The organism is Bariatricus sp. SGI.154 (assembly GCF_050313795.1).
Taxonomy (GTDB): Bacteria; Bacillota; Clostridia; order Lachnospirales; family Lachnospiraceae; genus CAMBRQ01.
Genome location: NZ_JBNPMC010000011.1, coordinates 1 through 57,671, shown reverse-complemented (window position 1 = coordinate 57,671; position 57,671 = coordinate 1). Strand labels below are relative to the sequence as shown.

Genomic DNA, 57,671 nt, shown 5'->3' with positions numbered 1-57,671 from the left:
CCCCATCCGCGTAAGGAACCGAAGCACCGCCGATACCGCCTGTCTTGCAGATACTTCATCCACTACATCCGTCTCACTGGTGTACACAGAGAATGCATTGGTCTCCCACACCTGCCAGTTATAGTTCAACGTCGTTGTATCGATCGGTCTTGGCTTTCTGACTACCACATAGGGTAATCCGAACAGGTTCGCAAGACTGGTATTCTGATACCCGGTCTCCATCATACGCACATGAGGCACGAAATCTCCCGGCAGATAGAAACTTGCAAACTGAATGCCATAATTATAGTTTTTCACACAATCGAACACGCCTGCCGCAATCCGCTGTGTCGTCTCTCCCTTATCATAACCGGGGAACATCCGGTTCACATCGGTATTATCCACCGCCCAGAATCGCTTCCCGATATTCATGGAATGATGGTTCACAGAAGGAATCACCATAATCTCATTGTCAGATACGATTGCACCGTGCTGCTCCAGTTCTTTTAACTTCTTAATTAACTGAGAACATACATATAACTGCTGCACCTCATTTCCCCTGATAGAACCTACGATACACGCAGACTTTTTCCCGCTCCCGAAGCGGTAGCCCGTAATATCCAGGCTCTCCCTATAAGGAGAGTCCAGTCTATATATTACTTCTTTCTTCATTGCTCCTGCACACCTCCCAGAATTCTATTCAGCAGTGAACCACTGTATACAATTGGATACTCTCTTCTTGTAAATACTTTTCCGGCAATCGGCGCTTTTACTTCCTCCATAATGTTTCCCGTCATAGGATCCACAATCCTTCCGATAATATCTCCTTCATCTACATCATCAAATATCCGTGCTTTCGGAAGATAGATACCTGGATGGTCAGCATTCACGAAACCAATCTCCCGGTCAGAAGATACGATTGGCGTTCTGACTTCCCCGACTGGTCCCGCCCAGATTCCCATTTCTTTCATCAGGTTCAGGATGCCTTCTACCAATTGACATCCATAACTCTCTGTAATCCGCATTCCTACTCCCATCTCTACTACCAGAGTCGGAACACCGATCATATTCAGACTATACGCCAGCGTTGATTCCAGCACCGTTGCCGATGCATGAACCCATACGAAATCAACATTGATCATCTTAGCATAAGGCACAAGCCTCTCGGCCGTCTCTTCGTTAATCCGCACCTGCGGCATCTCCTCAAGATAGATATTGCTTGCATGAATATCCACGCACATATCTGCCCCTGCCAGATCATCCATAAGCTGGCGCACAATCGTCTCCATCATAGGGCCGTCTTCGCTTCCCGGGAAGATCCGGTTCATATCCAAGTCGAACATAGGAATTCCCCGGGTAATTGAGTCAATTCCCAGGGGATTGAAAGCCGGATAGATATCCACGATTCCTTGTAAATATTCCGGATGCTCCTGTATTCTTCGGTTTAACTCATAACATACAAACTGCCCTTCTAATTCATCTCCGTGCGTCCCTGTTACAATTCCAATTCTCTTAAGTTCCTTTCCCAGTTCTTCGGGCATCAGGCGGTTCTTCCTGATTACCAGATGCTCGTCCACTGGAAGTCCCATAGACACAACTGTCTCTACCATCTATATTTCCTCCACATTCGCATAGATTGTCTGTGTCTGTCTTGCCTGTCCCAGGAACAGACCTTTATCCAGTACACAGTCCCCATAATCTCTTCCATGGGCTAATTTGATATAATAATCGTCTACATGCAGATGATTCGTCGGGTCAAGACCATACCAGCCTTCCCCTGTATAGATCTCTACCCAGGCATGGGTATAGCCTTCACCGATCATAAGTCCATTCACATATCTTGCCGGAATCCCTTTCATCCGGCACAGTGTGATCATAATATGCGCATAATCCTGACAGACGCCCATACGCTTCTTCCATGCCTCTCCGGCTGTGGTATGGATATCCGTACTGCCGGAAACATACTTGAAATCCCGGTATAGCGCATCCATGATCTGGATTGCATTTCCAAGATTGTCCCCCGCCGTAAGGGTCAGGGATTCTCCATATTCTATCAGTTCCTCCGTGGGTTCTGTATACCTGGTCGGATACTTATACATCGGGTGCAGAGATTCCGGCTGTACCTGCATCCCCTTCACCCTGGCAATCCCCTCTACTTCATATGAGAACTTCATATGATTCGCCATATAATGTCCTACATACTTATGATTCCCGAATCCATCGATCACCTCATCCAGACTGTCTGCAGGGCTTACATATCTGCTCGTAATCTGTATATCCTGTACATCATTCGACGCCGGCACGCAGCGCAGCGCAAAATAATGGTCACATACAGGCTGGTCGAATTTAAGTTCCATCCTGTATGTGAACTGTAATGACTTCATGTTATCTCACCTCAATAATATTTCCTAGATAATCAAGAAGTTCTGCATCCTTGCCTTCTGCCTGTTCAGGACAATGAATCTTTGCATCAATCATGTCCTTCAGTTTCTCAAGTTTGGCAGCATCATAGTACATCTGCGTCTTATGCAGACGATTCAGCAATTTTCTGAATTCCTTCTCGATATCTTTAGTATGATACTCCAAACGTATATATAAGTCCAGCCTTTCTATATATTTCCCGCATTTCATAATATTCCGGCAGTCTTCATCTTCTACATAATCATCCACACAACCCCAGAATGCCAACAGATAATCAATCACAGACTGGAGTTCCAGAAGCGGAGAAGCATGATTATCAGATTCAAATACATCCAGTGCCATCTGCATATAACTAAGCACATTACTGCTTAACTCATCTCTAAGGACGATTGCATTGTCAAATGCTCTGCTCATGTTCGAATACAGGGAATCCGGATTATCCTTCCCATACAGATACTCCTCCGCAAACTGACTGTTTGATGTATAGATATCCGGAATATTCAGTCTCTTACAGTAATATGTATAACTCCCCTCCGGCGCTTCGATCATATCATCAAAGATACGGTAGAATTTCCTTAACGTTGTATATACCCGCTCCGTATACCTGCCAAGCCAGTATAAATGATCTAATTTTTCTATTGAGATAGCACCCATGTGTCTTTAAATCCTCCTCCCTGTGATGAATTGACTACAAATGAATCCGGATTCCTTGAGAATCTTGTAAGACCACTTGGCCATACTTTCGTTGTCTCTCCGGATAATACGAACGCTCTAAGGTCCGCTTTTCTGGCAACCTTTTCATCGCCTTCTACAATATACAGATCCTGAAAATCTATGACTTCCTGCGCGATGAATCTTCTAGATTCGCGTGTAACCAGTTCTTTCATATCTTCCAGTTTCTCCTTCGATAATTCATTGCCGAATATGACTCCATAACCGCCTGCTTCCGCAACATCCTTGATGACCAACTTATGAATATTCTCAAGCACGTATTTCCGGTCCTCTTCATAATATGGCAGATAAGTAGGCGCATTCCTAAGCACCGGCTCCTGATCCAGATAATACCGTATCATCTTTGGCACAAAATAATAGATTCCCTTATCATCAGCAATACCATTGCCCGGCGCATTGACAATTGCAACATTGCCGGAACGGTAGACATCCATAATATTCGGCACACCAATCAGCGATTCCGGATTAAATGTCATCGGGTCAAGATATTCATCTGATATTCTTCTGTAAATTACTCCCACCTTTTGTTTTCCACCGCGGTAATCTCTATAGTACAGATGATTCTTCTCTACGAATAGATCGCTGCACATCGCCAGCACGCTTCCCGTCCTCTCCGCCAGATAAGAATGCTCGAAATACGCTGCATTGTATCTTCCAGGTGTCATGATCACCCGGATGCCTCCTGTATTAACATATTCCATCGTGTCTGTCAGCATCTTGGCATAATTCCGGTTATCTATGATCGGATTCTTCCGAAAGGTATCCGGTGCCACACGCCGTTCCAGTTCTCTTGCAATCAAAGGATAGGATGCCCCGGAAGGTATCCGAAGATTATCCTCCAGGATATACCAGTTTCCATCTTTTCCCTGTACCAGATCGATTCCTGAGATATGGCTGTAGATATCCTTCGGAGGACAGGCGCCCTCACATTCCGCCAGATATCCCGATGAAGAGAATACAAACTCTTCAGGGATCACTCCGTCTTTGATAATCTTCTTCTCACCATACACGTCCTTAAGGAACAGATTCAGCGCATCCACTCTCTGAATCAATCCCCTCTCCAACAGAGCAAAATCATCTTTTGATATCACTCTTGGTATTGCATCAAACGGAAATAACTGTTCATGGAATGTCTGATTCTTATAGATTCCGAATTTCACTCCATATCTTGCCAGCAATCGGTTAATGCCGTCTACATGATTTACTAACTGTTCCATATTCATCACCTTCCCGGAAACAAAAAGATGTCCGTCCCATAATACTGCTGATCATGAGAAAGACATCCTCGTCCTATCATATTTATATCACCAGGAATCACAAAAAATACCCAGCATATTGAAACGAATGTGCTTCGCACATTCTCGCGCCGAAGCGCGGTTGCGTTAGCAACCATTTTCCACTTGCGCATAGTGCGCATCCTCCCGGAGGGGTTTGTTGTATAGGGAACGAAGTTTCCTATACAACAAAAGAGACCTCGAATTACTTCGGGCCTCTTCGCTTACTATTATCTTACTTGAATATATGGCATTTGTCAAACATTTTCGACATGATGCACCGTCATCTGCGGATATGGTATCGCAATACCCTCTTCGTCAAACGTCAGTTTGATCGTCTCCAGAAGTCTCCATCTGGTAGGCCAGAATTCCTCATTGCTCACCCACGCTCTTGCTCCAAGGATAACTGCGCTGTCTGCCAGTTCATCTACAAACACATTGATCTCATCATCTTTCTTAACACATGCATCTCTTCGCAGAATCTCCTCAACCAGTGCTTTTGCTTTCCTTAGATCTACCTCATATGCGATCGACACTCTCAGATCCAGCCTTCTCTCTGCCTTAGCCGTAGCATTCGTCAGACTGCTGTTCGTCAACATACCATTCGGTATGACGATCGTCTTATTGTCAATCGTACTCAACTTCGTATAGAAAATCTGAATCTCTTTAACTGTTCCTTCATTCTTATTCGTATCCTCGATAATGTAGTCTCCTACCTCGAAAGGCTTCAGAAGCAGAATCAATACACCGCCTGCAAAATTAGACAGACTCCCCTGCAGCGCAAGACCAATTGCCACACCACCGGAAGCCAGAAGCGCTGCTACCGAAGTCGTATCTATTCCTAACTTCGCCGCAATACTGAAAATCAGCAGGCAATACAATCCCGCCCTTAAGAAAGAATCTACGAACTGTTCCACTCCCTTATCCGCTTTAGAACGTTCTAAAGACCGGCGCACAATCTTTCGAATCCACTGAATGACCAATCTTCCTATAAAAAACACAACCAATGCAATCAGAACTTTAATCCCAAATGCAATCAGTGAAGGAATACTGTCCTGAAGATATTGTGCAAAACGATTCATCTCTTCGACCGTATCCTGTGTAACTTCTACTACTTCATTCGTTGTCTCTGCTGTCATACTCATCCTCCTGTTATTTCAAAGCAAGGAATGCACTAAGGTTCCCTCTTTTGGTCCCTGTACTTCTGTGCGAGAACAGAATCTCTGGATTACAATGGGTACAAAGATTGGTAACCGCAATATTCTCCTTTTGGATTCCCGCCTCCATAAGCACTGCCTGATTCGCTTTCCAGAGATCCAGCTGGTATTTGCCATTCTCCTTCTTATAGAATAATTCCGGCCACAGTGATTCTGCAAATTTTGCTTTGAATTCCTGAATCACATCTTCACTGACTTCATAGCAATCCTGACAGATAGAAGGTCCTATCGCAGCAATGATCTGCCCCGGATCAGTGCCATACTGTCTCTGCATTGTTTCTACCGTAATCTTCCCCATCTTATTCACGGTGCCTCTCCATCCGGAATGGCTAAGTCCGATTGCTTTATGAATCGGATCAACCAAAAATAGTGGGACACAATCTGCATAGAATGTCACAAGACAGATTCCCGGTACATTGGTCACCATTCCATCCGTCTCCATAAAACGGCTTCCCCTATCCTTTTCTTCTACCACCGCAACATTGGTCGTATGTGTCTGATGGGTATAAGTCAGATCAGCCACTTCCACTCCTATTGCAGATGCAATCCTCCGCCGGTTCTCTTCTACTGCCTTCGGATCATCTCCTCTGGTCGTACTGATATTCATTGTGGCACAATATCCTGTACTGACGCCTCCAAGCCTTGTTGAAAACCCATGTTTTACTACACCTGTATTCTCAAGCATGGGATAAGAAAGATATGGCACCCCATTCACTTCTTTCTCATCAAATATATGCTCATTATTCTTATATTTTAATCCCAGATTCATTCTGATTCTCCTTTATCCTCCATGGTATGCAGCCGTATTCGCTTTCTGCCGGAAGATGAGTTATGCTATCCGCCAATATAATCAAACGCATTCTGATATACAGTAATCTGCTCCCCTTCTATGCTCACCACATCAAAACGGCATTCTGCATCCGTAAGTCCATGAGTCGTCAGATAATACAGCGCACACTTAGAAATCACACGCTGCTTCTTATAATCCACCGCCTCTGCCGGATGTCCACTCTCCGATCCGGAGCGGTATTTTACTTCGCAGAAGACCAGACACCCGCCATCTCTGGCAATCATATCTATCTCACCCACTTTGCAGCGGTAATTATATTCCAGGATCTCATATCCCTTTTCCTTCAGATGCTCTCCTGCTTTTCTTTCGTACTGCGTACCTATTTCCCGCCTGTTCTTACTATATCCGCATCTACTCATTATCTATACAATCCTATATTTCTATGCTTTTACTATTTTATATAAAATTCCGGATAAATGTCCTTCTATGAATCGGAGAAGGTCCTAATTCCTTCAATCCCGCAATATGCGCCTTCGTCCCATAGCCCTTATTGCTTGCAAAGTCATACCCCGGAATCACCTGATCATACTCTGCCATCATGCGGTCCCTGGTCACCTTCGCAATAATACTGGCCGCAGCAATAGACACGCTCTTGGCATCCCCTTTGATGATCGGCACCTGCGGGATATCAACTTCCGGTATCGTAACCGCATCATTCAAAAGTATATCCGGACGCACCTTCAGATTCGCAATCGCCTGGCGCATCGCCTCATAAGTTGCCTGCAGGATATTGATCTCATCAATACGCGCCGGACTTACCATACCAATCCCCGTAGCAATTGCCTTCTCCATGATCTCATCATATAATGCTTCCCTTTTCTTCTCCGACAATTTCTTAGAATCGTTAAGATAAAGAATCGGATTGTCTTTAGGCAGGATAACCGCTCCTGCCACAACCGGCCCCGCAAGCGGTCCCCTGCCTACTTCATCAATTCCACATATATACTGGCACATATCATATTCTTTTTCATAAACGCACATAGCCTCAATACGTGCCATCTCTTTTTCCAGTTTTTCCTTCTGCTTTCGAAGTCTCTCTTCTTCCCGCTTATTCATGCTTGATCACTCCCATTTCATCAAATGGATAGATCCGTACCCACGCTCTTCCAATCAGATCATCTCTTTTCAGGACACCTACACTTCCATCACGGCTGTCCGAACTGTGATTCCGGTTATCGCCTAATACAAAGTACTCATCTGCTCCCAATGCGATCGGTGTCTCTGCAATTCCGGGAGATTCCATTACCTCCGCACCATAAATATCGCTGGACAATAATTCACCATTTATATACACATAACCGCCTACAACCTGAACAGTCTCCCCAGGCATACCGATAATACGCTTGATATAATAGGTATTCTCCTCATATTTATAAGGGAATACAATAATGTCATATCTCTTCGGTTCTTTAAAATGATATGTCAGTTTATCTACGATCAGATTATCTCCATCACTTAATGTCATCTCCATAGAAGAGCCGCTGACCCTCGTTCTCTGTCCTACGAACGTGATAATCAGCCATGTCAGCACTATAATAATCAATATGTATAGAAGCCATCCTCCCAATGAGTAAAGGATGCCTCTTTCTTCCTCGTCATTTTTCCTGTTTCTTGCCATCTTCTGCAATCCCCTTTCTGTGTCCCCTATTAGATTCTAGCACACTTACTGCGGATATTCCAGTGTCAGTCTTCCCAGTCTTCCATTACGGAAATCATCCAGCAAAAGGATTGCGGCTTTCTCTGTATCCAATTCATTCCCTTTGAGCAGACAATGCCTGCTCTCTGCGATCTGCCCAAGCATTACATAGGCGTCTGCCGCTGGCTCTACCTGGTACTTTCCTTCCAGCACGCCCGGATAATATTCATTCAAAAACTGAATCAGTTCTGCCGCCAGTTCCTCTGTGTTCAAAATCTCATCTTTAATAGAACCGATGAATGCCAGCCGAAGCCCTACACTCTGGTCTTCGAACTTTGGCCAGAGGATTCCCGGCGTATCTAAGAGTTCCACCTGCTTATTCAGACGGATCCACTGCTTGCCTTTTGTAACGCCTGGCTTATTCCCCGTCTTGGCACATGCTTTTCCTGCAAGAGAATTAATGAACGTAGATTTTCCAACGTTCGGAATCCCTACTACCATTGCACGAACCGGGCGGTTCAGGATTCCTCTTTTTCTGTCTCTTTCTATCTTCTCTTTACACGCTTCCTGAATCACACTATGGATCGACTTCATTCCACCGCCTTTTTTGGAATTCACTTTTACTACTGAGAATCCTTTGGCACGGAAATATTCTGCCCATGCATCATTCCATCTATCCTCCGCAAGGTCTGCCTTATTCAAAAGAATCAGTCTCGCCTTGTTCTTTCCCAATTCATCTATATCCGGATTCCGGCTGCTGATTGGCACCCTTGCATCGACCAGTTCGATGACAAGATCAATTAACTTCATATTCTCCTGCATCATACGTTTTGCCTTCGTCATATGACCCGGATACCATTGAAAATGCATATTACTTCTCCTTATCTGCTTACTTTACAAATCCAAAATCTTTCTTCGGGGATAGGATCAGCCACGCTTTTCCATAGATATATTCCCGCTTCACATTGCCCACATCCGCATTACGGCTGTCTTCACTGCTCTTACGGTTATCCCCCAGTACAAAATACTCATCCCCGGCAAGTTGTATCTTCTCAGTTACGATGCCCACATCATCAATATCAGTTGTCGCATAGTCTTCATCCAGTTTCTCTCCGTCAATATAGATCCGGTTCTCTATGATCTCAACCGACTCTCCCGGAAGTCCAACGATCCGCTTAATATAATAATGGGCATTCTCATTCCCTTTTGGCTTAAATACAATAATATCTCCCCGTTTCGGAGTCGTAGCATTGTATACGATTCGGTTCACCAGTACCACATCTCCATTGCTCAGGACTGGATTCATAGAATCTCCCACCGTGCTGACCTGCTGCCCAAAATACCATACGCCCACGAATGCCAGCAGGCAGGTCACGGCAATCTTGAATATCCACTTCCCGATGACAGCCAGATGTGCAAGGTTGATACGAATCTTCTTCTTTGGCTGCTTTATGATCGACTTTTTCGCCCGCCCAAGTTTTATTTTCTTACGTCTACGCTTCATATCTTCCCCTTCGGATGCTTAATAACAGAAAAAGGACAACATACAATATGTACTTGTCCTTTTCTCTTTGTCTCTTATTTTACTAATTCTTTTACCTTAGCTTTCTTACCAACGCGATCTCTCAAGTAGTAAAGTTTTGCTCTTCTTACTTTACCTCTTCTTACTACTTCAACCTTCTCAACGTTTGGTGAGTGCAGCGGCCATGTCTTCTCAACACCGATTCCGTTAGAAGACTTTCTAACTGTGAATGTTGCTCTTGCTCCGCCGCCCTGTTTCTTAAGGACTGTTCCTTCGAATACCTGTACTCTTTCACGGTTTCCTTCTTTGATCTTACCATATACTCTTACGGTATCTCCAACGTGGAACTCAGATACAGTTTCTTTCAACTGTGCTGCTTCAATGTTCTTAATGATATCGTTCATTATGTGTGACCTCCTTATTTAACTGGATGTTCTTAATACGCTTCTGTACCAGAGGACCATCTCTTCTCTTCACAACATGCTATAGTTTATCATATTTACTAAGGATTTGCAAGGATTTTCTATATAAATTCCAGCAGATTACTCCAATTCTTCTATGATCTTATCGGCTAATTCTTTCTCTGCTTTCGTCAACTCCGCTTTTTCCAATAGATCCGGTCTCATCTTTGCAGTCCGAATCACCGACTGCTCTCTTCTCCATTTCTCAATATTCGCATGATGACCAGACATCAGGACCTCCGGCACCCGTTTCTCATGCCACACTTCCGGACGGGAATACTGAGGATATTCCAGCAGATTGTCCTGAAAACTTTCGAACTCTGCAGATACATCATTATGAAGCACCCCAGGAACCAGCCTGGAGATAGCGTCTATCATGATCATAGCAGGAAGTTCGCCGCCCGTCAGGACATAATCTCCGATAGATACATAGTCTGTTACGATCTCCTCTAAAACACGCTCATCGATTCCTTCATAATGTCCGCATAGGAACACCAATTCTTCTTCCTTGGCGAATTCCTCCGCCATTCCCTGATTGAATGTCTTCCCCTGTGGCGAAAGATAGATGACTCTCGTTTTTCTGGCAGACCGCACTGCATCCTCACAATCGTTCTTCCGGCTATCCTCCTGCACATTCTCGTTACAACAATCACTCCGTCTTCTGGCAGCGATCTTCTCTTCTACTGCTTTATAAGTCTGATACACCGGCTCCGCCTGCATCAGCATCCCAGCTCCGCCGCCATATGGATAGTCATCCACACTATTATGCTTGTTAAATGCATAATCCCTGATATTAATCGCCTCAATGGAGAGCAATCCCTTGCTCATTGCCCGTCCAATAATACTTGTATCCAGACCCTGCATAACCATCTCCGGAAATAATGTCATAATGTAAAACTGCATATCCTTTGCTCCTACTATTATCTTTATTATCTATACTCTTTGGATCAGGAACATCCTACAGAAGCCCGTCCATCACATGAATCTTCATAAGCCTTCCCGGAATATCCACATCCAGGATACACTCCTTAATCGCCGGAACCAACACCTCTCCCGCCTGCGGATGCTCAATCACATACACGTCATTCGCCCCAGTCTCCATCACATCCTTAAGGACGCCAAAATCTTCTCCCTCATCCGTTAAGACCTTCATCCCGATCATATCGGCAATAAAGTATTCATCCTCCTCAAGTGGAACCGCATTCTCCCTTGTGACCAGAAGTGGACAGCGCTTATATCTCTCTATATCATTTATATTATCATATCCTTTGAACTTCAGTATTACAAACTGCTTGAAGAACTTCACGCGCTCTATCTCCAAAGGTATCGTCTCTTTCCCTGTATCTAAAACTACCTGCTTCAAATCCTCAAAGCGTGCGGCGTCATCTGTTGTTGGAAACACTTTTACTTCCCCACGGATTCCGTGTGTCTGGGTAATAACCCCTACCTGTAATAATTCTTCCATATAATTCTCCTTAAGATATGAATGGGGACAGACTACGGCAATCCGCGCCTGTCCCCAAATGAACGGGATACCTCCCATCCAAGTGAACTCATAATAATTACTAATCCATAATATCAACGATCACTTTTTTATCTTCTTTTGCAGCAGCTGCTTTTACAACTGAGCGGATTGCTTTGGCAATACGTCCCTGTTTTCCAATGACTTTTCCCATATCGGAATCTGCCACACGTACTTCCAGAACCATTGTCTTCTTATCTTCTCTCTCAGTTACCACAACACTGTCCGGATCGTCAACCAATGCCTTCGTAATAACCTCAACTAATTCTTTCATAATGCACCTCCAGGCCAAAGATTATTTTTCAATGCCTGCTGCTTTAAAGATCTTGCTTACTGCTTCTGTAGGCTGTGCACCATTACCTAACCATTTCTTAGCTGCTTCCTCATCAACTGTGATTGCGCTTGGATCGCAATTCGGATCATATGTTCCGATCTCATCGATGAATCTTCCATCTCTTGGGGATTTTGAATCAGCTACGATGATTCTATAGAAAGGAGCCTTTTTCTGTCCCATTCTTCTTAATCTGATTTTTACTGCCATTGCATTTCACCTCCATAAAATTGTATACATTATCTATATAACGCGCTTTGCGCGATATACCAACTCTTAGAACGGCAAACGGAACTTACCTTTTCTGCCGCCTTTTCCCATCATCTTCATCATCTTCTTCATCTCGCCAAACTGTTTCACCATTCGGTTGACTTCACTGATGTCTACACCGGAACCTTTGGCAATTCGATGCTTTCTTGATGGATTCAGGATATCTGGGTTACTTCTCTCTTCTGGCGTCATAGAGTAGATCATGGCTTCTATTCTTGCCAGATTCTTCTCTGCCTGGGATGTCTGTTCATCATCCAGACCTTTCATCTTACCCATGCCGCCAAGCCCCGGCATCATGCTCATAACACTGCCAAGACCGCCCATGTTCCTCATCTGCTTGATACTCTCTAAGTAATCATCAAAATCGAACTGGTTCTTCTTAAGTTTCTGAGTCATCTGCCTTGCCTTCTCTTCATCGATCTCGGCTTCTGCCTTCTCGATCAATGTCAGCACATCACCCATTCCAAGGATACGGGATGCCATTCTATCCGGATAGAACTGCTCCAGATCGGATAACTTCTCTCCCATACCTACATATAGTATCGGCTTTCCGGTCACGGCTTTTACGGACAATGCCGCACCGCCTCTTGTATCACCGTCAAGTTTCGTAACTATCACACCATCAACGCCAATCTTCTCATTGAAGTCCTTGGCTACATTCACCGCATCCTGACCTGTCATGGCATCAATTACCAGAATTGTCTGATGCACGGTTACCATCTCTTTAATCTCCTGAAGTTCTGCCATCATATCCTCATCAATATGAAGACGTCCGGCTGTATCCAAGATTACGATATTATTTCCATTCTTCTGTGCATGTTCGATTGCAGCCTTTGCAATATTCGCCGGCTTATGGTTCTCACCCATGGCAAATACTTCTACGCCCTGTTTCTCACCATTCACCTGTAACTGCTTGATTGCTGCCGGCCTGTACACATCACAAGCCACAAGCAGAGGATTCTTACCTTTTAACTTATATTTACCTGCTAATTTCGCAGTGGTGGTTGTCTTACCAGCACCCTGAAGACCTGCCATCATAATGACTGTCATGGCTTTCCCCGGCTGCAGCTGAATCTCGGTCGTCTCTGATCCCATCAGTTTGACCAGTTCTTCATTCACAATCTTGATCACCATCTGTCCGGGATTCAATCCGTTCATGACGTCTTGACCGATTGCTCTTTCCTGAACATTCTTAATGAAGTCTTTTACAACCTTGAAGTTAACGTCCGCTGCAAGCAGAGCACGCTTAATCTCTTTTAACGCCTCTTTTACATCTTCTTCCGTAAGACGTCCCTTGCTTTTCAAATTCTTGAATATGTTCTGAAGTTTTTCTGTCAAACTGTCAAATGCCATACTATAACTCCTCTATAATCTCATCGGATATCCTGCGGACATTGCCAATCAGTTCTTTTACATCCTGCTCTTCATAATCATCCAGCAAATCATTGATCGTCTTTACCTTCTCCTTGATCGCCAGAAATTTCTCAATAAGATGAAGTTTCTCTTCATAGCCTTTTAAGGTCTGATTGCACCGCTTGATCAGATCATGAACTCCCTGTCGGCTGATTCCTGCTTCTTTCGCAATCTCTCCAAGCGACAGATCTTCCAGTACGAATTGCTCATAGATCTCTTTCTGGTGTTCTGTTAGCAGTTCGCCATAAAAATCAAATAATAATGCCTGTTCCAGAATCTCATTCATGTTCATCACCTGTGCTATCATACAACAAAAGTTTTGGGGTGTCAAGTGTTTTTTCTTGACACCTTTTAATTTTTCCCTAATCTTTTTTAACCTGTGGATGCAGTTTTGAAAAGGCGGTCAATTCTAACACTTCTCCATCCTTGTATTTCGCCGCTTTCTTTCCTGTCGCAGGTTTCGCGCAATTTTAGTTTGATCTCTACATTGCGGGCATCGGGATATTTTGAGAGGAATAGTGCTGCTGCGCCTGATACGACGGGCGTTGCCATGGAGGTGCCACTTTTCTTTATATAGTAATTTTTACTTTTTCGATAGAGGCTGTTGCAGGACATTATCTGGTAACCCGGGGCTACGAGGTCTGGTTTTACGATGCATTGGGTGGTTGGTCCCATGCCTGAACAATTATATTTCATCGTCGGCTCATCCATTGCTCCTACCGTGATTACCTTTCTGCTATTACCTGGTACTGCAATGGTTCCCTCTCCCGGTCCGTAATTCCCGGCAGATACTACAACCACATAGCCTCTATCCCACAGATTCTCTACCGCCTGCACCAGCCTTTCTTCCTTCCCACGATCCAGATTCTGCTTTGCTCCTACGGAAATGTTCACAATCCGAACTCCATATTGTCTTCCATTCTTTCTGACCCATTCGATTCCTTCCAAGATCTGTTCGACCTCTCCTTCACCTTTTGCATCCAATACTTTCACAACAGCCAGTCTCGCTTCCGGAGCCATCCCACTATATAGTCCCTTCGACATCCTGCCATCGCCTGCAAGTATCCCGCCTACGTGAGTCCCATGTCCACTATCGTCATACATCCCCTGCCTGTGATTCACGCAATCCCAGAATGCCGTTACCCTGCCTGTGATATCAGGGTGCGCTGCCATACCTGTATCCAGTACTGCAACTGCAATGCCACATCCTCTGATGCCTTTCTTAAGTGTATCCTCACACCAATACCCGATCCTCTTCTTAACTCTATCCATAAATCCCCGATTCCTTTTTTATTAAAATATTCACCTCCCTTTCTTTTCGCTACTGGCTCCGCAATCTCTATCTATTGAGATAAGATATTCTTTTCCATAATTTACCCCACTTATAGTAGCTTATTACCACCTTTCAGTTGACGGTACAATTTCAAAATCTGCTACTTATTTCTTTTTCAAGAATTACTTTTATTCACTTTCCCACAGTAAATCAAACTTAAATCCAGTTAATTCATTTTCCATCACAGTATTCTGTCAATTTATAATAGAAATTTAACTTTCTTCCAAATATTTGAGAAATCCTTTAAAATCATGTGACACAATAAGCATTTCATCTATTGACATTCCAATAAAAGGCACCTGAATATACTGCCCCTCATTATCAATTCCATATGCCATATCTCCTCCATCACTCCCTATTAAAAAAACATTTGGCAAAAAAGTCTCAACCTCATACGCTGAATTTAAATCATTCAGGTCATCTTTCCTCCATAATATTAAATAATTATTATCGCCTATTAGTCCATTACCTCCATCTGTATAAGCCAAAAAATCAGAATAATCAAATATATGATTTTTTAATTTTTCATCAATTATTATCTGATTCTTAGAATCATTATTTCTATTAAATTTACTTGTCATTCTTAATATTTCTTCATTCATCATTTTTTACTTTTCTCCCTTAGAGGTTTATTCCAATATGTTGTATATTTGAATACCCCAAAAGTTCCTAATAATTTAGGTTCACGATTTAGTTTATTACCGTATTCATCTAAAATCTCTCTTAGAAAATGCCTTTCTATAGCACAGGTTTTATCTAAATCCAACATCCGCAAGCATGACACTGCAGCGTTTTTTATAACATGCAATTCCATACTTTAAGATATGCTCGATTCCTTCTTCGCACAGGGATTCCTCATACCGATTCCTCTCGATCTGTTCCAGGGCTTTCTTGCACCCTGCTTCCAGATTCCCATCCTCCGCATATTTCAGTTCGATCACAATACCCATCTCTTCGTCATCAATTTCCACGAGAATATCGCTGTACCCGTCTCCTGATTCCTTATTAGAGGAGATTCCCCAGGTATCCTGATATCCCAGAAGCCCTAGCAGGATGCCATGATAAAAATTTTCCTTCATCGGCTTCTGCACAAATGTATCCCTAATGCTAATGGTCTGTCTCAAATACTCCGCAAGCCGTTTCTCCACGCCTTCAGCATCCCCTTTTTTCAGAGCATTCCCAAAAGCCTTCCTTTCCGGTTTCCCTCTCTGGGTAAGATAGCCTGTGGTAAATAGGACACTCCATATATGATCAATGGAATTATACATATCTTTATAAGTCAATTCCTGATGGATTCCCTTCTTAATCACCTCTCCCGCAACGAGTTTTTCAATCTCACGTTTTGTCGTTCCATTATCCGCTTCCTGGATGAAACGTCTGACTGCATCATTACTGCTGGTATTGGACCAGTAGTTCCGAGGGTGCGCACCGCTGTCTGCGCAAAGTTTACTACAATGGCAGATCACATCCCAGGGACAGTACACCTCCACATTTCCAAACTGATATCCATCATACCATTCCTTAATGGTTTCATAATCCCGGGACAGGCCATAATACTCTAACAGTTCCTTTACTTCGCCATCTGTAAATCCAAAATATTCATCGAATTCCACATCCGCTGCAGATAACACCCGCAGATTATTCAGGCCGGTAAAGATACTCTCCTTGGAGATACGCATGCATCCGGTCTGCTTCTTCATTTACGGCTCTGACCCCATATCCCGCGCTGTTTCATAGGAATCCGCATTGATTCCTTTCAGAGATACCGAAATCACGGGGAATTTTCCCATATTTTCCCCAATTATCAAGCAGCTCCTTGATTAATCCTGTCTTGTCCACATAATAAAAGCCATCCCCTCGAATTTCTTCAAAACTCTCAATCCCGATTGGAAGTTTCTTTTTCCTGTCTTCCATCCAATTTTCACACTCCTTATTCCTATTCAGATTCATATCTTTTCATAAATTTATCTCAACCTATTCTCGTCTTTTCATCGCACATATTTCTTCTTATTATAACAGAAACCTCTTGCAAAACCTACTACTTCTTTTCGACAGACAGTCTTTCCACCTTCGCACTTGAACCACTTTTAATCTTCCTAACATATGCTCAAATCGCTCGGGATGCTTTTTTCTTATTTTCTCTAATCACTAATAGGTATGCCGTAAAATAACCGTTTCGTCAGTATAAGAGCCTCTCATATGCACCCCTGCCTAAATTTTATCATAAATAAAAGAACCTGCCTATCTCAAAGCAGATTCTCTGCCTTGTTCAGCGTATCAAGAAAGTTGTCTTTTGAGAACACCCATGATAGAATTAAGTGAAACATGGCAAAGATAAAAACACAACGTAAGGGTATCACAGACTCTTACAGAACCGGTAGGTAGTCCGGTCACACCATTTTGGTGTAAGTAGCCCTCCCTCCTTTGGGTCGTCCGTTCTTTGTCCAAACAAATTAAAGGAGGATTTGTCATGGACAAAATATCAGGCAGTTTGACAGTATTTTTTGAGGAACCATTCTGGATAGGCGTATTTGAACGAATATCTGAAGAAAAGTTATCTGTATGTAAGGTTACGTTTGGTGCGGAACCGAAAGACTACGAGATATATGATTTTATTCTGAAAAATTACGATCGGCTGAATTTTAGTCCGGCTGTGGCAACTGATGTAAAAGAGGCAAGTCGCAATCCGAAACGGATACAGAGAGAAGTTCGGAAACAGGTGCAAAATACTGGAATAGGCACAAAATCACAACAGGCTTTGAAATTACAGCAGGAGCAGTTGAAAACTGAACGTAAAATCGCGAGCCGGGAACAACGGGAAGCAGAGAAACAACGGCAGTTTGAACTGAAACAGCAAAAGAAAAAGGCGAAACATAAGGGGCATTAGCCCCTGTGTTTCATGTCTGCGAATCGCAAATTACGGGAAAAATAATACAACATTATCAGTCCGCTATTAGTGAATATCTGGATGTAATTGTCAATGGCAGAAAACACACCCCGCCAGGAATCCTCCCCGTTCATGAAGAGTCACACCTAAGAATGTCAGGCAGAGAGTCGGATATGAACTGCCATACTCCCCCTCTCTGCCGTACATCTTACGAATGACTCTTCAAGAACTAAATTCACATTGATTTCTTCCCCATTTTGTCGTAAGATAATTATTGTTCTACATCCATTTATAATAAGGGGAGGATATAATGGAGAACAAGAATTACTACGAGATATTAGGGGTATCTATGAAAGCAACTCCGGATGAGATTACCGCTGCCAAGAACACTCTTGCCAAGCAATACCATCCGGATGCCAATATGAAGAACGGCATTGACACCACCGCACAGATGCAGGAGATTCTGGAAGCATATCGCATCCTGTCCGATCCTGCCAAACGTGCAGAATATGACCGGGACATTTCCGGCAGGAAATCAGTCATGCAGACTTTCGATCTACATAATATGGAAGAAACAGATGACGACACCGCCCCTGCCTTCGTTACATACTGGAAGACCGCCAATGCCCTGTACGACATCATACTGGAAGCTGATACGCTGTTTAAAGAAAAGAATCGATCAAGCAGATTAACCCAGTTATCCATGCAGGCGATCAAGTATGTGATCCAACTTCGGAATGCTTCCATTCCAGAGCGTTACTGGCATCCGGATATTATGAACTGGCTGCTCTTTACCTCATATAAGAACCGGAATTATACAGTATCTTACCTGCTGACTTTATATGATAGCTTTGCTAAGGAAAGCATCTCTGCCATAGATAAGATTAAACTCCAAAAAAAGTCTTACCAGTACCAGCATTCTGTAAAACGTTTGGTAAAATATTAGATTTTATTTTTTCACACATTGGAATCATCCACATATTATGTACTGTAAACATTATCAATGGAGGATTTCAAAATGAGCGATTTAAGTGCTACAAACTGTGGATGTGGTTGTGATTCTGGAAGAAGCGGAGGAGACTGCGGATGTGGTTGTGGTTTCGGAGGCAATAGCTGCCTGTGGATCATCCTTCTGCTTATCTTCTGCGGCGGATGCGGCAACAACTTTGGCAACAACGGATGCGGATGCGGCAATGACAGTTGTCTGTGGATCATCCTTCTGCTCATCTTCTGCGGCGGATGCGGCAATGGATGCGGCAACTTCGATTGCGGATGCGGATGCTAATCTTCTGAAATACAGACCTGCGGAATCTGCCACTGGCAGTTCCGCAGGATGCATACAGCCCAAAGGGGACGGAGTATATCACTCCGTCCTCTTCATTTTATGACCATCAGATTCGCGCCTCTTATGTTCATCCTTCTTCTCACTTGTATTCAACTGTTTCTTCAGCATACACTTCTCATCCAGTTCATACACTGCATTTCCATCAATAATCAGTTTTCTGTCCATATTCATTTCCTTTCTTAATAACGCTGCTTACCCTATAATATATGAAGATTCTCATATTTAGTTTTTCCATATCTCATAAATTCCATTCCATTGGCATATATATTTACAACGCTATGTTAAGGAGCACGTATGGAACAAAAATCCTACAGACCAATGACACCTTTCGATAATCTGGTTACCCCACCCTTCCTCTATACACTCAAACTGCTGCTTCCATACACTCCGCCTTCCATGCAGCGCTTCCTCGCATTCTATATCAAATTCCTGGAACTGCGCCGAACCATGGAATCCTTCCGGGGCTTTCCTTCCCGTTCTTTATCCATGAATATGCTGGACGAATTAAAGCCCTACATGGAGCCATCCGAAAAAGAGATGATGGAACAGATGTCAAGCATGATGAATATGATGGAAATGATCCAGAGTATGCAGGCTATGTCCGATTCCACCTCTCAGGACTTCGGGAATTTTAATCCCATGGATATGATGCAGAACATGCTGACCCCTGAACAGCAGGAGATGTTCAACATGTACAACACTATGTTTGAAAATGAAATGAACACGCCAGATTCCGGCAATATGAAAGGAGAACAAGATAATGAATGAATGGATGAATCATCCCGCAATGAAGAATTTAGACCCAATCAAACTGGAACTGATCCGAACCGCCGCCACCCAGACCCAGGGTAAATCCGGCAAGTCCCTTGCCCCGGTCATGATGGCACTGATCACCAATGCTAACAAAAAAGGAATCCAATTCACCCCTGATGAATTCTCCCTGATCCTTTCCATCTTGAAAGAAGGCAAGACTCAGGAAGAACAAAACCAGATTGAGAACATGGTCAAAATGGTTCAGGGCTACATGAAAAAGGTCCACTAATAAAGGAGGCGAATCATCGCCTCCTAAAAATCTTCTTCTTTTCGCAGCATTCTCATCTCCCGGCGCATCTTCGCCTTCTCCCAGTCTTCTTTGTCCAGTTCCGTTTCCAGTTCCAGTCTTGGAACGGGTGCCGGCTTATCATTCTCATCCAGCGCAACCATCGTAAAGAATGCCCGATTGATCAGTGTCCTGCCACCGTCAATATCTTCAATATACGTATCCACTTTCACTTCCATAGATGTATTTCCTACATAAGTCACTTTTCCCTTAATGACGATAACATCCTTCTGATATGCTCCTTTTAGGAATCTTAAGTTATCGACCGAAGCCGTAATCACATTCATATGTGCGTGTCTTTTTGCCACAATTCCCGCAATCTCATCTATCCACTGCATCAGGATACCTCCAAAGAGACGTCCCGCAGCATTCAGATGATTCGGTCGCACCATATGAACCGTCTGAACCACTGATTCTGATACTTTTCTACTCTCTATACTCATATATCACTTGACCCCTTCTAAAAAATACTTTCCATTCTTTTCTCGCAAGACTCTTTTATTATAACACAAGATTTGATATACTAAAAATGATTTATTATAATAGAGTAAATTACTGCAATTGATTATGATACGGACAAAAGATTTATATATACTAACGATAATTAAAATGGAAGAACCTCTATAAATACCTTACTATAAAGGAGACAAATGAAGATGAGAAATATCAAATTAACAATAGAATATGACGGCAGCCGCTACCAGGGCTGGACACGCCTTGGAAAAGACGAATCTAACAATACCATTTCCAATAAGATTGTTGAAGTACTGAAAAAGATGACGGATGAGTATCTGATCGAATTAAACTGCGGATGCCGCACAGAGGTTGGAGTCCACGCTTATGCACAGGTTGTGAACTTCAAGACCGAATGTACCATGGAGGTTCAGGATATCCAACATTACCTGAACCGCTATCTGCCAATGGATATTGCCATTGTGGATGTGGAAGAAGTCCCGGAACGTTTTCATGCTCAACTGAATGCGGTTTCCAAAACTTATGTATACCGTATGACCATCGATGATGTTCCAAGCGTATTCGACCGCAAATACACCTACCACTGCTATAAGATTCCGGACAAGCGTCTTATGCAGCAGGCATCCATTCTCCTGATTGGAAAACACGACTTCAAGAACTTCTCTTCCGCCAAGAAAACCAAGTCTACGCTGCGCGAACTCTATGATATCGAGATCTATGGCGATACAGAAGAGATGCAGATTCTGATCCATGCAGATGATTTTCTTCATAATATGGCACGTTTGATCGTGGGTACTTTGCTGGATATCGGGTTCGGCAACCGCCCGAAAGAAGACATCGAGGATATCTTCGCCGGAAGTCAGGAGCCAAGCGCTCCATGTGATCCGAAAGGGCTGTATCTCCAAGAGGTTGAATATTAGATTCTTAATTGGGGACAGGGCAAATCCAAAAAGGGACACGGCTATTTTAATTAGGGACGGGGGAAATTTAAAAAACCCCCGTCCCCATTATAACTGCATTTAGTTTCTCTAACTTTTTCCGTTCTTCGGAAGTAAATTCTCTATCAGTAATCACTCCCGTATAATCTCCCAGATGGTTGATCCTCGTCATCGCCTGCTGTCCGAACTTGGACCTGTCCACTACCAGATATGATTTTTCACACTGCATCGGGGTATACCGTTTCAGCCACATCTTATCAAAGGTAGGCGTTGTCACCTCGAAGTCATCATTAATCGAAGCCGCTCCGAAGAATCCCACATCAAATTTAAAATCTGCCAGCATCTGTGTTGCATAACGTCCGAACATACTTCCAGTCTCCTTCTGTATGCTGCCGCCACAGATGAACAGTTCTGCCTCACTCTTCTTCAGCAGTTGTGCAATCTCAAGATCATTCGTAACGATCAGTATTCCCCGCATATCCTTGATCAGTTTGGCAATCTCATAAGTTGTTGTCCCTGCATCCAAGAATACTGTATCTCCTTCTGATACCAGAGGAAAACAGATCTTCGCCAACAATTCTTTTTCCTTCTTGTGGCTTGTCTGCTTATCCGCATAAGTCACTTCCTGCTTTGCCACAGCCCCTCCATGGCAGCGTTCGATCACATTGTTCTCCTGTAACTTCACCAGATCCCTGCGAATCGTCATTGGGCTGACTTTCAATTCCTTTGCCAGTTCATCTACCTGTGCGCTGCCTTTCTGCTGAACCAATTCAACAATCATTGCCTGTCTCTCTGCTGCTAACATCTGCTTACCCCTCTTTTACAAATATGCAGCGAAAGATATTTCTTCCGCTGCATATTATTTTACCTCATTGTAAAAAGATATTCAATTACCTAAAAATATTACATAAAGATACCTTACATAAAGATATTCAGTACCAGAACCTCAACAACACCAACTGCCCATGCAACGGTAGATGTAACAGACCATATAGTTAACTGATCCTTTGCTTCGCTTACTCCAAGAGTTCTGTTAACAACCCAGAAATAACTATCATTAAAGTATCCGAAGAACAGAGAACCTACACAGCATGCTACTGCTCCCAGCAGCGGGCTTGCGCCTGATGCTACAACGATTGGTGCAGAGATACTTGCTGCTGTTGTCATAGCTACTGTACCAGAACCCTGGATGAATCTCATTGCGGTAGAGATAATCAGCGGAAGGATAATAATCGGAATTGCTGTCTGCGCAAGACCGTCCGCCATGAATGTTCCAAGCCCTGAATCTTTGATAATCTGTCCAAGAGCGCCACCGCCGCCTGTTACCAGCATAATGATACCTGCTGACATCATACCTTTCTCCATCTCAGTAAGGCAAGTATGTCTGTCAAGTTTTCTTCCCAGTGTAAAGATAGCTACCAAAAGTCCAAGTCCTACTGCTACGATTGGCTGTCCAAGGAAGATCAGTATTTCCATAATACCACTGGTCTGTCCTAATGCAGAAGCGATCGTATTAATTAAGATCAGAATAATCGGCACGATCAGAGGCATGAAAGACTCTAATGTTCCCGGCATTCCTGTCATATCCATAGAGAATGCACCTTCATAATCTGGCTCCTGGTATGGTGCTTCAACTACTTCACCTTCCTCGTTAACAACACGATAGTATTTCTTTGCCAAGAACATTCTTGCATAAGCAATACATGCAATCGCCATTGGAATCGCAAGCACAATTGTTAACAGGATAAATTTGCCAACATCAATTCCGAAGATACCACATACGCCCAGAGGACCCGGTGTAGGTGGAACTAATGAGTGAGTGATTACAAGACCGGCCGCCAGTGATACGCCAAGTGCGATGACAGATTTCTTTGTTGCTTTGGAAATCGCTTTTGCAATCGGTGCAAGTACCACGAATCCGGAGTCACAGAAGATCGGGATTGATACAAGGAAACCGGTAAGTGCTAACGCTTCCTCTTCTCTCTTCTTACCAAATAACTTAAGGAATGTATGCGCCATTCTCTTTGCTGCTCCTGTTACCTCGAAGATCTGTCCCATCATAACACCGAAGCCGATAATAATACCGATACTTCCCAATGTTCCTCCGAAACCTGATGTGATCGAATTCACAATACCAAATGTCTTACCATCTTCCAGTGTGATATTCGTAAGCGGCATTCCACCTACAACACCTACGATAATCGTACAGATAATCAATGCAAGAAATGCCTGTACTTTTGTTTTCAATACTAAGAATATCAGGACTGCGATACCAATCGCCAGACCAATTAACATTCTTTCCCCACTAAGTCCGTTTACCATAATTGACCTCCTCTTCCTTCTTTAAAGAATTACTTTGTAAAATTGGGTGCGTATTTCGCCGCCAACAGTATGGCTTCGATCATGCTGACCGCACTTACAATTCCCTTTCCTGCGATATCAAATGCAGTTCCGTGATCTACAGATGTCCGAAGAATCGGCATGCCATTCGTAATTGCAATGGTCTTCTCAAAATCAAGAGTTTTCGTTGCAATATGTCCCTGGTCATGATACAAAGACAATACGCTGTTATATCTTCCAATTGCAGCCTGGTGGAATACAGAATCTGCTCCGATTGGTCCTACAACATTGTAGCCCTCTGCCTGTAATTCCTCAACAGCCGGCGTGATCTCATTCACTTCTTCCCATCCGAACAGCCCATGTTCTCCACTGTGCGGATTCAGTCCGGCAATTGCCATCGTTCCATCTGTAACACCGAGTTTCTTAAGTGCTTCCATACAACGCTTGACATAATCCTTAATTCTTTCTTTTGTGATCATATCTAACATCTCTCTTAAGGATACGTGTCTCGTCAGGAAGAATACGCGCATTCCATTGGTCTCGAACATGGTCAGAGGATCTTCTGTATTGGTAAGAGCACCGAAGATCTCCGTATGTCCGATAAAATTAATCTCACCTGCACGCAGAGACTCCTTATTGATCGGCGTTGTAGCGACAGCATCGACCTTGCCATCGTTCGCAAGTTCAATACTTTTTGCAATATATTCATATGCAGCTTTCCCGCACATTCCATTGACCTTGCCGAATTCGAATTCAGCCATGTCAACATTGCCTAAATCGATCAGATTCAAAACTCCTTCACGGAAATCTCCTTCTTCCGGCTCATGAATAACATGAACCTCAAGATCTGCTCCAACAATCTTGATTGCATTCTCCATGACGGTCTTGTCTCCGACAATGATACAATCTGCTACGTCAAATACTTCCTTTGAAGCAATTGATTTTGCAACAATCTCTGGTCCGACTCCTGCCGGATCTCCAATAGGTACTGCGATTAGTGATTTTCTCATGATATTCTCTTCCTTTCATTGATAAATATTTGATTTGTTTTTAGATATACAGTTTCTCTTTCAGATAGGTAATGCATCGGTTAATGGCATCGCGTCCGCCCTGGCTGCCGCCCTTGGTAATGATATGCACGCCTTCGAACTCACCTTTTAAGAATTGTCCGTACGCCGCAAGCGGCAACACCTCATCCATCAGGCTCAATCCGGCAGTCTGAAACTTCTCGCACACTGCCACCGTCACATCACCTCCACTGGTATATAATCCCTTGAAGGTCGGCTCACTCTTAAATATCCGGTAAGTAATCTCTGCAAATGCACTGTTAATCATTCCCGTCACCTTATCCAGCGAACATTCATACTGCTTCATATAAGGTTTGAAATCAATCCGGTTCTCAGGATAGATTCCATCGCCGGTTACCGTAGATACTACGTTACGATCACACTCCTCCAGAATCAATCTGGTTACCCGCGCAATCTCCTGCTCTCTTCTCTCATCACCTTCTAAGAGTTCCTTCGTATTCACGAACACGTTATGCGTTCTCTGAGAGAGCCACAATTCTTCCATCTGTACGGTAGTATTCGGATTCACGCTTCCCACTACGGCAAGGATCTTATTCTTCTCCTTCTTCTCAGAAGGTACGATTAATTTCCTTGACAGCGTTGCGGTAAACACACCCGGATCAACCGTTACGACCTTGAGTTTGCTCCTTATTGCTGCATCCGCAATCAGATCCAGATCTTCCTGCGTCACACAGTCGATTACAAGAATCCGGCTTCCTTCGGCAACACACTTGTTCATCAGATCCGCCAGATAATGCTTGCCATGCATCAGATCCTTCATCAGAATCGATGACACCTGATACTTACTCTGCTCACGGAACAGAACTGCTGCTTCGGATACTTTTACTGGAGTCTTTGGATCAATGGCAATATTCGTCTTATGCAGCGGAATTCCATCCACCAGCATATAGCCACCTATTACAATCCTTCCGGAAGACGGGAAGCACGGCGCTACAATCGCTACATAATCCTCTCCAAGACAATCCAGCATCGCGTCCGTCTCACTTCCCAAGTTCCCCCTTAAAGTACTGTCGATCCTCTTTGCATAGACCTTTACCTCGTCTCCTTTCAGAAGACTGCACACATTATGTACCCGGTTATAAGCAATCTCTGCGTCTACGCCCCGACTGTCCGTCGGATATAGTACACAATCGCAGTCGGACAGGGTAGACAGTTCAATCCGTTCCGTGTTCATCACCGTATATGCTTTATAATTCATCTTCTTTAGAAGTACACCGGTGGCATTGGCGCCCGTCAGGTCATCTGCTATCACAACACACTGTGGCATAACCAGCCTCCTTTCACAAAAAACTCATTGTTCTTTTATGTCAATTTAATCTATTTTTTATCAATGTTTTCGGCTAATCGCACAATTAAAATGTTTGTTTTTGTTCACATTAGACAACTATTCGTTCATCAGTACCTCTACGGCTTCTTTTAAGGTTGTAATCTCGCCAACATTTCCCGGGAAGATTACATACGGTGTCATCGGGAATTTGCTCTCTTCCCCAGTCTGCCATACCGGAATTCCAGGCTTGATCTGTCCCAGCACATTGGCTTTCTTAACAGCAAGTGCTTTGGTTCCTACATCACTAGAGGTAATTCCACCTTTCGCAATGACGAAACTCGGTGTAATGCTTAAGCGCCCAACCAGTGACTGTACCGCATCAGAGATCTTAACAGACAATCTAAGTTCATCCTCCTTATCACCGGTATCAGCCGTAATCAATGCACGCGTAGTATAGCAGCACACTGTTTTTCCTGCTTTGATGCATTCCTCTTCTTTGTCAAGGCATCTCTGCACCTCTACCTCGAATGCAGCATCATCTTTTACTAAAGTTGCATCCAATTCGATGAATTCAATATCAGACAGTTCTTTTAATGCTTCCACCTGCTTGGTTGTCTTGTCTGTATGAGAACCTACTACAACGATTCCGCCATTTGAAGTTTCTTTCACTACCATCTGCTTTCTGGTAAGAAGCGGCTGGTCCGTGACTGCTCCCATCACTTTTACGATTGCTGCTGCAGTACGGAACATGAATACTTTACCTTTAGCCATCGCACGATACAGCGCAACACAGAATACTTTTACATCCACATAATCTACTGCATTTACGATAATCTTGTTAAAATCTTTCACTTCCATTAACTGCGCTTCAATCTTATCAATATCCATATTGTGGATATCCTCAAGAGAGATGCAGGTAACATCAGATGCCTTATATGCTCCCTTCGTCTTCTCTTCTACATATTCCGGCATAGTTGCTGCCGTGTAGCCAAATGTCTTATCCTTTGCAAATTCTGTCTCATTCGCCGGAACAAGTTCATCGCCATATTTTACATAGTGTACATTCTCGATGGTAAAACGTCCACCTTCCTTGAAGAAAGGACACAGAATCTCTCCATCAATCGTCTTACCTGTATTCTTCTCGTAATTACTCTTCAGAAGTTCCGTCTCCAGTGGATAATGACCACGAAGCGTACTGTCACTGCGACTGATAAATATGTATTCTTTTCCAGTCTCTTTTGCAACTTCGTCTACAACTGCTGCGATCTCATTGTGAGCTTTTGTTGTCTGTTCTACGGTAAATCCTCTGGAATTCGTCAATACATAGAACAGGTTGTTCTCTTCTTCAAATCCCTGACGGATACTGTCCTTCTCCCAGTTGGTATATACTGAGATGTCATGAACCGTCTGAACTCCCGTCGGGTCGTCATCCAATACAACGATTTTCTTGTTGTTTGCTTCAATTTCATTCTTTAACAGACCATCAATATATTCTTCGTCAATTTTCTTATATGAAGTTAACACTTCCACATTGATTGCCATATTTTCTTCCTCCTAACCAGACTCATTTTCGTCAAATAGCCTTAAACCACATATAAACATTGGCTTCTGCCACGACCATCCGCTATGACTAAGGCTTAGTCGAATTTTTTAACTTCTACATCTGCCAGTTTTTCAAAATACTGTACGATTCCGCCGTGATCATCATTCATATGTCCGTGAATCTTCAATGACTGAAGAATCTCATATAACTGTGCTGTATATGGAATCGGAACGTCGATGGAATGTGCTGTATTTACAACGTTCTTAATATCTTTGTGGTTGATACGGATCGGTCCGCCCGGTTTGAAATTACGCTCTACGATCATTGGAATCTTAGCATCCAGAACTGCACTTCCTGCAAGTCCTCCACGGATTGCTTCGTATACCTTCTGCGGATCTGCGCCAGCCTTTGTAGCCAGAACGAATGCTTCTGATACAACTGCGATTGTGTTGTTAACGATTACCTGATTCGCTAACTTTGTAACACTTCCGCTTCCGGATGCACCGATCAACAATGCAGAAGATCCTAAGATATCAAAATACTCTTTCATTGCATTGAAATCTTCTTCATCTCCGCCAGCCATGATTGCAAGTGTTCCAGCAATTGCTCCCGGCTCCCCGCCAGATACAGGAGCATCCACAAATCCAACTCCTTTTTCCTTCAGACCGTTGTAGCATTCCTGAGATTCTACAGGAGTAACGGAACTCATATCACATACAACGGTTCCCGCCTTAATTGTAGATGCAACTCCATTCTCGCCAAATAAGATAGACTTCGTAATCTCTCCGCTTGGAACCATAATGATGATTCTCTCACACGCTGCTCCAATCTCAGCATATGAACCCTCCGTTGCACCTGCAGCAACAACGTCTGCAACTGCTTCTTTGTTCAGGTCGGCAACCATCAGGTCTACGCCTGCCTTCAGCATGTTCTTTGCCATTGGTCTTCCCATGATACCAAGTCCAATAAATCCTACTTTCATTCTTTTTACTTCCTTTCTTTTTTGATTTCACTTTTGATTACATTTTGTTGTCAATAAGTGTTCATTCTTGAAATAATCTGTTCATTATTTCCTTCGTTACGTTGACTATACTACATACCGGTATACCGGTCAAGATGTTATTTTTCTTTCTCCCTTTTCTACAGTTTTATCATTCATTTTTTGTGCATATTTGCTATATTTGTTATTTTTTTATCGTTATGATTTTAACATCTTGAACAACTATATTTATTTTCTGTAACCCTTACTATTGACCGATTTTCACGATTGTTGTATGATATTTACAGACTTTCAAATGACTTTTTTACGTCATTTTCGTTAAAAAAATATTTATATTTAATATAAGGAGTTTTTATGATACCGTTAAACGAACAGGCATATCAGCATCTTCAAAATCTAATTATGCAGGGAGAACTCTCTCCTGAAAAGATCTATTCAGAGACCAAACTATCCAAAGAATTAGGCATATCCCGTACCCCATTCCGCGACGCAGTCCACAGGCTTGCCCAAGAAGGATACATTGACATCATTCCTAGCAAAGGGATCATGCTTCATCAACTGACCCGGCAGGACATAGACGAAACCTTCCAGGTCCGCTCCGCACTAGAATGCTACTGTACTCTGCAGATTACAAAATCAGCCGTCAGACGTCCGGTAAAGAAATTATTAAAGGAGTTACACTTCCTTACAGATATGTTAAAAGATATTATGGAATCCAGTAATTCGATTGAAGAATTCTGTGACTATGATTTCCAATTTCATACGAAGATTATAGAGTATTCCGGAAATGCGCAGTTCTCTTCCATCTTCGCCACATTCAAATATCGAATGCGCAGACTGGCGGAACTGTCACTTAAACACGAAGGTCGTATGCTGGATACGTATAATGAGCACCTGGCGATCGTGGAGGCGATGGAGAAGGGAGATGTGGAACATATCTATGAGATAACGTTGCGCCATATGGATACGGCCAGGGGAATCAACTTGGATGATTTGTAAGAACAGGGGAATTTTGTTCGTGAAGAGTCACTTGTAAAGTGTACGGCAGAGAGGGGCGGTATGGTGGGGCACATCCGACTCCAATCGCCTACAAGCCGTAAGTTCAAAAGAGGTCTGAAATTAGGCACCGACTATAGCGGACGTAAAATCTTGATGATTTTCCGCCCACGATAGTCTGGACTTCTGTACTGGTAGCACAGAAGCCCTCCTAATTCCAGACCTCTTTTTCACGAACGGCTTGTACAGCTCTTCTACGGATATGCCCCACCATACCGCCCCTCTCTACCTGACATTCTTACGTATGATCTTAACGAACGGGAAGGATTCCGGCGGGAATGCGTGGAGAACGATGTTGGATGAATAACGGAAAATCTTGAGCGCCTAGAAATATCAAGCAGAAGGATCTATTTCTCCACTACTTCCCTTCTTCTATCTTATCCACAGAATCCTGCTCCACAGTCTTACGCAACGAACGAAGATAAGTCGAAAACTGCGCCTGTTCTTGCCCATAAGTCATCTGAAGTTCATACTCCAACGGAAGCCAGGTATCAATCGAAGCCTCATTGTGCTGAATCAATGCCTCCATCTTATCTAATGCATGGACAATCTTGGCTTCCGGTGTCTTGTTGGCTTCTAACTCCTGGATCATGCTTAACAGTTCTTCTTGCTGTGCCGCCGGAAGTATCCCCGCCACATGCTCAATTGCTTTCGCCTCTTTCTCATGATCCGTTTTCTTCTTCTCAAAGCATGGTACATCCCCGGTCACTGCTTCGCCCAGATCATGGAACAGGCACATCTTCATAACTTTATCCATATCACAGTCCGGGAATTCTCTTGCCATGTCTTCCTTTACAAGCCATGCAAATACACACAGACGGTATGTATGTTCTGCCACGCTCTCATGCCTTCCCGAGGATGTCCAGGAATGTCTTGTATTGCACTTTAGTTTCTCAGCAACTGCCATAAAATCCAGCAATGTTCGGTTATCCATCGTAATCTTCTTCTATCCTTCCATAATCTTTACATAGAATTTTCGGTTTCTTGGACCGTCGAATTCACAGAAATACACATCCTGCCAGATTCCCAACACCAATTCGCCCCTATTTAGAATCAATGTCTGGGATGGTCCTACAAAACTAGTCTTAATATGAGCATGGGAATTCCCTTCCATATGCTGATAATAACTGGTTCTTGTCGGGAATGCTTCTTCCAGTCCATACAGCATATCGTGTACTACATCCGGGTCAGCATTCTCATTAATGGTGAAACCTGCGGTAGTATGCGGAGAATACACTACCACAATCCCATTCTGGATGCCGCTTTTTTCAATATCCTCCCGGATCATGTTCGTCACTTTCGCCATCTGCTGTGCACTTTTTGTCGAGATACGGTGTTCAAATAAGTTCATAATCTGCCCTCCATACTTTCTTATATTTCCAGATAATCCTTAAGCGCCTGATACTCTCTCTTCATCAGATAATATCCATGATTATAGAAATGCATCAGTGCATCATAATTCTTCTCAAGCCTAGATACTGTCGGAATCAAAGGTCTCAACACGAATATCTTCCCTTCTCTTTCCAGTTTCTCAATCAACTTCACTTGCTGATTGTACACATAATTCCTCCGAATTGTTGTGCGTACCAGATTCGGATATGTCTTATAGGCTTTTCGATAGAGATCCGCGACTGCCCTGGAAGTAGGTTTCTTATGGTATCCCGGATTCCTGGTCAGAATCAGAACTACTTTATCGTTTCCTAATTCCAATGCTCTCTTTACTGGAATCGAATCTGCCAGACCGCCATCCAAATAAGGGATTCCATCTACATTTACGATTGGCGAAACCAATGGCATACTACTGGATGCACGGCAGATCTTCATCAGACGGTCTCTATCGCTTCTTTCCGTCATATATTCTGCCTGTCCCGTCTCGCAATTCGTTGTTACAATCTCGCATTCCATCTCAGATGCAAAATACGTATCATAATCAAACGGGAAGAATCCATTCGGGTATTTGTCAAATATCATATCCATATCCATCAGGCTCTTCTCTTTGATGAATTTCGAAAAGCCATGATAATAATTATATTCCTTCTCTCTGTGAATCATACAATCCCTGGTTCTGCCCGGCTGTCTGGATACATAGTCTACTCCATTGCAAGAACCGGCGGACACACCGATCACATGGGACAGATACAGATCCTGCTCCATCAGATAATCTAAAACGCCTGAAGTGAACACCCCTCTGGTCGCCCCACCTTCAAGTACAATTGTTGCTTTTGTCATAATCTATACCCCACTTTCTTATCTGCTATTATATACCATTTTTCCTATAAAAAAACTGAAAGTTTTATTAAGTCACTATATTTCAATGATATCGAAACATAACAACTTGCTATTTTCTGGTATATTTGATAATATAAGCAAGGTATATAAATATGAATCATTTTCAAACAAGAAGGAGTATGTAACTGCTATGATTAGTACAAGCAATGTAACACTACGTGTTGGAAAAAAAGCCCTGTTTGAAGACGTCAATATCAAATTCACCGAAGGAAACTGCTACGGTCTGATCGGTGCCAACGGTGCCGGAAAGTCTACATTCCTTAAGATTCTTTCCGGTCAGTTAGAGCCAAGCAAAGGCGAGGTTATCATTACCCCCGGCGAGCGTCTCTCTTTCCTTCAGCAGGATCACTTTAAATACGACGAATACCCTGTTCTTGACACGGTCATGATGGGAAATGCACGTCTCTATGAGATTATGAAAGAAAAAGAAGTCATCTACGCCAAAGAAGACTTTACCGATGAAGATGGAATCAAAGCCAGCGAATTGGAAGCAGAATTCGCCGCTATGAACGGATGGGAAGCAGAATCCGATGCTGCAACACTTCTGAATGGTCTTGGCATCCCGACTGAGATGCACTATGAGATCATGCAGAACTTAAATGGACCAGAAAAAGTCAAGGTGCTTCTTGCTCAAGCGCTTTTTGGCAATCCGGACATTCTTCTTTTGGATGAGCCTACCAACCACTTAGATCTGGATGCGATTGCATGGCTGGAAGAATTCCTGATTAACTTCGACAATACGGTTATCGTAGTATCCCATGACCGCTACTTCCTGAATAAAGTCTGTACACAGATTGCAGACATCGACTACGGCAAGATCAAACTTTACGCTGGTAACTATGACTTCTGGTATGAGTCCAGCCAGTTATTGATCCGTCAGATGAAGGAAGCAAATAAGAAGAAAGAAGAAAAGATCAAAGAACTTCAGGAGTTCATCTCCAGGTTCAGCGCCAACGCTTCCAAGTCCAAGCAGGCAACTTCCAGAAAGCGTGCGCTGGAGAAGATCCAGTTGGATGATATCCAGCCATCCAGCCGTAAGTATCCTTATATTGATTTCCGTCCTAACCGCGAGATTGGTAACGAGGTTCTTACCGTAGATGGATTAAGCAAGACAATTGACGGAGAGAAAGTCTTAGACAACATCTCTTTTACTTTGGGTCATGATGACAAAGTTGCTTTCGTAGGAAGCAATGAACTTGCCAAAACTACCCTGTTCCAGATTCTCGCAGGCGAGATGGAGCCGGATGAAGGAACTTATAAATGGGGAATCACCACTTCCCAGGCATATTTCCCTCTGGACAGCGGCGCCGAATTCGACAACGACTACACTATCGTTGAGTGGCTGACCCAGTATTCTGAAGAAAAGGACGTCACCTATGTACGTGGTTTCCTGGGACGTATGCTCTTCTCCGGAGATGATGGAGTAAAGAGAGTAAATGTACTTTCCGGTGGCGAGAAGGTACGCTGCCTCTTATCCAAGATGATGATCTCCGGAGCCAACGTATTGCTCCTTGATGAGCCTACCAACCACTTGGATATGGAAAGCATCACCGCTCTTAATAACGGTATGATCAAATTCCCTGGTGTAATCTTATTCTCATCCAGAGACCACCAGATCGTACAGACCACTGCGAACCGTATCATGGAGATCGTTCCGGGCGGCAAATTGATCGACAAGATCACTACCTACGATGAATATCTGGAAAGCGATGAGATGGCAAGAAAGAGACAGACATATACTGTACAGCAGGAAGAGGACGACTAAGTACCCGAAGCAAACTAATGGCAGATTCCCAAGAGAGAATCTGCCATTTTAAATTCTATCATTCTATGAAACTCTCGCCCGCAGTTCATGATACACCTGGTCGAACTTCTTCTGCATCCCGTCATCTTTCACACAGGATACAATCTCATGGCGGACACCTTGTTTATCGGTAAGGAACAGGGTCTTCTTCACATTGCCCTGTAACCCTACTTCTACCTTCTCCATATCCTCTAACTGATACACATATACATCACTTTGCTCCACAAGCACATAGTCCTTCGCAATCATCAAATGATAATCCGGAATCTCAGTCAGATTCGGATCTGCCAACTGATGAAAGAACTCTTCCTGATCTCTGATGCCATCTAATTTGCTCTTTAATTCCTTCTGTGACTTCATATTCGTTACTGCAAGGAACGCACCTGCCACAGCCAGTATCAATGCCAGCATAATATTCGAAAAAAGACAGATGAAAGCCACCGCCAGCAGGCTTGCCCATACAATCATTCCTGTCTGCAGTTTCTTTGCCCGTTCCTGGATAAAATCATAATACTTTTGCTGACCTGCCGTCTGGATATTCATCTTCTACGCCTCTTTTCTTAATACTTATTATCATTTCCACTATCAATTCCTACTGGCATGCTGCAGAAATACCAAATTCTCTTACTAGCGGATTCTCTCCGGGAATCCAATCTTCTTCTGTACTTTTCTTAAAGTCTTATTAGAGAAATACTGTGCTTTCTCAGCATTATTCTTAATGATTCCATCAATATAAGCCTTATCTTTCTCAAGTCTTGCGACCTCATCCTGAAGTGGCTTCAGAACGCTAACGACTGCTTCTCCTACTGCCATCTTGAAATCGCCATATCCCTTGCCATCGAATTCCTTCACCACATCTTCCGGCTTCTTTCCGGTGCATGCACTATAGATATCGATCAGGTTCTTAACTCCCGGCTGCTCATCACGATACAGAATCTGCGCTTCTGAATCCGTTACCGCACGTTTACATTTACGAATGATTGTATCCGGATCATCCATAAGATAGATGCTGGCATTCGGATTCTCATCAGACTTGGACATCTTCTTTGACGGATCCTGAAGGCTCATGATTCTGGCTCCAACTTTTCCAATGTATGCTTCCGGAATTGTAAATACATTTCCATAGATATTGTTGAATCGCTCTGCAATATCTCTTGTAATCTCCAGATGCTGCATCTGGTCACTTCCAACCGGAACCACATCTGCCTGATAGAGCAGGATATCTGCCGCCATCAGTACCGGATATGTAAATAATCCCGCATTGATATTATCCGCATGTTTTGCTGCCTTGTCCTTGAACTGAGTCATACGGTTCAACTCTCCCATATAAGTAAAGCAGTTCAGTATCCATGCCAGTTCTGCATGACCGGATACATGGGACTGATAGTAGATACAGTTCTTCTCCGGATCAAGTCCCGCTGCAATGTACAGAGTCAGAAGCGCTCTTGCCCTCTTTCTAAGTGTTGCCGGGTCCTGTCTCACAGTAATGGAATGCATATCTACCACGCTGTAGAAACACTCATACTCATCACTTAAAGTCACCCAGTTCTTCAATGCGCCCAGATAATTCCCCAATGTCAGGTTACCTGTTGCCTGCATACCGCTAAATAATACTTTCTTATCTCCAATCATCTTCTCATCCTCCATATTATTTCTATTATTAGACTTCTATAGCATTCTTTATCCTATCATCATCTAACATCAAAATTCATTCTTTGTAATGTACTTCTCTTACTTCATTACTTATCCCAGGACTCTACCTTATCATCATAATAAACCACGTTCTCTGACAGAATCTCCGGGATTCCGCTCGTTACCTGTACCTCTGTCACCGCGCAGTTCTTATGTACGCCAAGCCCCCAATATTCTGATATGGGCTTGCCTTTCATGTTATTCAAAAGACCTGCCAGCGCGGCACCATGGGTCGTAATCAGTATACTACTATCCTGATACTCTTTCTTATGATATAATTCCTGCAGGAATTCTCCCGTTCTCTTCTTCACATCAGCAAAATCTTCGCCTTCCGGCGGAGCCGTATATCGTTCCGGTCCATCAAAGAACCGATGGAATTCCTCCGGAAGTTCCCAGCCATCCTTAGAACAGCTCTTCCCTTCATACTCACCGAATGACATCTCTATAATCCGCCCGTCTTCTATAATAGGGATCTCTCTGCCCTCCAGAATCAGTTCTGCAGTCTCCTTCGCTCTGGATAAAGGACTGGTATAACACACATCAAAAGAAATCTTCGCAAGTCCCTTCGCCGTCTTCCTTGCCAGTGTTCTTCCAAACTCATCCAGTGGAATATCCACCTGACCCTGAAGTCTTCTCTTCTTATTCCATTCCGTCTCTCCGTGCCTTACGATATATAGCCTCATCTTCTGCCTCCTTAACGTACTCTGTAAGTATATCACATCTCCTCATAGTTTTCATTAGTAAATTCACCAGAAAAGTGTTATAATATCACTACTCACTGTATCATCAGTAAATTATAAAAGGAGCTGTGAAGAATTATGGAAAAGATCACAAGTTTTACAATAGACCATCTGCGTCTCGTTCCGGGAGTCTATGTTTCCCGAATCGACTATGTAGCAGGCAATCCTGTTACTACTTTCGATATCCGTATGACAAGCCCGAATGATGAGCCGGTTATGAATACTGCTGAAGTTCATACCATCGAACATCTGGCTGCCACATTCCTGCGGAATCATGAAACCTACGCTGACAAGACCATCTACTTTGGTCCAATGGGATGCCGTACAGGCTTCTATCTTCTCCTTGCCGGTCAGTATGAATCCAGGGATATCGTCCCGTTAATGACCGAGATGTTTACATTCATTGCTGATTTTGAAGGAGAAGTACCTGGTGCAAGCGCCAAAGACTGCGGCAATTACCTGGATATGAATCTCCCGATGGCAAGATACCTTGCAAAAAAATATCTGGATAACGTTCTTCTGAACATTACAGATGCACAGTTGACTTATCCTGCATAAGGCTACATTTCCATAACACTGGCGTCTGCATTCTATACTGCACCAACGCCAGTGTAATTATCTTTTTCAGTTTCTCAAGGCACCTCCCAGCCCTACCCAGATGAACTTATCCATAATCTGTCATGCCTTTCTATTCCACACATATAATCTGACACATCTTCATCGCTTCCAACGCATTCCTATGGCTTTCTGGTGTCACTCCGGCACAGCACGCCGCGTCCACAATCACCGGAACCTCCGGCAGGAATGCCTTCACAAGCATCGCATTGGATATCACGCAGATGTCCGTACACAGACCGACAAAAGTAACCGATTCAATCCCTTTCTTCCCCTGTTTCTTCAGATCTTCGTCCTGCGCTTTCAACACCTGCCCAAGCGCTGCGCTTCCAAATGTCGGCTTATCAATCGGCTCCTCTTTGCGAACCGCTTCAATCTCCGGATTCAGTTCCCATCCCTTCGTCCCTCTGACACAATGAACAACTGGAAGATTCTTCCCTTCCTGAGTCTCCAGATAATTCTCCTCATGTGTATCCCTGGTATAAAGTACCCTTCCCTCAAAATTACGGATCTTCTCCACAACCTTCGGCACTATCGTAACCGCTTCCTTCGTCCCAAGCGCCCCATCAATAAAATCATTCTGCATATCCACTACAACCAAAATATCCATAATACCATTCTCCCTTCATAATCAATCTGCCAAAACTACTATTTCTATTATATCTCACTTCTCCTCATAGTCAAATTGTATACACAATTTTCCAACAATTCGTAAGTTCAAAAGAGGCGAAAACTCAGCCATCTTACAGTCTGCGTTTTCACCTCTTTTGAACTTACGGATTGTAGACGACCGGAGTCGGTCTCCTGTCACCGGACACCTCCTCCAGATGCCGTCCTCCCGCCAACTATCTAATTATGCCCCAAAATTCCTACTCCATATTCCCTGGAAACTTCGGAATTCCATCAAACCCAACCTGCAGATCCGCATCTGTTGGAATATAATCACTCATCTCTCCATTATGGAACTTCTCATAGGCCACCATATCGAAATATCCTGTACCAGTCAAACCAAATACGATCGTCTTCTCCTCGCCAGTCTCTTTGCACTTCATCGCTTCATCAATCGCAACTCTGATTGCATGGCTGCTTTCCGGTGCCGGAAGGATACCTTCTACTCTTGCAAACTGCTCAGCCGCTTCAAATACTGCTGTCTGCTCTACGGATCTTGCTTCCATATATCCATCTGCATATAACTGTGACAGAATAGAACTCATACCATGATATCTTAATCCACCTGCATGGTTTGGAGACGGGATGAATCCGCTTCCTAATGTATACATCTTCGCAAGCGGGCATACCATTCCTGTATCACAGAAATCATATGCATACACGCCTCTTGTCATACTTGGGCAGGATGCAGGTTCTACTGCGATAAAGTGATAATCCTTCTCTCCTCTTAATTTCTCACCCATAAATGGAGAAATCAATCCTCCAAGGTTCGAGCCACCGCCTGCACATCCAATGATGATATCCGGCGTAATTCCGTATTTATCTAAAGCAATCTTTGTCTCCATACCGATAATGGACTGGTGAAGCAATACCTGGTTCAATACACTGCCAAGTACATATCTATAGCCTTCCGTACCTACTGCAACTTCTACTGCTTCAGAGATTGCACATCCAAGACTTCCTGTGGTTCCTGGATGCTCCGCCAGAATCTTTCTTCCCACTTCTGTCTCTGTTGATGGCGAAGGTGTCACACTAGCGCCGTATGTACGCATTACTTCACGACGGAATGGCTTCTGCTCATAAGAGCATTTTACCATGAATACTTTACAATCCAGATCCAGATAAGAACAAGCCATGGAAAGCGCTGTTCCCCACTGTCCTGCTCCAGTCTCTGTCGTAACACCCTTAAGCCCCTGCTTCTTTGCATAATATGCCTGGGCAATTGCGGAATTCAACTTATGGCTTCCACTGGTGTTGTTACCTTCAAACTTGTAATAAATCTTCGCCGGTGTCTGTAATTTCTCTTCCAGACAGTATGCTCTTACCAGAGGCGCCGGACGATACATTTTGTAGAAATCCTGAATCTCCTGCGGGATATCGATATAGCGATTGTCATTGTCTAACTCCTGGCGCACCAGTTCTTCACAGAACACGCCTGATAATTCCTCTGCCGTCATCGGCTGTAAAGTTCCCGGATTCAAAAGCGGTGCCGGCTTATTCGTCATATCCGCGCGTACATTGTACCATTGTTTTGGCATCTCACTCTCTTCCAGATAGATTTTGTAAGGGATTTTCTGTTCACTCATTGTTTTGTTCTCCTTTCATTTCTCGCTTCTGGGAATAGGGTATTGCATAAAAAAATACCCTTATCCCATACAATTCTTATTGCAGGGACAAGAGTAATATTAATCAACTCCTGCGGTGCCACCCGGCTTGGTATATCATACCCACTCATGCGTACCATCATACGCGGACTTTGTTAACGGAGTACCCTCTCCGGCTTACTTACTTCATATAAATCCATCCATTTCAGTTCGCCCTCGGAAGTCCATTCCTCCTAGTATTATCTGCTGCAATTCCAGCATCTGCAACTCTCTGATAGACACTTGACTAAAAGTACTTGCTCTTCCTCATCAGTTTAACCAAACTTTACCACGTTAACTTGTTATTGTCAAGAGTTTTTTCAATTCACAATTTATGCAATCTACCTCTGCACTTGCAGTAATTTTGATTTTAATTCCTGCTCCAGACGCTGCATCTCTTTCTCTGCCTCAGCACGTTTCTGCCGTCCTTCCTGCTGGATCTTCATCACTTCATCCAGAGTCGCAATTAATGATTCATTCGTATGCTTCAACGTCTCAATCTCGACAATACCACGTTCTGACTCTTTCGCCGTATCAATTGTAGCCATCTTAAGTTTCTCAGCATTCTTCCGCAGAAGTTCATTGGTCATATCCGTAACTTCCCGCTGTGCCTGTGCTGCCTGGGAAGAATGTTCCACACCAAGTGCAAGTACCATCTGACTCTTCCACAACGGAATTGTATTCACAATCGTGGACTGTATCTTCTCCACCATCAGCGTATCATTACTCTGTACCAGTCTTATCTGAGGCGCCGTCTGAAGGGAAATCGTTCTGGTCAGTTCCAGATCATGTATCTTCTTCTCAAAACGGTTACACATGGCATCCAGATCCTTTGCCGCCTGTGCATCTTCTGCAAGTCCAGTCTGCTGTGCCTTGGCAAGAAGTTCCGGAATCCTGGTCATCCTTACTTCCTGAAGTTTCTTCTTGCCTGCCATAATATACATAGATAATTCTTTAAAATATGTCAAATTCAACTCATACATCTTGTCCAGAAGCGCAATGTCCTTCAGAAGTTGTATCTGATGCGTCTCCAACACCTTACAGATCTGATTGATATTCGTCTCTGCTTTCGCATATTTTGCCTTCATAGCCTGCAATTTGCCGGAGGTTTTCTTGAAGATCCCGAAGAAGCCTTTCTCTTCCTCTTCGTCAAAACTTTTCAGTTCTTTCACTACATCGGAGAGCAGTTTTCCCACTTCTCCCAGATCCTTTGTCTTCACATTCTCTAACGCTGTCTCCGAAAAATCTGCCATCTTCTTCTGTGTTCCTGCTCCGTATTGCAGAATAATGGTAGAATTCGTCAGATCAATCTGATTGGCGAAAGCTTCCACCGCCTGCCTCTCTTCTTCTGACAGAATACTGTCATCAAGAACCTCTTCCGGTTTCTCTGATACAGCCGCGGCTTTCGGTTCTTCCTTGAATGGCTCCAGTGTCAGTTGGGGAGTCGTTACAAATTCCTTAAATTCTCCACTCATAATATATTCTCCTCTATGCTCTCTTTTATTGTTTTCACATGTATCTCTTCTACATTCTCCTACTTCTTCCAGCCTTCCTCGGTCAGCCCTTCCTGTGCAAGCATCGTCTGCAGCACGGAGATATCAGAAGATACATCCCACGCTGTATCCCGGAACAGATCATCCAGTAATTTCTCAAATGCCGTATTCAACGTATCCAAAGTCGCTTCTATCTCCGCTTTGGAAGAACGGATATTCTCCGTATCAACCGGCTGAGAATCCAGTTCCTGATAGGCTTCCAGAAGTTTCACCGTTGTCGGAAGATAATAATCCATCAGGCGCCGGATATCTCCTACAGATTCCGGATTCTGCTCCACCCGGTCGAAGATCCCATCCACCAGAAGTTCCATCCGGGATATCTTCGCTGATATCTCTTCTCCCGGGATTGCATCGTTACATTCATGAATCTTACGGATGTAGGCATCTCCCGCCTCCACAATCTTTCTGACTTCCGGCGCAAGTTTCTCGCGCTCTGCCTGCTCTCTTTTCTGATCCTGCGGATTCTTTTCTTGCGGATTCTGCGCCTGTCCCTCCTGATTCGGATTCTGCGCATCTTGCGCCAATGAGCGCGCCTTCCTTGCCGCTTCTTCCTGTTCGTTTTGTTCCCTCTCATTCTTAAGTCCGATATATTGCTGATACATCCGATCCGTCACCATAAGGCATGTCTTTCCCTCATCCAGATGCCCCTGTAGAAACCATTTCTTCCGGATCATATATTCCAGATCTTTGACGATATATTTCGCCTTTTTCCCAGTCTTTTCTGCCAGTTCCTTGACATTACAGTATTCCCGGTATCCGATCTCGGCAACGTATCTTTGAAAACGTTCTGCTCTGTTCATCCTGGAACTTCCATAGTACGCAAGCCATCCATTCACCGCACTCAGTCCGCCTGTTACTGTCAGCCCAATTGCCGCACCGTGGGATATATTACCAATCCCAAAGACGCTTCCTACAATCCACGCAGCAAAAGCCAAAAGAAAGAGAATTCCACATACGCCTCCTGTGCCCATGAGAATTCCGCCCCATATCCTGACCCCATTCGTCTTACGGTATAACACTGCCGGATATTGTTGCTGGCTTCTCTTCTGGTCTACCTGATGCTCATTCTTCTGCCAACGGTTCGCCTGATCACATCCATAAGAATATGCCTCCTGGCGATTCGCCTGATAATATCCACCAGAATATGGCTGCTGCTTGTAATTATGCCCGGTATATTCACGCCTTCTGCCCGTCCTGCCTCCCTGATCCTTATATTCTGTTCTTGATCTTCCGGCATTCTTCATTCCCTGGGCGAAACCATCAACAGCATCGTTAATCGTATTCGTAATAGTCTGATTCAATTTTTCAAAATCCTGGGAATCTATCGCATCCTGTACCGTATTCTTAATCGTTTCACCGAATTTCTCCCAATCCTGACTCGTCATCTTATCATCCTGTCCTTCCATTATTCGGATTCGTACACTGATCTATACTTTTTTCATTGTAACATATTCTTTTTGTGAATGCACTCTAAAAAGAATTCAGAAGTCAGTTTCTTTCGGATGCTGTGACAACAAAAAAAGGATTCCAGTTTTAGTTTCCAGAATCCTTTTGTCTTTTGATTATTCAATTCCCAGATATGCATTATAAATATCTTTAGAAACATTTTTTCTGATGGAATCATATACATTCTGTGAATTAGAGATTATATCATCTTTCACTTCGTCAGAAAGTGTGATGACCTGAGTGCCGCTTTCTTCTATCACAGTCACCCGGTCTGCAATTCTCTGATCGGACTGTTCCCTGGCATATTCGGTCGCAATCTCAGCGGCTTCTGTCATAACCGTCCTTTCTTCCTCAGAAAGATTCTTAAAAAATTCATCATTCACAATCAAAGAGATAAGATGTGGCAGATGATTGGTTTCCACAATATAATCCTGCTGTTCATAGAGTTTGTTAGAGACGATGACCTCATATGGATTTTCCTGTGCATCAATGGTGTGCTGCTGAAGACCAATATAGACTTCGCTGAAACTCATCGGAGTCGGATTAGCACCAAGATTTTTCCAGAATTCCAAATGATAACTGTTCTCCATTGTCCGAATCTTCTGTCCCTTAAAATCTGTAAAATCATGCACCGCTTTGTTTGTGCTCATCACACGGAATCCCTGATCCGCCATTCCCAGAAGATGATATCCGCCTTCCGTATAGACTTCACTGATCAGATCATAAAATTCCGGATCATCCAGCGTTTCCCGGCAACTATCGAGTGAATCGAATACGCAGGGAAGATCAAAAACTGCAAGATCAGGCATGAATGCCACCTGAGGAGCAGTATTTTGTACAATAAAGGGAATGTCACCGTCTGCACATGTTTCCAAAAGATCCCTGTCACTTCCAAGTGTAGAATTAGGGTATACCTGGATCTTCATCTTCCCATCACTAAGCCGTGATACTTCCTCCGCAAATTTCTCAGAGAAAATCTGAGTCACCGTATCCTCCGGACTTGCAGTAGCCAGTGGCCATGCATAACGCTGTACCTCTGTTTCATCAGAACTGGCGCATCCTGTAAAAGCCAATGCAGAAAACATTGCCATAACAAGTACGGCAGATACAAAACGTATTTTTATCTCATTAAACTTCATGTTTCATCCCCTCCTATACCAATGCCAGAGAAATCGCCGGAACGAATGTAATCAGAAGCAACACAACTAAGAAGTAAGCAATCATAGGCATTGACTTCCTGGCGATCAACGTAACAGGCACATCGGTTAATGAGCTGGCTACAAAAAGGTTGACTCCTATCGGAGGAGTAACAAATCCAATGGCAAGGTTCACAACCATAAGCGCACCAAATTGAACCGGATCCATCCCCATATTCGTTACAATAGGAAGAAGAATCGGCGTCAGAATCAGAATGGCTGGTGTTGTATCCATAATCATACCAACAATCAGCAGGAACAAATTAATAACCAAAAGAATTATAACAGGATTATGGAAATTACTGCTGATAAATCCACTGACTGTCTGTGGAACCTGCATCAGTGTCAAGACTCTTGAAAAAGCCGTAGAAGTTGCCAGAATAAAAAGAATCGGCGTGAATGTTTTCACTGCTTCCACAAGAATATTCCAAATGTCTTTTACACGAATACTTTTATAGAAAACCATACTGATAAACAGTGCATAAAATACGGAGATGACCGCCGCCTCTGTTGGAGACGCAATACCACTGTATATACATCCAAGGATAATGACCGGACTAAGAATCGAGAAAAAACTCTCCTTTAATACCTTTAACAGGCCTTTGTCATGTAATTTTTTCACTTCTGCACGGATTTTCTCTTTATCCTCACCATTCCGTCTGCAATAGAAAATCGTATAAAGCATCAGAAGTCCACCGATCATAAGCCCTGGAATAATCCCTGCCAGAAACAGATCACTCACTGACGAGCCGGATGCCATTCCATACATAATAAACGGAATGCTTGGTGGAATAATCACTCCCAGACCGCCAGCCACTGCAACGAGAGAAGTCGTAAAAGTAAGATCATAGCCCAGACTCGTCAAAATAGGAATCGTCATACTTCCTACAGCAGCAACGGTAGCGGGTGCAGATCCGGAGATTGCACCGTAAAAGAGACAGGTTACAACAACCGCACAAGGCATACCGGCAGTTCGGTTTCCAAGAAAATATGCAAAAACATCAAATAGTTTTCTGGAAATTCCGCCTTTTGCCATGATGATTCCGGATAAAACAAACATCGGAACTGCCAGTAACGGAAAAGAATCCAGACCACCAAACATCGCACGGATCAGGTATTTTGCGCCTACTGTAAAAGAAGGATCGCAAACCGATGGAAGAACTGAAGTAATTCCAAGCGTAATGGATACCGGAATGGCGATAACCAGTCCAACCGCAAAGATGATAAATAATATAACTGCAGGCATCTACGCATCCTCCTTTCCTTGGGCTTCTCTATGACCGGCAGAGCCATTATCGGCAGAATATGCCGCAGAACTCTGAGTAATATCTGTATTTGCCTTGATATATGATTCCGGAGTATTTCTTTCAGGATGTGCCGGGTCATATACATTCTCACCTCTTGCAACACGGAATTCAATCACCCAGCGCTGCAGGATGCGGAACGCGACTAATATAAAAGACACAAAAGGCGCCGCCTGAATGTAATACATCGGTATCGAACAGGCAGGTGAGACCTGACCACTTGCCACGGCAGACATCATATAAGAATATGCAAAAGGAATCATATATATAAAAAATATGAGTTCAAAGGTGTGGTTGACCACCTTAAAAATCGCTTTTCCACGCCGGGGAAACATTGCAACAAACTGCTCTATCTTAATGGACAGACATTTTTTGCTGCAGTAGCTAACGCTGATAAACCCGCTCCATATAAACAAATATCGCGTCAATTCTTCGGACCAGGACAGTGACATGGTAAGTGCATAACGGCAAAAAACCTGTATTCCCATAATGAATGTCATGCCAATCAGAAAGAATGTAAGAATACATTCTTCCAGATTCTCATCCAACCAATGAATTATTTTTTTCATTTCTACCTCCTTATAGGATGTTACTTAAATATTGTCCAAAATTCTTAACGAATTTTGGACAATCATATAGAACTTTTATTATTTATAACGCTTTGTGAAGCAAGGTCAGAACCGTATTCAGATCCTTCACTTCCATCTGTCCCGGAGCGGAAGCCTTCGCAGCTGAGCCAAAGGTAAGCGCCGAGCCAAAGACTTCTCCGCATAAGCGGCTGATAACGCCTGTACCCGCCATAGACATTGTAATAACAGGCCTGTCTGCATATTCAGATACCATTTCTTCTGTCGCTGCGAGAAGTGTAAGGACATCCTTTTTATTCTGCGGCATAACAGCAATCTTCGGAATATCAGCATCTAATTCCTGCATCTTTCTAAGCCGTGACACAATCTCATCTTTGTCCGGAGTCTTGAAAAAGTCGTGGTTAGATGCGACAACCTTCACCCCTGCTTCATGAGCGCCGGCAATAATCTTCTTCACAACTTCGTCACCGGTAAATACTTCTACATCAATCAGATCTACATATCCCGACTGGGCTGCCCGGATATTCAACTCGGCATAAGCATCATCTTCAATCGCTTTTTCTCCGCCTTCTTTCGAGGTGCGGAATGTCATAAGAATTGGAGTATCGCCTAATGCATCTCTTAAGTCTTTCAACACATCCAGAACCTGTTCAAAGTTGAATACCCCTTCAAACCAGTCTACACGCCACTCCACAACATCAACCGGAATAGAATCAAAAGTTTTTGCCTCAGCAATGATCTCCTGTTTGGTCACTCCAACAATTGGCACGCAGATCTTCGGAATGCCACTTCCGATTTCAATATTTCTAACACAAACTGTTTTCATAATCTTATCCTTTCTATATGTATATTAGTTAAATTTTAATGCAATTACTCAGCAGATGCAAGAGCAAGCATTTTGGAATAACGCATATTTACAAATACTCCCAAAGCCACACCGATTGCAGTAAGAACAATATTCATCGTCATAACACCTGACGGAGTCATCTTAGAAGCCGCTGTCAGGATTGTGTAGTTACACAGGGATGATGCGATCATAACCAATGCCGTAACAGTACCTTTGATCTTTGGAAAGAGCATATTGCATACGGAAGTAGCAATCTGAAGAAGTCCTCCGGCTCCCGCCCATCCGATTACGAAAGCACCTGCGATACATAACCCCTGGGTTCTGCTTACCAATACCAGGATCATCGTCACAAGACAGATTGCAGGGTAGATCAGGATAAAACGTACATCTTTGATCTTACGAGTTAAGAATGCTGTCACGATAAGCGCAAGCAGAGTTCCTGTGGAATAATATGTTTGCATAATAGAAGGATCTGCCCATCCAACAACTTCCTTTGCAAAATTCTGGGCACAGTTAAGCCATAACTGGAATGTACCTGTACAAGTGAATCCAATCAGAATCATAGCGATGGATTCGATAGAGAAATGAGTCTTTTTCAGGCTCTCAAGAAGTCCTTCTTTCTTTTCTTTGCGCGCATCAGTATCCGGAAGCGGAGCAAAAAGGATCAGAACCACTAATACAATGTAGCAGATGCCGCAGCCAATGAATAACGGGTTGTAAGATACAAGACCTGCTGCGCTTGTTGTTACAGCAACCCCAAGCACGAATGGAAGAAGCATCTGTGAAATAGCGATAAAAAATTTGATTCCCATCGTTGCAACACTAGGTGCCGAATAGAATACTTCCGCAACTGCAGGGTAGATACCTGTATCCAGAAAAGAGTTCGCAATACCACCGAGAATTGCGCAGATATAAGCGATCTGATAACCGCCATTTGCTCCTGCGTTAAATGCCAGCGCAAGACCAATCAGATAGATTGCATAGGACGCTCCTCCGATTACACATGAGATGCGGCGTCCCAATTTATCTGAAAGCGGACCCGCAAACGGAAGTGCAATCAGTCGTCCGAGACCCAACGCGGCAGAGATTGCTGTAATCGCCATTGCTTCAACCCCCCAGCTTGCAGCCAAAGCATCTTTTATTACAGCCTGCCCCAGAACAGAACATCCAACGCCATGAATAAAATAATTTAAATAAAGAATAAGTGCACTTGGTAAATACTTTTTGTTCATTAGAGATACTCTCCTTTTCCTTTGCTATTCTTGATATTTTGTCACAAACACAAGAAACGCCACACCATATCGTTAAAAAATCAACGATTTGTTTGTCTATATTTTATCAATGCCTATGTGAGATTTCCAATACCAATAAGTACAAGAGTTGATGCATTTAAACTATCGAATTGCCAAATAACATATCGCAGAAGATTGTGAAATATGAAAAAAAATGGTAAATTATACTTATCGAACTGCTAATGTTCAATAAAAAGTATATTAACAGATGTTTACAGAAGTAATTTTTAGTAAATGACAGGAGGCAGGCATGACGCTCAATCAGATTTATTATTTTCGGACAATTGCTAACTATGAGAATTATCGAAAGGCTGCAGAGGAACTCTATATCTCCCAACCATCACTTAGCCGCTCCATTGCGCTACTGGAAACGGAACTGGGGGTTCTGCTCTTTGAAAAAAACGGAAGATGTGTCAGTTTGACAAAAGGAGGAAGACTGTTCCTGGAATATGCGAACCGAATTATCGAAGAGTGCGAAAACGCAAAAAATAAGATGAATGAACTTGCAAATAATGGCGGAAAGATTGATATCGGATATGTATTTCCTCTCGCGCTTCATTATATCCCTCATAATGTGAGAGATTTCCTAAATAAAGAAGAAAATAAGAATGTTACGTTTAATTTCTTCCAGAATCATACAAGCGCAATTGCAAAAAAGGTCAAATCCGGAGAACTGGATGTTGGCTTTGGCGGATATATGGAAAATGGAGAATTCGAATTCTTTCCTATATTATCTGATGAAATTGTACTGATCGCACCAAAGGGACATGAACTTGAGAAGAAAGAATCCGTCTCCATCCAGGAAATTAATCATTATCCGGTGATTGGATATGACAGGGAATCCTGGCTTGGAAATTATACAAAACAATTATACAAAAGGCTTTCGCTCCATCCTAACATCGTAGTGGAATGTCCGGATGAGCACTCAATCGTAGCATTGGTAAGCGAGAATTTCGGAATAGCGCTTGTTCCAAAGATCGAAGAGATCGACGAGAACCGTGTAGATATCTACAAACTGAGTGATATTGAACTAGTACATCACACTTTCATGTTCTGGATTCGGGACCGCTATCATCTTCCAGCTGTCGAAAGATTCATTGAATATATGAAGCAAAAAGGCGCATTATCTGCCAAACAATTTATAGAACCAGAAAAATGATAGCCTGAAGGTATCAAAAAAAAACAATAAAGATATTTTATATTATTGTTCTCCGGAATTATAATGATATTGTCACAAACATAAGAAATGCCTTCTGCGAAAAAGACAATAAGGAGAAGGATTTATGAAAACAAATTATCCCAAAATTTTTGAACCTTTAACGGTAAAGAGAATGACAATTCGTAACCGCATTGCTATGACTCCGATGGGATCAAATTACGGCGAGACAAGTGGCGAGATGAGTAACCGCCACATGAATTATTATTCATTACGCGCGAAAGGCGGAGTTGGCCTGATCATTGTAGAGAATGCCAATGTAGAATATCCTGTTGGTTCCAATGGAACAAGTCAGATCCGTATCGATCATGACAGTTTTATGCCGCGTTACTATCAGTTAGTCGAGAATCTTCATAAGAACGGCGCGACAGTTGCCATACAGATTAACCATGCAGGCGCTTCTGCTTCTTCTGCAAGAACAGAAGTGGCGACAGTCTCCTCTTCTAATATTCCAACAAAAGTCGGCGGTGATATTCCACGTCCAATGACCAAAGAAGAGATTCTTACAACAGTGAGAAAATATGGTGAAGCTGCAAAAAGAGCCCAGGCTATCGGTTTTGATGCCGTTGAGGTTCATTGTGGACATTCTTATCTGATGAGCCAGTTCATCTCCCCATATTACAATAAGAGAACAGATGAATTCGGTGGAACGGTAGAGAATCGTCTGCGCTTCCCGCGGATGGTATTGGAAGAGATCCGCAGACAGGTCGGACCGTGGTTCCCGATTATTGTGCGTATTTCCGCAGAGGAGCGTGTGCTTGGCGGAAATACCCTGGAAGATACTCTGGAATATCTGCAGTATATTGATGAGTTCGTAGATATGTATGACGTATCATGTGCATTGAACCCATCTCTCCAATATCAGATTGATTCAAACTATATGCCTGATGGATGGCGTTCTTACCAAGCAAAGGCTGTAAAAGAAAAATACGGCAAACCAGTAATCAATGCTGGAAACTACCGCGATCCAAAAGTTGTAGAGCAGATTCTTGCAAGCGGTGATGTAGATATTGTCGGTATGGGTCGTGGATTAATCGCTGATCCAAACTGGGTAATCAAAGTACAAAACGGCGAAGAAGAGATGCTTCGCAAATGTATCTCATGTAATGTAGGCTGCGCGGGGAACCGTATTGGCGTCAACCGCCCGATCCGTTGTACTGTTAACCCTGCGGTTCCGGAGGGAGATATCTACAAGAAATTGAAAGTTAAGAAAAACTGCAACGTTGTTGTCGTAGGCGCTGGTACTGCCGGCCTTGAGGCAGCATGTACTGCAGCCGAAGTTGGATGTAATGTATTTGTACTGGAAAAGAAAGATCATATCGGTGGATTGTCCACATTTATTTCTGACCTTCCGAGCAAAACACGTATGAAGGATTTCCCGAAATATCTGGAAAAACGTGCGGAAAAACTGCCGAATTTATATTTGTTCTTAAATACCGAAGCTACGATTGAGAAGATCAAAGCCTACAAACCGGATATTGTTGTCAATGCAACAGGTTCCGTACCGCTGGTTCCTCCAATCCCTGGTCTGAGAGAGAATATTGAAGCCGGTAATGTTGCGACGATTTTTGATATGATTAATAATCTGAACGCAGGAAAATATCCGGATGACTTCTGCAAAGGGAAAAAAGTCGTTGTCATGGGCGGCGGTTCCGTAGGTCTCGATGTCATTGAATATTTTGCACCGCGTGGAGCCCAATGCTCTATCGTCGATATGCTCCCTGAGATTGGCATGATCGCTGATCCTATTACTAAATGTTCGATGCGGGAGACCCATGATAAATACGGTGTAAAAGAATACGTAAACACAGCACTCCAGGAAGTAAAAGAGAATGCTTTCGTTGTAAAGACGCCTGATGGAGAGATCAAAGAGCTTGAGTTTGACCTTGGATTCAACTGTCTCGGAATGAGGGCAAATAATCCAATCCTCCCGGCACTTGAGGAAACATTTGCCGACACGGATACATTTATCTACCCGATTGGTGATTCCATCCGGGCACGCCGTATTATGGAAGGCACAATGGATGGTCGTGCAATCCTGAACGTACTTGAATTCAAAGGACTATTAGACCTTGATGAGATAAAATAACAGAATAATATTAATAGAAGGAAAGAGGTAATCACAATGCCAAATATAACAGGACATACAGAATTGGTTGGATTAATGGCTTATCCAATCCGTCACTCACAGTCACCGACAACACATAATCTTGCATATGACAAGAATGGGGATGATGTTATCCAACTTGCGTTTGAAGTAGATAATGATTCTCTGGAAGCTGCTGTCAATAGTATCCGTGCATTAAAAATGCTTGGTTCCAACATCTCTATGCCGAACAAGACGGTTGTTCACAAGTATTTGGAAGAAGTCGACGAAGCAGCCAAACTTTGCGGAGCAATCAATACAGTTGTTAATACCCGCGATGAAAATGGACAGGTTACAGGAAAATTAAAAGGATATAATACTGACGGTATGGGATACTGGCAGGGTATCAAAGAAGAAGGAATTGACATTAAAGGAATGAAGATGGTTCTGATCGGAACAGGCGGTGCTGCTACAGCAATTGCAGTCTGCGGAGCCCTGGAAGGAATTGCCGAACTTCATATTTTCAACATCAAGGATAAATTCTATGCCCGCGGTGAAGAGATTGTAGAAAAGATCAACAATAATACAGAATGCAAGGCAACGATGAATGATCTTGCAGATCTGGATCTTCTGAAAGCAAAAATGCAAGAAGCGGATATCTTCTGCGATGCGACAGGCGTTGGTATGCATCCGCTGGAAGACCTTTCTAATATCCCGGATACATCGTATTTCCGTCCTGATCTGATCGTAACGGATACCGTATATGCTCCAAGGGAGACGGTAATGATGCGTCAGGCAAAAGAAGCCGGATGTACAAGAGTATACAATGGAATGAGTATGATGCTCTTCCAGGCGTTAATTGCAATTGAACTCTATACAGGAAAATCAACCGATATAGAGTATATGAAAGAAAAGTTAGGGATCTAATAATCATATGCCGGAATCTGAATTCCAAAATTAGTATATGGTAGAATAAGAGGATGTCCCCAAGTCAAGTCATGACTGTAGGGACATCCTCTTATTTGCTATTCTATATTTTACAATACCGAAGGATCAACGCTGTAATTTAACTGGTTCTATAAAATAAAAAAAACAGCTTCATTTTACACTGTTCTGCAAAATGAAGCCATAATATCTATTCCCAATACAACTATGCTAATTTGGATTTTGCTACTTCTGCAAGTGTTGCGAATCCTGCTGCATCATTTACAGCCATCTCTGCTAACATCTTTCTGTTCATATCTACGTTAGCAAGTTTTAATCCATGCATGAACTTGCTGTAAGACAATCCATTCATTCTTGCTGCAGCATTGATACGTGCAATCCATAACTGACGCATCTGACGCTTGCGCTGTTTTCTTCCTGCGTAAGAAGATGTAAGAGCTCTCATAACAGACTGTTTTGCAACTCTGTACTGTTTAGAACGTGCTCCTCTGTAACCTTTTGCTAACTTTAAAGTTCTATTATGTTTCTTTTTAGCGTTCATTCCGCCTTTAATTCTTGCCATGTCTTATTTTCCTCCTTCAATACTTCGTTCCAATATCTTACAGATATGGTAATACCTTCTTCATGTTCTTTACATTTGTTGCATCAGTAATGATTGGCTTTCTAAGATTTCTTTTTCTCTTTGTAGATTTCTTAGTTAAGATATGGCTCTTATAAGCTTTATTTCTTTTTAATTTTCCTGTACCTGTTTTTTTGAAGCGCTTTGCAGCTGCTCTATTTGTTTTGATTTTTGGCATGATAATTTCCTCCTTAAAATTTGTATATATTTTTAACGTTTTTCAGTTAAAACCATGCTCATGCTTCTGCCTTCCAGTTTCGGTGCCTTCTCTACAGTTGCAACATCTGCAAGCATCTGTGCAAAATCATCTAAGATGTGTTTGCTCTGCTGCATATGCGCCATCTCACGGCCTCTGAAACGCAAGGTAACTTTTACTTTATTGCCTTTACTGATGAACTTCTTCGCATTGTTGACCTTAGTATTAAGATCATTGGTCTCGATGTTAGGTGAAAGACGCACTTCCTTCACTTCAACGGTCTTCTGCTTTTTCTTCGCCTCTTTTTCTTTTCTTGCAAGTTCATATCTGTACTTACCATAATCGATAATCTTGCATACCGGCGGCTGAGCCTTTGGAGCAATCTTCACAAGATCCAATTCCGCTTCCTGAGCAAGCTTCATTGCCTCTCTTGAGGACATAATTCCTAACTGCTGTCCATCCTCTCCTATTACTCGTACTTCTTTGTCTCTGATCTGCCCGTTAATCATTAATTCGCTAATTGTCTTGCACCCCCATCATAAAAATAAATAAAAATAAGTGAATAGTTTTCGACTATCCACTTTACATATCTGCATAATAAGTTCTATAATATACATTCAGAACATTATACTCAATATCAAACCAATAGTCACCCGATTGTGCTATGGTGAGAGTGGATACTCTACTTTGTTTTTCGCTTTACGCAACATTTAATTTACCACATCTTTCTTATGATGTCAACATGATTTTTTATCTTATTACCCTTATTACCCACATTTTTGTTTTGTTTTTGTTTTTTCCTTAACAATAGCGTTTTTCCTTGAAAATTATGTTCTTTCATGTAATAATAGAGCATAATCTATTTCTTTTGGAATGTTATTATATATTGAGGAGGATTTTTCACATGAAAGACAGAAGTAATTTTTCCAACAAACTCGGGTTCGTACTTGCAGCTGCCGGATCTGCTGTAGGACTTGGCAATATATGGAGGTTTCCCTATCTTGCGGCAAAATATGGCGGAGGAACTTTTCTGCTGATTTACCTGATTCTTGCAGTTACATTCGGATTTACACTGATGATCGCGGAGATCGCATTGGGACGTAAGACCGGTATCAGTGCAATTGGCGCATTCAAGTCATTGGATCGACGTTTTGGATTCTTAGGATTCCTTGCATCCCTTGTTCCGGTTATCATCTTCCCATACTACTCTGTTATCGGAGGATGGGTTATAAAATATTTCGCTGTATTCGTAAGCGGCGGCGTACAGGATGCTGCTGGCGATACTTATTTTACAGATTTTATCAGTGGTACAATGCAGCCAATTGGATGGTTCCTATTATTTTTAGGGTTGACAGCCATCGTTGTTTTATGTGGTGTAGAAAAAGGAATTGAGAAAGTAAGTAAGGTCATGATGCCGATCCTAGTTGTACTTACTATCATCATTGCTGTATACGGTCTTACTTTGGAAGGTGCAATGGAAGGTCTTGTCTACTATATTCAGCCACATATGGCAGATGTATCCGCGAAGACAATCCTTGCCGCTATGGGACAACTCTTCTATTCAATGTCACTGGCTATGGGTATTATGATTACTTACGGTTCTTATATGAAGAAAGAGAACCATCTGGAAAGTTCTGTTCGTCAGATTGAATTATTCGATACAGGAATTGCATTCCTTGCAGGTCTGATGATTATTCCTGCCGTATTCGCATTCTCCGGCGGAGACCGTTCTGCATTAAGCGCAGGTCCTGGATTGATGTTCATGACACTTCCGAAGGTATTCGCAAGCATGAAGTTCGGCGGAGTGATCGGAACAATCTTCTTCGTACTTGTATTTTTTGCTGCACTTACTTCTGCAATCTCTTTGATGGAGACGATTGTATCCGTATTCATGGATAAGTTCGGCTGGACCCGTAGATTTACCGGAATCCTGGTTGCAATCCTTGCCGCCGTTATGGGAATTCCGTCTTCTCTTGGTTTCGGATCATTGAGTTTCATCAGTTGGATGGGCATGTCCGTACTGGATATAATGGATTTTGTAAGTAATAGTGTATTGATGCCAATTGTTGCATTCTTTACCTGTGTCTTCGTAGGGTTCATCATAAAACCAAAAGCAATCGCAGACGAAGTTAAGATTACTGACGGCAAATTCAAAGCCGAGAAGATGTTCAACGTTGTAATCAAATGGGTTGCTCCAATCTTCCTTGTACTTATTCTGACAAGTTCTATCGCAAGCGCTTTGGGAATATTTACACTGTAGTTTGCCTGATTCAGGCATAATATATAAAACGAGAGTGTACAGTTCATATTTGTACACTCTCGTTTTATATGCTGCCAATGATCTTCTCAGTTCGTCTCTTTATCGTTTGTTTCCCATGCAGAATACAGCAACAACTCCAGGACCCGTATGGCTTCCAATCACTGTGCCGATATTATTGATCAGAATGTTATTGATTCCCATCTTCTCTCTGACCAGTTCAGCCACATATTCTGCATCTTCAATGCAATCTCCATGGGTAATCATGATGATGTCATTCTCCCAGCCTTTTGCCTGTTCCACAGCCATGTCTACAATCTTATTCAAAGACCTCTTACGCCCACGTTCCTTGCCAATCACCTGAAGTGATCCGTGATCATCCATATGAATCATCGGCTTAATCTTCACCATGCCGCCCAGAACAGCAACCGTCTTGGAGATGCGCCCGCCTCTCTGCAGATGGTCCAAATCATCAATCGTAACATTATGGCACACATGAAGTTTATTCGCCTCAACCCATTCCGCCACTTCATCAATGGTCTTACCCTCTTCTCTCAGTTTCAACGCATAATATAGAAGTATTGCTTCACCTAGACACGCACATAGAGTATCAATGATAATAATCTTTCTATCCGGATATTCTTCCTTAAGTTCTTCTCCTGCAATACGCATACTGTTATAGGTTCCGCTTAACGCAGAAGAGAATCCCAGATGCAGCACATCCTTCCCTTCTTTCAAGAACGTTTCCAATGCTTTCTTTGCTTCCTCCGGATTTACTTGAGAAGTGACTGCCATCTTTCCTTCTCGCAATTTCCGGAAAAACTCTTTTGAAGATAATCCGTTCATATCTTCGTATGTTTTCCCATCTATCGTGTATTTCAACGGAATAACCGGCACATGCCGCTCTTCCACCCATTCCTTAGGCAAATCTACTGTACTGTTCACTGTAATCACATAGTTGCTCATATCTTAGACCTCCTTCTCTTTGTCTTCCTCCATCATAACACTTCTATCCATATTACGCAAAACTTTCTTCATAGTGATCACGAACAGCACACTAGTCGTAAACACTGAAATAATATCTGCAATCGGCTCTGCGCGGTAGATTCCCATGACTCCCATGAACCTTGGCAAAATAACTGCCAGTGGAATCAACAGAATTACTTTCCTCAAAAGCGCAATAAACAGGGATACTTTCGCCTGTCCCAATGCCAAAAATGTTGACTGGCAAGCAGACTGAATGCCAAAAATCGTAATTCCAAAGAAGTAGATTGGCATCACCTGACATGTCAGTTCCACCAATTTCTCATTATTTGTAAATATCTCCGCATAAATCTGTGGGAACAAAACTGCTATCCCAGCTAAAACGAAGGTTCCGACAAACCCAACTACAATTAGTCTTGTAAATGCTCCCTTTACTCTTTTCCTATTGCCCGCACCATAATTGTAACTGATGATTGGCTGTACTCCCTGTGCAATTCCCTGTATCGGTATGACAATCATCTGCATGATACTGGTCATAATTGACATAGTTCCTACATACAAGTCTCCTCCATAAGTCTGCAGCCCGGAATTAAGCGTAATACTGACCAGACTCTCTGTACTCTGCATAATGAACGGCGAGATGCCAAGCCCTGCAATCTGCTTCACTACTTGCGGCTTAAGACGCATATTTTTTATGCTCAACTTTATGACACTCTTCTTAGAGGTCAGGAATCGAACGACCCACGCCGCGCTGATTGCCTGAGAGATCACGGTTGCAAGTGCTGCTCCTCTTACTCCCATGTTCAGCAGGAAGATGAATACCGGGTCCAGACAGATATTGATCACGGCACCAATTAACACTGATAACATAGCGATTCTCGCCTGCCCTTGTCCACTGATAAATGTATTCAACCCAATCGCAAATTGAACAAATATTGTTCCTATCAAATAGATTCCTATATAACTTTCCGCATATCTGATCGTCGTCTCGCTGGCACCAAACGCATACAGCACCGGCGTCTTAAAAACAGAGAATCCTATCGTAAGCACAATCGAAAACAGAACCAGCATGCCAGCAGAATTCCCCAGGATCTTCTCCGCCTGCTCATGATCCCTTTTCCCTAATGCAATGGAAGCCAACGGCGCTCCTCCCATTCCGGCAAATGCACTGAATGCCGAGATCAGTGTGATAATAGGAAACGTAACACCTACTCCGGTAAGCGCCACATCACCATCTCCCTGAATATGCCCGATATAGATTCGGTCGACAATGTTATATAGCACATTGATCAATTGTGCTGCTACCGCCGGTACTGCCAGCGACAGCATCAGCCCACCAAGCGGCGCAGTTCCCATTCTCTCATCATTCGTTTCTTTCTTCATATGTACACCCTCTTTTTCTAAATCTCTCTCTTTTATATATGCCAATATTGCAACCATTATCTGTGGTTCTATCTATACTTATGGTTCTGTTATAGTTATGTCTCTATTATCATTATGTCTATGATTTTATCCATACTTATGTTCTTCTACGTTTATGCGATTTAATCTTTATATTAACACGATTTACATATATTGTAAAATAACCAATTATAAAATAAGTAGTTACGTGTAACAGTTCAGCCATAAGCCGGATTGTGGGCGAATCATGCTTGCATGAATGAACACACAATCCGGCTTATGAGCAGAGCGC

Annotated in this window: 62 protein-coding genes and 2 pseudogenes (1 of these 64 running past the window's edge); 13 read left to right on the top strand and 51 right to left on the bottom strand. The window is 43.0% G+C overall.

From position 1 onward, the window contains the following. The 22 genes and pseudogenes from ACQRBN_RS07280 to ACQRBN_RS07175 all read right to left on the bottom strand — a co-directional run. Positions 1-651: the 5' portion of a M14 family metallopeptidase gene (locus tag ACQRBN_RS07280; RefSeq protein WP_427738330.1), read on the bottom strand. 285 nt of this gene lie to the left of the window's left edge; 651 of the gene's 936 nt are visible here — the first part of the coding sequence; its start codon is at positions 649-651; its stop codon lies off the left edge, out of view. Continuing rightward, entirely contained in the window at positions 648-1,589 is a 942-nt protein-coding gene (locus ACQRBN_RS07275) for a M14 family metallopeptidase (RefSeq protein ID WP_427738329.1), read from the bottom strand. Before ACQRBN_RS07275 ends, ACQRBN_RS07280 begins: the two co-directional genes overlap by 4 nt. Next, positions 1,590-2,363, bottom strand: a complete 774-nt coding sequence (locus ACQRBN_RS07270; protein ID WP_427738328.1) for a transglutaminase domain-containing protein — start codon at positions 2,361-2,363, stop codon at positions 1,590-1,592. It lies immediately after the preceding gene. 1 nt (position 2,364) lies between these two features. After that, the gene (locus tag ACQRBN_RS07265) at positions 2,365-3,054 is read right to left on the bottom strand and encodes an alpha-E domain-containing protein (RefSeq protein ID WP_427738327.1); all 690 of its coding nucleotides are present in this window, start codon (positions 3,052-3,054) and stop codon (positions 2,365-2,367) included. Beyond that, positions 3,036-4,349, bottom strand: coding sequence for a circularly permuted type 2 ATP-grasp protein (locus ACQRBN_RS07260; RefSeq protein ID WP_427738326.1), 1,314 nt, complete (start codon positions 4,347-4,349; stop codon positions 3,036-3,038). Before ACQRBN_RS07260 ends, ACQRBN_RS07265 begins: the two co-directional genes overlap by 19 nt. Positions 4,350-4,663: 314 nt before the next feature. After that, positions 4,664-5,545: a mechanosensitive ion channel family protein gene (locus ACQRBN_RS07255; RefSeq protein ID WP_427738325.1), complete on the bottom strand. Its 882-nt coding sequence runs from the start codon at positions 5,543-5,545 to the stop codon at positions 4,664-4,666. Between the two features lie 13 nt (positions 5,546-5,558). Next, positions 5,559-6,392: a peptidoglycan editing factor PgeF gene (gene pgeF / locus ACQRBN_RS07250; protein ID WP_427738324.1), complete on the bottom strand. Its 834-nt coding sequence runs from the start codon at positions 6,390-6,392 to the stop codon at positions 5,559-5,561. A gap of 65 nt (positions 6,393-6,457) precedes the next feature. Then, a complete protein-coding gene (locus ACQRBN_RS07245; RefSeq protein WP_427738323.1) occupies positions 6,458-6,832 on the bottom strand; it encodes a YraN family protein in 375 nt (124 codons plus the stop codon). Between the two features lie 37 nt (positions 6,833-6,869). Continuing rightward, a complete protein-coding gene (locus ACQRBN_RS07240) occupies positions 6,870-7,529 on the bottom strand; it encodes a ribonuclease HII (RefSeq protein ID WP_427738322.1) in 660 nt (219 codons plus the stop codon). After that, complete coding sequence (gene lepB, locus ACQRBN_RS07235) at positions 7,522-8,091, bottom strand: signal peptidase I (RefSeq protein WP_427738321.1); 570 nt, start codon at positions 8,089-8,091, stop codon at positions 7,522-7,524. The genes ACQRBN_RS07240 and lepB (ACQRBN_RS07235) overlap by 8 nt, the downstream gene beginning before the upstream one ends. 45 nt (positions 8,092-8,136) lie before the next feature. Next, a complete protein-coding gene (gene ylqF / locus ACQRBN_RS07230) occupies positions 8,137-8,979 on the bottom strand; it encodes a ribosome biogenesis GTPase YlqF (RefSeq protein WP_427738320.1) in 843 nt (280 codons plus the stop codon). Positions 8,980-8,998: 19 nt separating this feature from the next. Continuing rightward, positions 8,999-9,613, bottom strand: a complete 615-nt coding sequence (gene lepB / locus ACQRBN_RS07225; RefSeq protein WP_427738319.1) for a signal peptidase I — start codon at positions 9,611-9,613, stop codon at positions 8,999-9,001. Between the two features lie 74 nt (positions 9,614-9,687). Further along, positions 9,688-10,035, bottom strand: coding sequence for a 50S ribosomal protein L19 (rplS, locus tag ACQRBN_RS07220; RefSeq protein ID WP_427738318.1), 348 nt, complete (start codon positions 10,033-10,035; stop codon positions 9,688-9,690). 138 nt (positions 10,036-10,173) lie between these two features. After that, the gene (trmD, locus tag ACQRBN_RS07215) at positions 10,174-10,995 is read right to left on the bottom strand and encodes a tRNA (guanosine(37)-N1)-methyltransferase TrmD (RefSeq protein WP_427738317.1); all 822 of its coding nucleotides are present in this window, start codon (positions 10,993-10,995) and stop codon (positions 10,174-10,176) included. A 55-nt stretch (positions 10,996-11,050) separates the two neighbouring features. Then, a complete protein-coding gene (rimM, locus tag ACQRBN_RS07210) occupies positions 11,051-11,557 on the bottom strand; it encodes a ribosome maturation factor RimM (RefSeq protein WP_427738316.1) in 507 nt (168 codons plus the stop codon). A gap of 100 nt (positions 11,558-11,657) precedes the next feature. Further along, positions 11,658-11,888, bottom strand: coding sequence for a KH domain-containing protein (locus ACQRBN_RS07205; RefSeq protein ID WP_427738315.1), 231 nt, complete (start codon positions 11,886-11,888; stop codon positions 11,658-11,660). 21 nt (positions 11,889-11,909) lie between these two features. Beyond that, on the bottom strand, positions 11,910-12,155 hold the full coding sequence (rpsP, locus tag ACQRBN_RS07200) for a 30S ribosomal protein S16 (protein WP_427738314.1): 246 nt from the start codon (positions 12,153-12,155) through the stop codon (positions 11,910-11,912). A 66-nt stretch (positions 12,156-12,221) separates the two neighbouring features. Further along, on the bottom strand, positions 12,222-13,568 hold the full coding sequence (gene ffh / locus ACQRBN_RS07195; RefSeq protein WP_427738313.1) for a signal recognition particle protein: 1,347 nt from the start codon (positions 13,566-13,568) through the stop codon (positions 12,222-12,224). Between the two features lies 1 nt (position 13,569). After that, the gene (gene ylxM / locus ACQRBN_RS07190) at positions 13,570-13,914 is read right to left on the bottom strand and encodes a YlxM family DNA-binding protein (protein ID WP_427738312.1); all 345 of its coding nucleotides are present in this window, start codon (positions 13,912-13,914) and stop codon (positions 13,570-13,572) included. An 86-nt stretch (positions 13,915-14,000) separates the two neighbouring features. Next, entirely contained in the window at positions 14,001-14,900 is a 900-nt protein-coding gene (locus ACQRBN_RS07185; protein ID WP_427738311.1) for a S8 family peptidase, read from the bottom strand. Positions 14,901-15,173: 273 nt separating this feature from the next. Continuing rightward, positions 15,174-15,566 carry a hypothetical protein gene (locus tag ACQRBN_RS07180; RefSeq protein ID WP_427738310.1) on the bottom strand — a complete coding sequence of 131 codons (393 nt, stop codon included), beginning with the start codon at positions 15,564-15,566 and terminating at the stop codon, positions 15,174-15,176. Between the two features lie 147 nt (positions 15,567-15,713). Then, positions 15,714-16,875 (bottom strand): annotated as a pseudogene (locus ACQRBN_RS07175) (AAA family ATPase). 556 nt (positions 16,876-17,431) lie between these two features. Between ACQRBN_RS07175 and ACQRBN_RS07170 the strand changes: the two are divergent. The 3 genes from ACQRBN_RS07170 to ACQRBN_RS07160 all read left to right on the top strand — a co-directional run bounded on the left by ACQRBN_RS07170 (position 17,432) and on the right by ACQRBN_RS07160 (position 19,133). Next, positions 17,432-17,848: a YjdF family protein gene (locus ACQRBN_RS07170; protein WP_427738309.1), complete on the top strand. Its 417-nt coding sequence runs from the start codon at positions 17,432-17,434 to the stop codon at positions 17,846-17,848. Between the two features lie 310 nt (positions 17,849-18,158). Continuing rightward, positions 18,159-18,794, top strand: coding sequence for a J domain-containing protein (locus ACQRBN_RS07165; RefSeq protein ID WP_427738308.1), 636 nt, complete (start codon positions 18,159-18,161; stop codon positions 18,792-18,794). A gap of 72 nt (positions 18,795-18,866) precedes the next feature. Next, complete coding sequence (locus tag ACQRBN_RS07160) at positions 18,867-19,133, top strand: chorion class high-cysteine HCB protein 13 (protein ID WP_427738307.1); 267 nt, start codon at positions 18,867-18,869, stop codon at positions 19,131-19,133. A 78-nt stretch (positions 19,134-19,211) separates the two neighbouring features. Here ACQRBN_RS07160 and ACQRBN_RS07155 read toward each other — a convergent pair whose 3' ends face one another. After that, complete coding sequence (locus ACQRBN_RS07155; protein ID WP_427738306.1) at positions 19,212-19,358, bottom strand: hypothetical protein; 147 nt, start codon at positions 19,356-19,358, stop codon at positions 19,212-19,214. A gap of 129 nt (positions 19,359-19,487) precedes the next feature. Between ACQRBN_RS07155 and ACQRBN_RS07150 the strand changes: the two genes are divergently transcribed. Beyond that, entirely contained in the window at positions 19,488-19,961 is a 474-nt protein-coding gene (locus tag ACQRBN_RS07150; RefSeq protein ID WP_427738305.1) for a hypothetical protein, read from the top strand. Beyond that, on the top strand, positions 19,954-20,235 hold the full coding sequence (locus tag ACQRBN_RS07145) for a hypothetical protein (RefSeq protein WP_427738304.1): 282 nt from the start codon (positions 19,954-19,956) through the stop codon (positions 20,233-20,235). The genes ACQRBN_RS07150 and ACQRBN_RS07145 overlap by 8 nt, the downstream gene beginning before the upstream one ends. Before the next feature lie 23 nt (positions 20,236-20,258). Here the strand turns inward: ACQRBN_RS07145 and ACQRBN_RS07140 are convergent, their stop codons facing one another. Then, a complete protein-coding gene (locus tag ACQRBN_RS07140) occupies positions 20,259-20,735 on the bottom strand; it encodes an acyl-CoA thioesterase (RefSeq protein ID WP_427738303.1) in 477 nt (158 codons plus the stop codon). Positions 20,736-20,948: 213 nt separating this feature from the next. Between ACQRBN_RS07140 and truA the strand changes: the two genes are divergently transcribed. After that, a complete protein-coding gene (gene truA / locus ACQRBN_RS07135; RefSeq protein ID WP_427738302.1) occupies positions 20,949-21,686 on the top strand; it encodes a tRNA pseudouridine(38-40) synthase TruA in 738 nt (245 codons plus the stop codon). Positions 21,687-21,753: 67 nt separating this feature from the next. On the opposite strand, the gene ACQRBN_RS07130 is transcribed toward truA, so the two are convergent. The 6 genes and pseudogenes from ACQRBN_RS07130 to garR form a co-directional block, all read right to left on the bottom strand. Next, complete coding sequence (locus ACQRBN_RS07130) at positions 21,754-22,509, bottom strand: DeoR/GlpR family DNA-binding transcription regulator (protein WP_427738301.1); 756 nt, start codon at positions 22,507-22,509, stop codon at positions 21,754-21,756. Positions 22,510-22,622: 113 nt separating this feature from the next. Continuing rightward, positions 22,623-24,026: a GntP family permease gene (locus ACQRBN_RS07125; RefSeq protein WP_427738300.1), complete on the bottom strand. Its 1,404-nt coding sequence runs from the start codon at positions 24,024-24,026 to the stop codon at positions 22,623-22,625. Positions 24,027-24,055: 29 nt separating this feature from the next. After that, on the bottom strand, positions 24,056-25,054 hold the full coding sequence (gene pdxA / locus ACQRBN_RS07120) for a 4-hydroxythreonine-4-phosphate dehydrogenase PdxA (protein WP_427738299.1): 999 nt from the start codon (positions 25,052-25,054) through the stop codon (positions 24,056-24,058). Between the two features lie 40 nt (positions 25,055-25,094). Continuing rightward, a complete protein-coding gene (locus tag ACQRBN_RS07115) occupies positions 25,095-26,399 on the bottom strand; it encodes a four-carbon acid sugar kinase family protein (RefSeq protein WP_427738298.1) in 1,305 nt (434 codons plus the stop codon). Positions 26,400-26,516: 117 nt separating this feature from the next. Next, complete coding sequence (locus ACQRBN_RS07110) at positions 26,517-27,941, bottom strand: four-carbon acid sugar kinase family protein (protein WP_427738297.1); 1,425 nt, start codon at positions 27,939-27,941, stop codon at positions 26,517-26,519. A 95-nt stretch (positions 27,942-28,036) separates the two neighbouring features. Beyond that, positions 28,037-28,930: pseudogene (garR, locus tag ACQRBN_RS07105) on the bottom strand (2-hydroxy-3-oxopropionate reductase); the annotation flags it as partial. Between the two features lie 366 nt (positions 28,931-29,296). Between garR and ACQRBN_RS07100 the strand changes: the two are divergent. Further along, on the top strand, positions 29,297-29,941 hold the full coding sequence (locus tag ACQRBN_RS07100; protein WP_427738296.1) for a GntR family transcriptional regulator: 645 nt from the start codon (positions 29,297-29,299) through the stop codon (positions 29,939-29,941). A 415-nt stretch (positions 29,942-30,356) separates the two neighbouring features. Here ACQRBN_RS07100 and ACQRBN_RS07095 read toward each other — a convergent pair whose 3' ends face one another. The 3 genes from ACQRBN_RS07095 to ACQRBN_RS07085 are packed head-to-tail and all read right to left on the bottom strand — an operon-like array spanning position 30,357 to position 32,227. After that, positions 30,357-30,932, bottom strand: coding sequence for an HD domain-containing protein (locus ACQRBN_RS07095; RefSeq protein ID WP_427738295.1), 576 nt, complete (start codon positions 30,930-30,932; stop codon positions 30,357-30,359). A gap of 12 nt (positions 30,933-30,944) precedes the next feature. Next, a complete protein-coding gene (locus ACQRBN_RS07090; protein ID WP_427738294.1) occupies positions 30,945-31,349 on the bottom strand; it encodes a secondary thiamine-phosphate synthase enzyme YjbQ in 405 nt (134 codons plus the stop codon). 20 nt (positions 31,350-31,369) lie between these two features. After that, positions 31,370-32,227, bottom strand: a complete 858-nt coding sequence (locus ACQRBN_RS07085) for a patatin-like phospholipase family protein (protein WP_427738293.1) — start codon at positions 32,225-32,227, stop codon at positions 31,370-31,372. A gap of 190 nt (positions 32,228-32,417) precedes the next feature. Here ACQRBN_RS07085 and ACQRBN_RS07080 point away from each other — a divergent pair, with 190 nt between their 5' ends. Further along, positions 32,418-34,052 carry an ABC-F family ATP-binding cassette domain-containing protein gene (locus ACQRBN_RS07080; protein WP_427738292.1) on the top strand — a complete coding sequence of 545 codons (1,635 nt, stop codon included), beginning with the start codon at positions 32,418-32,420 and terminating at the stop codon, positions 34,050-34,052. Positions 34,053-34,115: 63 nt separating this feature from the next. Here ACQRBN_RS07080 and ACQRBN_RS07075 read toward each other — a convergent pair whose 3' ends face one another. The 3 genes from ACQRBN_RS07075 to ACQRBN_RS07065 form a co-directional block, all read right to left on the bottom strand. Next, the gene (locus tag ACQRBN_RS07075) at positions 34,116-34,634 is read right to left on the bottom strand and encodes a hypothetical protein (RefSeq protein ID WP_427738291.1); all 519 of its coding nucleotides are present in this window, start codon (positions 34,632-34,634) and stop codon (positions 34,116-34,118) included. Positions 34,635-34,718: 84 nt separating this feature from the next. Continuing rightward, on the bottom strand, positions 34,719-35,723 hold the full coding sequence (gene trpS, locus ACQRBN_RS07070; RefSeq protein ID WP_427738290.1) for a tryptophan--tRNA ligase: 1,005 nt from the start codon (positions 35,721-35,723) through the stop codon (positions 34,719-34,721). A gap of 107 nt (positions 35,724-35,830) precedes the next feature. Then, complete coding sequence (locus tag ACQRBN_RS07065) at positions 35,831-36,466, bottom strand: histidine phosphatase family protein (protein ID WP_427738289.1); 636 nt, start codon at positions 36,464-36,466, stop codon at positions 35,831-35,833. 135 nt (positions 36,467-36,601) lie between these two features. On the opposite strand from ACQRBN_RS07065, the gene ACQRBN_RS07060 reads away from it, so the two are divergent. After that, positions 36,602-37,081 carry an S-ribosylhomocysteine lyase gene (locus ACQRBN_RS07060; RefSeq protein ID WP_427738288.1) on the top strand — a complete coding sequence of 160 codons (480 nt, stop codon included), beginning with the start codon at positions 36,602-36,604 and terminating at the stop codon, positions 37,079-37,081. 130 nt (positions 37,082-37,211) lie between these two features. Here the strand turns inward: ACQRBN_RS07060 and ACQRBN_RS07055 are convergent, their stop codons facing one another. The 10 genes from ACQRBN_RS07055 to ACQRBN_RS07010 all read right to left on the bottom strand — a co-directional run bounded on the left by ACQRBN_RS07055 (position 37,212) and on the right by ACQRBN_RS07010 (position 47,615). Next, positions 37,212-37,748 carry a cysteine hydrolase family protein gene (locus ACQRBN_RS07055; RefSeq protein ID WP_427738287.1) on the bottom strand — a complete coding sequence of 179 codons (537 nt, stop codon included), beginning with the start codon at positions 37,746-37,748 and terminating at the stop codon, positions 37,212-37,214. A 54-nt stretch (positions 37,749-37,802) separates the two neighbouring features. Further along, the gene (locus ACQRBN_RS07050; protein WP_427738286.1) at positions 37,803-37,949 is read right to left on the bottom strand and encodes a hypothetical protein; all 147 of its coding nucleotides are present in this window, start codon (positions 37,947-37,949) and stop codon (positions 37,803-37,805) included. Between the two features lie 58 nt (positions 37,950-38,007). Continuing rightward, complete coding sequence (locus ACQRBN_RS07045; protein WP_427738285.1) at positions 38,008-39,393, bottom strand: TrpB-like pyridoxal phosphate-dependent enzyme; 1,386 nt, start codon at positions 39,391-39,393, stop codon at positions 38,008-38,010. A 398-nt stretch (positions 39,394-39,791) separates the two neighbouring features. Beyond that, a complete protein-coding gene (locus tag ACQRBN_RS07040; protein ID WP_427738284.1) occupies positions 39,792-40,925 on the bottom strand; it encodes a toxic anion resistance protein in 1,134 nt (377 codons plus the stop codon). A gap of 59 nt (positions 40,926-40,984) precedes the next feature. Then, the gene (locus tag ACQRBN_RS07035; protein WP_427738283.1) at positions 40,985-42,388 is read right to left on the bottom strand and encodes a 5-bromo-4-chloroindolyl phosphate hydrolysis family protein; all 1,404 of its coding nucleotides are present in this window, start codon (positions 42,386-42,388) and stop codon (positions 40,985-40,987) included. A gap of 177 nt (positions 42,389-42,565) precedes the next feature. Beyond that, complete coding sequence (locus ACQRBN_RS07030; RefSeq protein ID WP_427738349.1) at positions 42,566-43,540, bottom strand: TRAP transporter substrate-binding protein; 975 nt, start codon at positions 43,538-43,540, stop codon at positions 42,566-42,568. Between the two features lie 61 nt (positions 43,541-43,601). After that, positions 43,602-44,891 (bottom strand): TRAP transporter large permease, encoded by a 1,290-nt coding sequence (locus tag ACQRBN_RS07025; RefSeq protein WP_427738282.1) that lies wholly within the window; start codon positions 44,889-44,891, stop codon positions 43,602-43,604. Beyond that, positions 44,892-45,518 carry a TRAP transporter small permease gene (locus tag ACQRBN_RS07020; RefSeq protein WP_427738281.1) on the bottom strand — a complete coding sequence of 209 codons (627 nt, stop codon included), beginning with the start codon at positions 45,516-45,518 and terminating at the stop codon, positions 44,892-44,894. An 82-nt stretch (positions 45,519-45,600) separates the two neighbouring features. Beyond that, positions 45,601-46,362: a type I 3-dehydroquinate dehydratase gene (gene aroD, locus ACQRBN_RS07015; RefSeq protein WP_427738280.1), complete on the bottom strand. Its 762-nt coding sequence runs from the start codon at positions 46,360-46,362 to the stop codon at positions 45,601-45,603. 44 nt (positions 46,363-46,406) lie between these two features. Further along, positions 46,407-47,615, bottom strand: a complete 1,209-nt coding sequence (locus tag ACQRBN_RS07010) for an MFS transporter (RefSeq protein ID WP_427738279.1) — start codon at positions 47,613-47,615, stop codon at positions 46,407-46,409. A 310-nt stretch (positions 47,616-47,925) separates the two neighbouring features. Between ACQRBN_RS07010 and ACQRBN_RS07005 the strand changes: the two genes are divergently transcribed. The 3 genes from ACQRBN_RS07005 to ACQRBN_RS06995 all read left to right on the top strand — a co-directional run bounded on the left by ACQRBN_RS07005 (position 47,926) and on the right by ACQRBN_RS06995 (position 51,904). Further along, positions 47,926-48,834, top strand: a complete 909-nt coding sequence (locus ACQRBN_RS07005; protein WP_427738278.1) for a LysR family transcriptional regulator — start codon at positions 47,926-47,928, stop codon at positions 48,832-48,834. 124 nt (positions 48,835-48,958) lie between these two features. Beyond that, a complete protein-coding gene (locus ACQRBN_RS07000) occupies positions 48,959-50,980 on the top strand; it encodes an FAD-dependent oxidoreductase (RefSeq protein ID WP_427738277.1) in 2,022 nt (673 codons plus the stop codon). Between the two features lie 36 nt (positions 50,981-51,016). Beyond that, positions 51,017-51,904 (top strand): quinate/shikimate dehydrogenase, encoded by an 888-nt coding sequence (locus ACQRBN_RS06995; protein ID WP_427738276.1) that lies wholly within the window; start codon positions 51,017-51,019, stop codon positions 51,902-51,904. A gap of 223 nt (positions 51,905-52,127) precedes the next feature. Here the strand turns inward: ACQRBN_RS06995 and rplT are convergent, their stop codons facing one another. Genes rplT through infC form a run of 3 tightly spaced genes read right to left on the bottom strand, consistent with a single transcriptional unit; the run spans position 52,128 to position 53,246 of the window. After that, on the bottom strand, positions 52,128-52,484 hold the full coding sequence (gene rplT / locus ACQRBN_RS06990; RefSeq protein ID WP_427738275.1) for a 50S ribosomal protein L20: 357 nt from the start codon (positions 52,482-52,484) through the stop codon (positions 52,128-52,130). A gap of 37 nt (positions 52,485-52,521) precedes the next feature. Continuing rightward, on the bottom strand, positions 52,522-52,719 hold the full coding sequence (gene rpmI, locus ACQRBN_RS06985; protein ID WP_004606643.1) for a 50S ribosomal protein L35: 198 nt from the start codon (positions 52,717-52,719) through the stop codon (positions 52,522-52,524). Positions 52,720-52,751: 32 nt separating this feature from the next. Then, the gene (gene infC / locus ACQRBN_RS06980) at positions 52,752-53,246 is read right to left on the bottom strand and encodes a translation initiation factor IF-3 (protein ID WP_427738274.1); all 495 of its coding nucleotides are present in this window, start codon (positions 53,244-53,246) and stop codon (positions 52,752-52,754) included. A gap of 395 nt (positions 53,247-53,641) precedes the next feature. Between infC and ACQRBN_RS06975 the strand changes: the two genes are divergently transcribed. Beyond that, positions 53,642-54,997 (top strand): sodium-dependent transporter, encoded by a 1,356-nt coding sequence (locus ACQRBN_RS06975; RefSeq protein ID WP_427738273.1) that lies wholly within the window; start codon positions 53,642-53,644, stop codon positions 54,995-54,997. Between the two features lie 99 nt (positions 54,998-55,096). Here ACQRBN_RS06975 and ACQRBN_RS06970 read toward each other — a convergent pair whose 3' ends face one another. Both ACQRBN_RS06970 and ACQRBN_RS06965 read right to left on the bottom strand, forming a co-directional pair. Further along, complete coding sequence (locus tag ACQRBN_RS06970; RefSeq protein ID WP_427738272.1) at positions 55,097-55,960, bottom strand: DegV family protein; 864 nt, start codon at positions 55,958-55,960, stop codon at positions 55,097-55,099. A 3-nt stretch (positions 55,961-55,963) separates the two neighbouring features. Beyond that, entirely contained in the window at positions 55,964-57,361 is a 1,398-nt protein-coding gene (locus ACQRBN_RS06965; RefSeq protein ID WP_427738271.1) for an MATE family efflux transporter, read from the bottom strand. Between the last annotated feature and the right edge of the window lie 310 nt (positions 57,362-57,671).

Coding starts and splice junctions, on each gene's coding strand:
- ACQRBN_RS07075 (WP_427738291.1), bottom strand. CDS start 34,634: ATGAATATCCAGACGGCAGGTCAGCAAAAGTATTATGATTTTATCCAG.
- ACQRBN_RS07060 (WP_427738288.1), top strand. CDS start 36,602: ATGGAAAAGATCACAAGTTTTACAATAGACCATCTGCGTCTCGTTCCG.
- pdxA (WP_427738299.1), bottom strand. CDS start 25,054: ATGAGAAAATCACTAATCGCAGTACCTATTGGAGATCCGGCAGGAGTC.
- ACQRBN_RS07165 (WP_427738308.1), top strand. CDS start 18,159: ATGGAGAACAAGAATTACTACGAGATATTAGGGGTATCTATGAAAGCA.
- ACQRBN_RS07130 (WP_427738301.1), bottom strand. CDS start 22,509: ATGTTAGCAGCAGAGAGACAGGCAATGATTGTTGAATTGGTTCAGCAG.
- ACQRBN_RS07065 (WP_427738289.1), bottom strand. CDS start 36,466: ATGAGGCTATATATCGTAAGGCACGGAGAGACGGAATGGAATAAGAAG.
- ACQRBN_RS07110 (WP_427738297.1), bottom strand. CDS start 27,941: ATGGCAATCAATGTGGAAGTGTTAACTTCATATAAGAAAATTGACGAA.
- ACQRBN_RS07010 (WP_427738279.1), bottom strand. CDS start 47,615: ATGAACAAAAAGTATTTACCAAGTGCACTTATTCTTTATTTAAATTAT.
- ACQRBN_RS07150 (WP_427738305.1), top strand. CDS start 19,488: ATGGAACAAAAATCCTACAGACCAATGACACCTTTCGATAATCTGGTT.
- lepB (WP_427738321.1), bottom strand. CDS start 8,091: ATGGCAAGAAACAGGAAAAATGACGAGGAAGAAAGAGGCATCCTTTAC.
- trpS (WP_427738290.1), bottom strand. CDS start 35,723: ATGATTGGAGATAAGAAAGTATTATTTAGCGGTATGCAGGCAACAGGT.
- ACQRBN_RS07085 (WP_427738293.1), bottom strand. CDS start 32,227: ATGACAAAAGCAACAATTGTACTTGAAGGTGGGGCGACCAGAGGGGTG.
- ACQRBN_RS07080 (WP_427738292.1), top strand. CDS start 32,418: ATGATTAGTACAAGCAATGTAACACTACGTGTTGGAAAAAAAGCCCTG.
- ACQRBN_RS07045 (WP_427738285.1), bottom strand. CDS start 39,393: ATGAGTGAACAGAAAATCCCTTACAAAATCTATCTGGAAGAGAGTGAG.
- ACQRBN_RS07245 (WP_427738323.1), bottom strand. CDS start 6,832: ATGAGTAGATGCGGATATAGTAAGAACAGGCGGGAAATAGGTACGCAG.
- ACQRBN_RS07115 (WP_427738298.1), bottom strand. CDS start 26,399: ATGCCACAGTGTGTTGTGATAGCAGATGACCTGACGGGCGCCAATGCC.
- ACQRBN_RS07040 (WP_427738284.1), bottom strand. CDS start 40,925: ATGAGTGGAGAATTTAAGGAATTTGTAACGACTCCCCAACTGACACTG.
- ACQRBN_RS07255 (WP_427738325.1), bottom strand. CDS start 5,545: ATGACAGCAGAGACAACGAATGAAGTAGTAGAAGTTACACAGGATACG.
- pgeF (WP_427738324.1), bottom strand. CDS start 6,392: ATGAATCTGGGATTAAAATATAAGAATAATGAGCATATATTTGATGAG.
- ACQRBN_RS07155 (WP_427738306.1), bottom strand. CDS start 19,358: ATGGACAGAAAACTGATTATTGATGGAAATGCAGTGTATGAACTGGAT.
- ACQRBN_RS07030 (WP_427738349.1), bottom strand. CDS start 43,540: ATGGCAATGTTTTCTGCATTGGCTTTTACAGGATGCGCCAGTTCTGAT.
- ACQRBN_RS07160 (WP_427738307.1), top strand. CDS start 18,867: ATGAGCGATTTAAGTGCTACAAACTGTGGATGTGGTTGTGATTCTGGA.
- lepB (WP_427738319.1), bottom strand. CDS start 9,613: ATGAAGCGTAGACGTAAGAAAATAAAACTTGGGCGGGCGAAAAAGTCG.
- ACQRBN_RS07055 (WP_427738287.1), bottom strand. CDS start 37,748: ATGGATATTTTGGTTGTAGTGGATATGCAGAATGATTTTATTGATGGG.
- rimM (WP_427738316.1), bottom strand. CDS start 11,557: ATGGAAGAATTATTACAGGTAGGGGTTATTACCCAGACACACGGAATC.
- ACQRBN_RS07000 (WP_427738277.1), top strand. CDS start 48,959: ATGAAAACAAATTATCCCAAAATTTTTGAACCTTTAACGGTAAAGAGA.
- ACQRBN_RS06970 (WP_427738272.1), bottom strand. CDS start 55,960: ATGAGCAACTATGTGATTACAGTGAACAGTACAGTAGATTTGCCTAAG.
- ACQRBN_RS07170 (WP_427738309.1), top strand. CDS start 17,432: ATGGACAAAATATCAGGCAGTTTGACAGTATTTTTTGAGGAACCATTC.
- ACQRBN_RS07240 (WP_427738322.1), bottom strand. CDS start 7,529: ATGAATAAGCGGGAAGAAGAGAGACTTCGAAAGCAGAAGGAAAAACTG.
- aroD (WP_427738280.1), bottom strand. CDS start 46,362: ATGAAAACAGTTTGTGTTAGAAATATTGAAATCGGAAGTGGCATTCCG.
- ACQRBN_RS07020 (WP_427738281.1), bottom strand. CDS start 45,518: ATGAAAAAAATAATTCATTGGTTGGATGAGAATCTGGAAGAATGTATT.
- rplS (WP_427738318.1), bottom strand. CDS start 10,035: ATGAACGATATCATTAAGAACATTGAAGCAGCACAGTTGAAAGAAACT.
- ACQRBN_RS07265 (WP_427738327.1), bottom strand. CDS start 3,054: ATGGGTGCTATCTCAATAGAAAAATTAGATCATTTATACTGGCTTGGC.
- trmD (WP_427738317.1), bottom strand. CDS start 10,995: ATGCAGTTTTACATTATGACATTATTTCCGGAGATGGTTATGCAGGGT.
- truA (WP_427738302.1), top strand. CDS start 20,949: ATGAGAAATATCAAATTAACAATAGAATATGACGGCAGCCGCTACCAG.
- ACQRBN_RS07275 (WP_427738329.1), bottom strand. CDS start 1,589: ATGGTAGAGACAGTTGTGTCTATGGGACTTCCAGTGGACGAGCATCTG.
- ACQRBN_RS07260 (WP_427738326.1), bottom strand. CDS start 4,349: ATGGAACAGTTAGTAAATCATGTAGACGGCATTAACCGATTGCTGGCA.
- ylqF (WP_427738320.1), bottom strand. CDS start 8,979: ATGCATTTTCAATGGTATCCGGGTCATATGACGAAGGCAAAACGTATG.
- rpmI (WP_004606643.1), bottom strand. CDS start 52,719: ATGCCAAAAATCAAAACAAATAGAGCAGCTGCAAAGCGCTTCAAAAAA.
- ACQRBN_RS07025 (WP_427738282.1), bottom strand. CDS start 44,891: ATGCCTGCAGTTATATTATTTATCATCTTTGCGGTTGGACTGGTTATC.
- rpsP (WP_427738314.1), bottom strand. CDS start 12,155: ATGGCAGTAAAAATCAGATTAAGAAGAATGGGACAGAAAAAGGCTCCT.
- ACQRBN_RS06995 (WP_427738276.1), top strand. CDS start 51,017: ATGCCAAATATAACAGGACATACAGAATTGGTTGGATTAATGGCTTAT.
- ACQRBN_RS07095 (WP_427738295.1), bottom strand. CDS start 30,932: ATGGATAACCGAACATTGCTGGATTTTATGGCAGTTGCTGAGAAACTA.
- ACQRBN_RS07125 (WP_427738300.1), bottom strand. CDS start 24,026: ATGGTAAACGGACTTAGTGGGGAAAGAATGTTAATTGGTCTGGCGATT.
- ffh (WP_427738313.1), bottom strand. CDS start 13,568: ATGGCATTTGACAGTTTGACAGAAAAACTTCAGAACATATTCAAGAAT.
- ACQRBN_RS07140 (WP_427738303.1), bottom strand. CDS start 20,735: ATGAGTATAGAGAGTAGAAAAGTATCAGAATCAGTGGTTCAGACGGTT.
- ACQRBN_RS07090 (WP_427738294.1), bottom strand. CDS start 31,349: ATGAACTTATTTGAACACCGTATCTCGACAAAAAGTGCACAGCAGATG.
- ACQRBN_RS07180 (WP_427738310.1), bottom strand. CDS start 15,566: ATGATGAATGAAGAAATATTAAGAATGACAAGTAAATTTAATAGAAAT.
- ACQRBN_RS07205 (WP_427738315.1), bottom strand. CDS start 11,888: ATGAAAGAATTAGTTGAGGTTATTACGAAGGCATTGGTTGACGATCCG.
- ACQRBN_RS06975 (WP_427738273.1), top strand. CDS start 53,642: ATGAAAGACAGAAGTAATTTTTCCAACAAACTCGGGTTCGTACTTGCA.
- ACQRBN_RS07145 (WP_427738304.1), top strand. CDS start 19,954: ATGAATGAATGGATGAATCATCCCGCAATGAAGAATTTAGACCCAATC.
- ACQRBN_RS07270 (WP_427738328.1), bottom strand. CDS start 2,363: ATGAAGTCATTACAGTTCACATACAGGATGGAACTTAAATTCGACCAG.
- ACQRBN_RS07100 (WP_427738296.1), top strand. CDS start 29,297: ATGATACCGTTAAACGAACAGGCATATCAGCATCTTCAAAATCTAATT.
- ylxM (WP_427738312.1), bottom strand. CDS start 13,914: ATGAATGAGATTCTGGAACAGGCATTATTATTTGATTTTTATGGCGAA.
- ACQRBN_RS07005 (WP_427738278.1), top strand. CDS start 47,926: ATGACGCTCAATCAGATTTATTATTTTCGGACAATTGCTAACTATGAG.
- ACQRBN_RS07185 (WP_427738311.1), bottom strand. CDS start 14,900: ATGGATAGAGTTAAGAAGAGGATCGGGTATTGGTGTGAGGATACACTT.
- ACQRBN_RS07035 (WP_427738283.1), bottom strand. CDS start 42,388: ATGACGAGTCAGGATTGGGAGAAATTCGGTGAAACGATTAAGAATACG.
- infC (WP_427738274.1), bottom strand. CDS start 53,246: ATGATTAACGGGCAGATCAGAGACAAAGAAGTACGAGTAATAGGAGAG.
- ACQRBN_RS06965 (WP_427738271.1), bottom strand. CDS start 57,361: ATGAAGAAAGAAACGAATGATGAGAGAATGGGAACTGCGCCGCTTGGT.
- rplT (WP_427738275.1), bottom strand. CDS start 52,484: ATGGCAAGAATTAAAGGCGGAATGAACGCTAAAAAGAAACATAATAGA.